Source organism: Erythrobacter tepidarius, from assembly GCF_002155695.1.
GTDB lineage: Bacteria > Pseudomonadota > Alphaproteobacteria > Sphingomonadales > Sphingomonadaceae > Erythrobacter > Erythrobacter tepidarius.
Window position 1 is genome coordinate 1 of sequence record NZ_MUYJ01000004.1, and the last position, 57,156, is coordinate 57,156.

At 64.9% G+C, this 57,156-nt stretch carries 52 protein-coding genes, 4 tRNA genes and 3 rRNA genes (1 of these 59 only partly in view); 22 read left to right on the forward strand and 37 right to left on the reverse strand.

The genetic code is table 11. From position 1 onward, the window contains the following. The 9 genes from BZF61_RS04430 to BZF61_RS04460 all read right to left on the reverse strand — a co-directional run. The coding region (locus BZF61_RS04430) for an IS5 family transposase (protein WP_086616887.1) at nt 1–752 on the reverse strand (752 nt) is incomplete at its 3' end. Nucleotides 753–784: 32 nt separating this feature from the next. Beyond that, complete coding sequence (locus tag BZF61_RS15825; RefSeq protein ID WP_169711941.1) at nt 785–958, reverse strand: hypothetical protein; 174 nt, start codon at nt 956–958, stop codon at nt 785–787. 302 nt (nt 959–1,260) lie between these two features. Beyond that, nucleotides 1,261–1,337, reverse strand: a tRNA-Met gene (locus BZF61_RS04435). Nucleotides 1,338–1,437: 100 nt separating this feature from the next. Continuing rightward, a 5S ribosomal RNA gene (gene rrf, locus BZF61_RS04440) occupies nt 1,438–1,552 on the reverse strand. A gap of 134 nt (nt 1,553–1,686) precedes the next feature. Then, nucleotides 1,687–4,474, reverse strand: a 23S ribosomal RNA gene (locus BZF61_RS04445). A gap of 286 nt (nt 4,475–4,760) precedes the next feature. Next, nucleotides 4,761–4,836: transfer RNA gene (locus tag BZF61_RS04450), tRNA-Ala, on the reverse strand. A 9-nt stretch (nt 4,837–4,845) separates the two neighbouring features. Further along, nucleotides 4,846–4,922: transfer RNA gene (locus tag BZF61_RS04455), tRNA-Ile, on the reverse strand. Continuing rightward, nucleotides 4,913–5,107 carry a hypothetical protein gene (locus tag BZF61_RS15535; RefSeq protein ID WP_143736906.1) on the reverse strand — a complete coding sequence of 65 codons (195 nt, stop codon included), beginning with the start codon at nt 5,105–5,107 and terminating at the stop codon, nt 4,913–4,915. The genes BZF61_RS04455 and BZF61_RS15535 overlap by 10 nt, the downstream gene beginning before the upstream one ends. Before the next feature lie 12 nt (nt 5,108–5,119). Then, nucleotides 5,120–6,604 (reverse strand): 16S ribosomal RNA (locus tag BZF61_RS04460). The 16S, 23S and 5S rRNA genes sit together here with 3 tRNA genes alongside, the layout of an rRNA operon. Nucleotides 6,605–6,701: 97 nt before the next feature. Here BZF61_RS04460 and BZF61_RS15540 point away from each other — a divergent pair. The 4 genes from BZF61_RS15540 to BZF61_RS04475 all read left to right on the forward strand — a co-directional run bounded on the left by BZF61_RS15540 (nt 6,702) and on the right by BZF61_RS04475 (nt 12,302). Continuing rightward, a complete protein-coding gene (locus BZF61_RS15540) occupies nt 6,702–7,049 on the forward strand; it encodes a hypothetical protein (protein ID WP_143736907.1) in 348 nt (115 codons plus the stop codon). 284 nt (nt 7,050–7,333) lie between these two features. Further along, nucleotides 7,334–8,356, forward strand: a complete 1,023-nt coding sequence (locus tag BZF61_RS04465) for an aspartyl protease family protein (protein WP_169711942.1) — start codon at nt 7,334–7,336, stop codon at nt 8,354–8,356. A 57-nt stretch (nt 8,357–8,413) separates the two neighbouring features. Then, complete coding sequence (locus tag BZF61_RS04470; RefSeq protein ID WP_086617448.1) at nt 8,414–10,264, forward strand: ABCB family ABC transporter ATP-binding protein/permease; 1,851 nt, start codon at nt 8,414–8,416, stop codon at nt 10,262–10,264. A 94-nt stretch (nt 10,265–10,358) separates the two neighbouring features. After that, nucleotides 10,359–12,302 carry a S9 family peptidase gene (locus BZF61_RS04475; protein WP_245804501.1) on the forward strand — a complete coding sequence of 648 codons (1,944 nt, stop codon included), beginning with the start codon at nt 10,359–10,361 and terminating at the stop codon, nt 12,300–12,302. Nucleotides 12,303–12,403: 101 nt separating this feature from the next. Here BZF61_RS04475 and BZF61_RS04480 read toward each other — a convergent pair whose 3' ends face one another. From BZF61_RS04480 to BZF61_RS04495, 4 genes are read right to left on the reverse strand one after another with little or no spacing between them, the layout of a single operon-like run. Next, nucleotides 12,404–12,781 (reverse strand): ACT domain-containing protein, encoded by a 378-nt coding sequence (locus BZF61_RS04480; RefSeq protein WP_245804502.1) that lies wholly within the window; start codon nt 12,779–12,781, stop codon nt 12,404–12,406. Then, entirely contained in the window at nt 12,778–14,076 is a 1,299-nt protein-coding gene (gene hslU, locus BZF61_RS04485) for an ATP-dependent protease ATPase subunit HslU (RefSeq protein WP_086617449.1), read from the reverse strand. Before hslU ends, BZF61_RS04480 begins: the two co-directional genes overlap by 4 nt. A 20-nt stretch (nt 14,077–14,096) precedes the next feature. Continuing rightward, entirely contained in the window at nt 14,097–14,654 is a 558-nt protein-coding gene (hslV, locus tag BZF61_RS04490) for an ATP-dependent protease subunit HslV (RefSeq protein ID WP_086617450.1), read from the reverse strand. Nucleotides 14,655–14,710: 56 nt separating this feature from the next. After that, the gene (locus tag BZF61_RS04495) at nt 14,711–15,199 is read right to left on the reverse strand and encodes an outer membrane protein assembly factor BamE (RefSeq protein ID WP_245804503.1); all 489 of its coding nucleotides are present in this window, start codon (nt 15,197–15,199) and stop codon (nt 14,711–14,713) included. A gap of 228 nt (nt 15,200–15,427) precedes the next feature. Here BZF61_RS04495 and BZF61_RS04500 point away from each other — a divergent pair, with 228 nt between their 5' ends. From BZF61_RS04500 to BZF61_RS04520, 5 genes are all read left to right on the forward strand, one after another. Next, complete coding sequence (locus tag BZF61_RS04500) at nt 15,428–15,955, forward strand: ubiquinol-cytochrome C chaperone family protein (RefSeq protein ID WP_086617451.1); 528 nt, start codon at nt 15,428–15,430, stop codon at nt 15,953–15,955. Then, nucleotides 15,952–16,491 carry a YceD family protein gene (locus BZF61_RS04505; protein ID WP_086617452.1) on the forward strand — a complete coding sequence of 180 codons (540 nt, stop codon included), beginning with the start codon at nt 15,952–15,954 and terminating at the stop codon, nt 16,489–16,491. The genes BZF61_RS04500 and BZF61_RS04505 overlap by 4 nt, the downstream gene beginning before the upstream one ends. A 228-nt stretch (nt 16,492–16,719) precedes the next feature. Further along, entirely contained in the window at nt 16,720–18,135 is a 1,416-nt protein-coding gene (locus BZF61_RS04510; RefSeq protein WP_143736909.1) for a hypothetical protein, read from the forward strand. A gap of 55 nt (nt 18,136–18,190) precedes the next feature. Next, complete coding sequence (locus BZF61_RS04515) at nt 18,191–18,562, forward strand: hypothetical protein (protein WP_086617454.1); 372 nt, start codon at nt 18,191–18,193, stop codon at nt 18,560–18,562. A 2-nt stretch (nt 18,563–18,564) separates the two neighbouring features. Continuing rightward, nucleotides 18,565–20,241: a secretion protein gene (locus BZF61_RS04520; RefSeq protein ID WP_158094053.1), complete on the forward strand. Its 1,677-nt coding sequence runs from the start codon at nt 18,565–18,567 to the stop codon at nt 20,239–20,241. Here BZF61_RS04520 and BZF61_RS04525 read toward each other — a convergent pair. From BZF61_RS04525 to BZF61_RS04545, 5 genes are all read right to left on the reverse strand, one after another. Then, nucleotides 20,238–21,941, reverse strand: a complete 1,704-nt coding sequence (locus tag BZF61_RS04525; protein WP_086617456.1) for a hybrid sensor histidine kinase/response regulator — start codon at nt 21,939–21,941, stop codon at nt 20,238–20,240. The genes BZF61_RS04520 and BZF61_RS04525 overlap by 4 nt on opposite strands. 29 nt (nt 21,942–21,970) lie before the next feature. Further along, complete coding sequence (locus BZF61_RS04530; protein ID WP_143736914.1) at nt 21,971–22,696, reverse strand: LuxR C-terminal-related transcriptional regulator; 726 nt, start codon at nt 22,694–22,696, stop codon at nt 21,971–21,973. Nucleotides 22,697–23,189: 493 nt separating this feature from the next. After that, the gene (locus BZF61_RS04535) at nt 23,190–23,681 is read right to left on the reverse strand and encodes an Hsp20/alpha crystallin family protein (RefSeq protein WP_086617458.1); all 492 of its coding nucleotides are present in this window, start codon (nt 23,679–23,681) and stop codon (nt 23,190–23,192) included. Nucleotides 23,682–23,716: 35 nt separating this feature from the next. Further along, nucleotides 23,717–24,115 (reverse strand): Hsp20/alpha crystallin family protein, encoded by a 399-nt coding sequence (locus BZF61_RS04540; RefSeq protein WP_086617459.1) that lies wholly within the window; start codon nt 24,113–24,115, stop codon nt 23,717–23,719. Nucleotides 24,116–24,129: 14 nt separating this feature from the next. Continuing rightward, the gene (locus BZF61_RS04545) at nt 24,130–24,504 is read right to left on the reverse strand and encodes an Hsp20/alpha crystallin family protein (protein WP_211276716.1); all 375 of its coding nucleotides are present in this window, start codon (nt 24,502–24,504) and stop codon (nt 24,130–24,132) included. 253 nt (nt 24,505–24,757) lie between these two features. Here BZF61_RS04545 and BZF61_RS04550 point away from each other — a divergent pair, with 253 nt between their 5' ends. The 3 genes from BZF61_RS04550 to BZF61_RS04560 all read left to right on the forward strand — a co-directional run bounded on the left by BZF61_RS04550 (nt 24,758) and on the right by BZF61_RS04560 (nt 26,539). After that, on the forward strand, nt 24,758–25,186 hold the full coding sequence (locus BZF61_RS04550) for a MarR family winged helix-turn-helix transcriptional regulator (protein WP_086617461.1): 429 nt from the start codon (nt 24,758–24,760) through the stop codon (nt 25,184–25,186). Between the two features lie 422 nt (nt 25,187–25,608). Beyond that, the gene (locus tag BZF61_RS04555; RefSeq protein ID WP_143736916.1) at nt 25,609–26,025 is read left to right on the forward strand and encodes a hypothetical protein; all 417 of its coding nucleotides are present in this window, start codon (nt 25,609–25,611) and stop codon (nt 26,023–26,025) included. Continuing rightward, nucleotides 26,018–26,539 (forward strand): HD domain-containing protein, encoded by a 522-nt coding sequence (locus BZF61_RS04560; RefSeq protein WP_086617675.1) that lies wholly within the window; start codon nt 26,018–26,020, stop codon nt 26,537–26,539. Before BZF61_RS04555 ends, BZF61_RS04560 begins: the two co-directional genes overlap by 8 nt. Before the next feature lie 202 nt (nt 26,540–26,741). Here the strand turns inward: BZF61_RS04560 and BZF61_RS04565 are convergent. Then, nucleotides 26,742–26,832: transfer RNA gene (locus tag BZF61_RS04565), tRNA-Ser, on the reverse strand. Nucleotides 26,833–27,119: 287 nt separating this feature from the next. Here BZF61_RS04565 and BZF61_RS04570 point away from each other — a divergent pair. From BZF61_RS04570 to BZF61_RS16060, 3 genes are read left to right on the forward strand one after another with little or no spacing between them, the layout of a single operon-like run. Further along, nucleotides 27,120–27,944: a DUF1134 domain-containing protein gene (locus tag BZF61_RS04570; protein ID WP_086617676.1), complete on the forward strand. Its 825-nt coding sequence runs from the start codon at nt 27,120–27,122 to the stop codon at nt 27,942–27,944. 59 nt (nt 27,945–28,003) lie between these two features. Next, entirely contained in the window at nt 28,004–29,182 is a 1,179-nt protein-coding gene (locus tag BZF61_RS04575) for an amino acid aminotransferase (RefSeq protein WP_086617677.1), read from the forward strand. 34 nt (nt 29,183–29,216) lie between these two features. Beyond that, a complete protein-coding gene (locus BZF61_RS16060) occupies nt 29,217–29,345 on the forward strand; it encodes a hypothetical protein (RefSeq protein ID WP_281251521.1) in 129 nt (42 codons plus the stop codon). 316 nt (nt 29,346–29,661) lie between these two features. Here BZF61_RS16060 and BZF61_RS04580 read toward each other — a convergent pair whose 3' ends face one another. From BZF61_RS04580 to BZF61_RS04605, 6 genes are read right to left on the reverse strand one after another with little or no spacing between them, the layout of a single operon-like run. After that, nucleotides 29,662–30,285 carry a riboflavin synthase gene (locus tag BZF61_RS04580; RefSeq protein WP_086617463.1) on the reverse strand — a complete coding sequence of 208 codons (624 nt, stop codon included), beginning with the start codon at nt 30,283–30,285 and terminating at the stop codon, nt 29,662–29,664. A 19-nt stretch (nt 30,286–30,304) separates the two neighbouring features. Then, nucleotides 30,305–31,288, reverse strand: coding sequence for a bifunctional diaminohydroxyphosphoribosylaminopyrimidine deaminase/5-amino-6-(5-phosphoribosylamino)uracil reductase RibD (gene ribD, locus BZF61_RS04585; RefSeq protein ID WP_342742792.1), 984 nt, complete (start codon nt 31,286–31,288; stop codon nt 30,305–30,307). Continuing rightward, nucleotides 31,285–31,746, reverse strand: a complete 462-nt coding sequence (locus BZF61_RS04590; RefSeq protein ID WP_086617465.1) for a hypothetical protein — start codon at nt 31,744–31,746, stop codon at nt 31,285–31,287. Before BZF61_RS04590 ends, ribD begins: the two co-directional genes overlap by 4 nt. A gap of 42 nt (nt 31,747–31,788) precedes the next feature. Beyond that, complete coding sequence (locus BZF61_RS04595; RefSeq protein WP_245804504.1) at nt 31,789–32,511, reverse strand: M48 family metallopeptidase; 723 nt, start codon at nt 32,509–32,511, stop codon at nt 31,789–31,791. Beyond that, on the reverse strand, nt 32,508–32,993 hold the full coding sequence (locus BZF61_RS04600) for a YcgN family cysteine cluster protein (protein WP_086617467.1): 486 nt from the start codon (nt 32,991–32,993) through the stop codon (nt 32,508–32,510). The genes BZF61_RS04595 and BZF61_RS04600 overlap by 4 nt, the downstream gene beginning before the upstream one ends. Further along, complete coding sequence (locus BZF61_RS04605; RefSeq protein ID WP_086617468.1) at nt 32,981–33,589, reverse strand: SCO family protein; 609 nt, start codon at nt 33,587–33,589, stop codon at nt 32,981–32,983. Before BZF61_RS04605 ends, BZF61_RS04600 begins: the two co-directional genes overlap by 13 nt. A gap of 89 nt (nt 33,590–33,678) precedes the next feature. On the opposite strand from BZF61_RS04605, the gene BZF61_RS04610 reads away from it, so the two are divergent. The 3 genes from BZF61_RS04610 to ssb all read left to right on the forward strand — a co-directional run bounded on the left by BZF61_RS04610 (nt 33,679) and on the right by ssb (nt 35,617). Next, a complete protein-coding gene (locus BZF61_RS04610; RefSeq protein WP_245804505.1) occupies nt 33,679–34,308 on the forward strand; it encodes an ankyrin repeat domain-containing protein in 630 nt (209 codons plus the stop codon). 1 nt (nt 34,309) lies between these two features. Beyond that, nucleotides 34,310–34,996, forward strand: coding sequence for a COQ9 family protein (locus BZF61_RS04615; protein WP_086617470.1), 687 nt, complete (start codon nt 34,310–34,312; stop codon nt 34,994–34,996). Nucleotides 34,997–35,116: 120 nt separating this feature from the next. Then, nucleotides 35,117–35,617, forward strand: a complete 501-nt coding sequence (gene ssb, locus BZF61_RS04620; protein WP_086617471.1) for a single-stranded DNA-binding protein — start codon at nt 35,117–35,119, stop codon at nt 35,615–35,617. Nucleotides 35,618–36,105: 488 nt separating this feature from the next. Here ssb and BZF61_RS04625 read toward each other — a convergent pair whose 3' ends face one another. From BZF61_RS04625 to BZF61_RS04670, 10 genes are all read right to left on the reverse strand, one after another. After that, nucleotides 36,106–38,988, reverse strand: a complete 2,883-nt coding sequence (locus BZF61_RS04625) for a CHAT domain-containing tetratricopeptide repeat protein (protein ID WP_158094054.1) — start codon at nt 38,986–38,988, stop codon at nt 36,106–36,108. 89 nt (nt 38,989–39,077) lie between these two features. Then, on the reverse strand, nt 39,078–39,656 hold the full coding sequence (locus BZF61_RS04630; RefSeq protein ID WP_086617473.1) for a hypothetical protein: 579 nt from the start codon (nt 39,654–39,656) through the stop codon (nt 39,078–39,080). Continuing rightward, nucleotides 39,653–41,005 carry a sensor histidine kinase gene (locus tag BZF61_RS04635; RefSeq protein WP_245804506.1) on the reverse strand — a complete coding sequence of 451 codons (1,353 nt, stop codon included), beginning with the start codon at nt 41,003–41,005 and terminating at the stop codon, nt 39,653–39,655. Before BZF61_RS04635 ends, BZF61_RS04630 begins: the two co-directional genes overlap by 4 nt. Then, the gene (locus BZF61_RS04640) at nt 41,002–41,682 is read right to left on the reverse strand and encodes a response regulator transcription factor (protein ID WP_086617678.1); all 681 of its coding nucleotides are present in this window, start codon (nt 41,680–41,682) and stop codon (nt 41,002–41,004) included. The genes BZF61_RS04635 and BZF61_RS04640 overlap by 4 nt, the downstream gene beginning before the upstream one ends. Before the next feature lie 121 nt (nt 41,683–41,803). Continuing rightward, entirely contained in the window at nt 41,804–42,691 is an 888-nt protein-coding gene (locus BZF61_RS04645) for an SH3 domain-containing protein (RefSeq protein ID WP_086617474.1), read from the reverse strand. A gap of 104 nt (nt 42,692–42,795) precedes the next feature. Next, nucleotides 42,796–47,193, reverse strand: a complete 4,398-nt coding sequence (locus BZF61_RS04650; RefSeq protein ID WP_086617475.1) for a site-specific integrase — start codon at nt 47,191–47,193, stop codon at nt 42,796–42,798. A gap of 22 nt (nt 47,194–47,215) precedes the next feature. Further along, nucleotides 47,216–48,520 (reverse strand): tetratricopeptide repeat protein, encoded by a 1,305-nt coding sequence (locus BZF61_RS04655; protein WP_086617476.1) that lies wholly within the window; start codon nt 48,518–48,520, stop codon nt 47,216–47,218. 177 nt (nt 48,521–48,697) lie between these two features. After that, nucleotides 48,698–49,273 (reverse strand): Smr/MutS family protein, encoded by a 576-nt coding sequence (locus BZF61_RS04660; RefSeq protein WP_086617477.1) that lies wholly within the window; start codon nt 49,271–49,273, stop codon nt 48,698–48,700. Then, nucleotides 49,270–50,511 (reverse strand): murein transglycosylase A, encoded by a 1,242-nt coding sequence (gene mltA / locus BZF61_RS04665; protein ID WP_086617478.1) that lies wholly within the window; start codon nt 50,509–50,511, stop codon nt 49,270–49,272. Before mltA ends, BZF61_RS04660 begins: the two co-directional genes overlap by 4 nt. Nucleotides 50,512–50,554: 43 nt before the next feature. Continuing rightward, nucleotides 50,555–51,184 carry a Tim44/TimA family putative adaptor protein gene (locus tag BZF61_RS04670; protein ID WP_086617680.1) on the reverse strand — a complete coding sequence of 210 codons (630 nt, stop codon included), beginning with the start codon at nt 51,182–51,184 and terminating at the stop codon, nt 50,555–50,557. A gap of 321 nt (nt 51,185–51,505) precedes the next feature. Here BZF61_RS04670 and secB point away from each other — a divergent pair, with 321 nt between their 5' ends. From secB to BZF61_RS04690, 4 genes are all read left to right on the forward strand, one after another. Then, nucleotides 51,506–52,045 (forward strand): protein-export chaperone SecB, encoded by a 540-nt coding sequence (secB, locus tag BZF61_RS04675; protein WP_086617681.1) that lies wholly within the window; start codon nt 51,506–51,508, stop codon nt 52,043–52,045. 46 nt (nt 52,046–52,091) lie between these two features. Then, a complete protein-coding gene (gene murJ, locus BZF61_RS04680) occupies nt 52,092–53,657 on the forward strand; it encodes a murein biosynthesis integral membrane protein MurJ (protein ID WP_086617479.1) in 1,566 nt (521 codons plus the stop codon). Between the two features lie 16 nt (nt 53,658–53,673). Then, nucleotides 53,674–54,693 (forward strand): tryptophan--tRNA ligase, encoded by a 1,020-nt coding sequence (gene trpS, locus BZF61_RS04685; protein WP_086617480.1) that lies wholly within the window; start codon nt 53,674–53,676, stop codon nt 54,691–54,693. Nucleotides 54,694–54,840: 147 nt separating this feature from the next. Next, nucleotides 54,841–55,503 carry a DUF4136 domain-containing protein gene (locus BZF61_RS04690; protein WP_245804507.1) on the forward strand — a complete coding sequence of 221 codons (663 nt, stop codon included), beginning with the start codon at nt 54,841–54,843 and terminating at the stop codon, nt 55,501–55,503. Between the two features lie 195 nt (nt 55,504–55,698). Here the strand turns inward: BZF61_RS04690 and dut are convergent, their stop codons facing one another. Together dut and BZF61_RS04700 are read right to left on the reverse strand one after the other, a co-directional pair. Next, entirely contained in the window at nt 55,699–56,151 is a 453-nt protein-coding gene (gene dut / locus BZF61_RS04695; protein ID WP_086617482.1) for a dUTP diphosphatase, read from the reverse strand. Further along, nucleotides 56,148–57,156: the 3' portion of a bifunctional phosphopantothenoylcysteine decarboxylase/phosphopantothenate synthase gene (locus BZF61_RS04700; protein WP_086617483.1), read on the reverse strand. The gene runs 641 nt beyond the window's last position; 1,009 of the gene's 1,650 nt are visible here — the last part of the coding sequence; its start codon lies beyond the right edge, outside the window; its stop codon occupies nt 56,148–56,150. Before BZF61_RS04700 ends, dut begins: the two co-directional genes overlap by 4 nt.

Genomic DNA, 57,156 nt, shown 5'->3' on the forward strand with positions numbered 1-57,156 from the left:
AGGTCTGGCAGCCGCGCCCCGTCATGGGCGTTGGCCGCGCTGGCATCCCAGGTCCTGATCAGCCCATGCGCCCGGTCGATGCCGATGTGGTTCTTGTAGCCGAACATCGGGATGGCAAGATCGACCGGCTTGAACGCCGCAGGATCAGCACCCTCCTTCACCTTCGCCTTGGAGTATTTGACCGTCCAGCGCGCATCGCGGTCCTTCTGGCGGATCCTGGCGGGCTTCTCCTTCCAGCGCTCCGGGATCTTGCCCTCCTTTATCGCGGCCTTTTCCTCATCGCTATTGCGCTGCCTGGGCGCCGGCACCACGGTCGCATCGATGATCTGCCCGCCCATCGCCAGATAGCCGCGATCGGTCAGCACGGCATCGAAGCGCGCAAAGAGCTTGTCGATCGCCTTGGCCTTCACAAGCTGCTCACGAAACAGCCACACCGTGGTGGCATCAGGCACCTTGCCATCGAGCCCTAACCCCAGGAACCGCTGGAACGAGAGCCGGTCCTTGATCTGGAACTCTGCCGCCTCGTCCGAGAGCGAGTAGAGCGCCTGCAGCACCAGGATCTTGAACATCATCACCGGATCGAACGGCGGCCGGCCGCCTTTGCCACGATCGCTCCGCCTCAGCGCCACGATCAGCGGCCCGCGGAACACTTCAAAATCCACCACCCCCGCCAACCGCTCCAGCGGATCGCCCGCCGCGCTCAACGCCGCATACCGATCCGACAAATCAAAGAAACCCGGCTGACCAACCATCATCGCCTCCGCTCATCGCAGCGCAGAGTGAATCAGATCAGCGCATCAAAGGCGAGGGTTTTTCGAGGTGTCCAGTTGATCTCGTCGGGCGCGTAGCCGAAGTGCTCGTCGGAGAGCGCGGCAAGCCGCGCCAGCATGGCGTCGATCTCGGCCTTGCGGGCGATGAAGGCGTCGAGGGCGTTGTCGTTGGTGCAGTCGGTTCTCATGGGCGGGCTCCGTCATTCATCCCGCCCAATGACGCTCCACGGCGCACGGATAGCAACTCGTTTCTGCTGACACAGTGTTGACACGAACCCTCCGCGGATCGGCGCGAGAAGCCATTCGCAGGACAGCGCACGGCCTCGAACGTATTGCGAACATCGCCGGTGCCCGTGTCGCATCCGTGTCGCGCGGAAGAATCGGGAATGGGCGTAAGTGTTTGGAATCTTTCAGGTTCGTGTTGCGTTCGCTTGCAACACGGGCCTCAAAAGAAGAATGGCGCTAAGCCTTTGACTTAGCGCCATAATTTTGGTTGCGGGAGTTGGATTTGAACCAACGACCTTCAGGTTATGAGCCTGACGAGCTACCGGACTGCTCCATCCCGCGACACCGAAGTCGAAGCGTAAAGACGCAAAAGGGGCTGCCCTTGTGGGTCAGCCCTGATGACTCGTGAATGGGTTTTGCCCGCACACCCGCCGGCTGCAATGCCTGGCGACGACCTACTCTTCCGGACCTTAAGGCACAGTACCATCGGCGCTGTCTGGTTTCACGGCCGAGTTCGAGATGGGATCGGGTGGGTCACAGACGCTATGGTCACCAAGCAATGAAGCCGGCGGATGCGCGGAAATCAAATCGATGCGCACTCACGGGAGTGAGCGGTTGGGGCGTATCTGGCTGGAGATGTTCTCCGCCAACGTTTCCTGCGCCGGCAGGACTGTCGTTGACAGTGCAGACTCTCAAGCGCGAAATGAACTATTAGGACCGGTTAGCTCCATACATTACTGCACTTCCACACCCGGCCTATCAACGTGATGGTCTATCACGGTTCAAAGATACCTAATCTTAAGGGAGGCTTCCCGCTTAGATGCTTTCAGCGGTTATCCCGTCCGTGCATAGCTACCCTGCGGCACCCTTGGCAGGATGACAGGTACACCAGAGGCACGTTCACCCCGGTCCTCTCGTACTAGGGGCAACTCCTTTCAAGTATCGACGCCCACGGCAGATAGGGACCAAACTGTCTCGCGACGTTCTGAACCCAGCTCACGTACCACTTTAATTGGCGAACAGCCAAACCCTTGGGACCTGCTCCAGCCCCAGGATGTGATGAGCCGACATCGAGGTGCCAAACGATTCCGTCGATATGAGCTCTTGGGAATCATCAGCCTGTTATCCCCGGCGTACCTTTTATCCGTTGAGCGATGGCCCTTCCACGAGGGACCACCGGATCACTATGACCGACTTTCGTCTCTGCTCGACTCGTCAGTCTCGCAGTCAGGCAGGCTTATGCCATTGCACTCTAACAGACGGTTTCCAACCGTCCTGAGCCTACCATCGCGCGCCTCCGTTACTCTTTAGGAGGCGACCGCCCCAGTCAAACTACCCGCCACAGAGGGTCCCAACACCGGCTAACGGTGCGTGGTTAGACATCAGAAAACAGCAGGGTGGTATTTCACCTACGGCTCCACACCAGCTGGCGCCGGTGCTTCAAAGCCTCCCACCTATGCTACACAACTCTTTCCTAATGCCACTCTGAAGCTGCAGTAAAGGTGCACGGGGTCTTTCCGTCTAACCGCGGGTACTCCGCATCTTCACGGAGAATTCAATTTCGCTGAGCATATCCTGGAGACAGTGGGGAAGTCGTTACGCCATTCGTGCAGGTCGGAACTTACCCGACAAGGAATTTCGCTACCTTAGGACCGTTATAGTTACGGCCGCCGTTTACTGGGGCTTCAATTCGGAGCTTGCACTCCTCCTCTTAACCTTCCAGCACCGGGCAGGCGTCAGACCCTATACGTCGTCTTGAAGCCGACTTAGCAGAGTCCTGTGTTTTTGATAAACAGTCGCTACCCCCTGGCCTGTGCCCCCCACCAAAAGTTGCCTTAAGATGGGGCCTCCTTCTTCCGAAGGTACGGAGGCAATTTGCCGAGTTCCTTCAGGATACTTCTCTCAAGCGCCTTGGTATACTCTACCTGACCACCTGTGTCGGTTTCGGGTACGGTCTATACGGTGGGGCTATTTCCTGGAACCTCTTCACTGCCCAACCAATCCAATAAGGAAGGACAATTTACGAGATCCGTCACACACCACCAGGCCCACGAATATTAACGTGGTTCCCATCGACTACCCCCTTCGGGCTCGTCTTAGGGGCCGGCTCACCCTGCGCCGATTAGCGTTGCGCAGGAACCCTTGGTCTTTCGGCGAGAGGGCATCTCACCCTCTTTGTCGCTACTCATGTCAGCATTCGCACTTCCGATACGTCCAGCGTCGGTTACCCTTCGCCTTCACTCGCTTACGGAACGCTCCGCTACCGCTGCAGTAAACTGCAACCCTAAGCTTCGGTGCATATCTTTAGCCCCGTTACATTTTCGCCGCAGGAACCCTTATTTAGACCAGTGAGCTGTTACGCTTTCTTTAAAGGATGGCTGCTTCTAAGCCAACCTCCTGGTTGTTTTGGGATTCCCACATGCTTTCCCACTTAGATATGACTTGGGGACCTTAGCTGTAGGTTAGGGCTGTTTCCCTTTTGACGACGGACCTTAGCACCCGCCGTCTGTCTGCCAGACAAGACTCGATGGTATTCGGAGTTTGGTTAGGTTTGGTACCGCTCGCGCAGCCCTAGCCCATCCAGTGCTCTACCCCCATCGGCATACATCTGACGCTCTACCTCAATAGATTTCGCGGAGAACCAGCTATTTCCCGGCTTGATTGGCCTTTCACCCCTAAACACAAGTCATCCGAGCATTTTTCAACATGCAACGGTTCGATCCTCCAGTGCGTGTTACCGCACCTTCAATCTGCTCATGCCTAGATCGCCGGGGTTCGGGTCTAATCCAACATACTCAGTCGCCCTATTCAGACTCGCTTTCGCTTCGCCTACACCTAACGGCTTAAGCTCGCATGCTAGATTAAGTCACTGACCCATTATGCAAGAGGTACGCTGTCACCCCCTGTGGGGCTCCAACTGCTTGTAAGCATCCGGTTTCAGGTACTGTTTCACTCCCCTCATCGGGGTGCTTTTCACCTTTCCCTCACGGTACTGTGTTCGCTATCGGTCATGTACGAGTATTTAGGCTTGGAGGGTGGTCCCCCCATGTTCAGACAGGATTTCACGTGTCCCGCCCTACTCAAGTCCTTCATCATCACTTTCGCATACGGGGCTGTCACCCGCTATGGCCACACTTTCCAGAGTGTTCTGCTAGTTGAAATGAAGGCACTGGCCTGGTCCCGGTTCGCTCGCCACTACTACGGGAATCTCTGTTGATGTCTTTTCCTCCGGGTACTGAGATGTTTCAGTTCCCCGGGTTCGCTTCACCAAGCCTATATATTCAGCTCGGTGATACCTTATCCACCTCGCCCGGCCTCCCCGAGGGAAGGCTGGAAGAAATGGTGAAGGTGGGTTTCCCCATTCGGAAATCGCCGGATCAAAGCTTGCTCACAACTCCCCGACGCTTATCGCAGCGTGCCACGTCCTTCATCGCCTGTACATGCCAAGGCATCCACCAAATGCTCTTACCTCACGCTTGAGAATCCACACCATCAACGACAGGCCTGCATTAAAGCCTGAACGCTTGAAGATGGCGGGAGAATTATCTCAGCCAGATAATCAATTTGATTGATTTGTGATGCACAATTGTCGGCACAGGGCGAACCCTGTCCGTTACAATCCATGCGCCACGGCATCGATTTAAAAACCCATTCACAATGTCAAAGACCGGCGACGCTGACTAATCAGCACGATCGCCTGACCTGGCAACCAATCGCTTGGGCCAGAATCCGGTTTCGTTTCATCCATCGGAAGTTTGATGTGCCTGGTGGAGCCTATCGGGATCGAACCGATGACCCCCTGCTTGCAAAGCAGGTGCTCTCCCAGCTGAGCTAAGGCCCCTTGAGCAAATGGTGGGCCTGAGAGGATTTGAACCTCTGACCTCACCCTTATCAGGGGTGCGCTCTAACCAACTGAGCTACAGGCCCACGTCATTACGACCGGCTGCCATTCCATAAAGGAACAGGCTGCCGCAAGGGCGTGAGCCGGCAAAGGCACACAGCGCTGCCGCAAGCGGCGCGCTGTATTCCGATTGATGAAAGGACATGAGGACGACGGCAATGTTCTTTGGAAACCGTGAAGCACTTCCGGAGGCAAGCTCCAGCGCTTTCACGAATATCCTTAGAAAGGAGGTGATCCAGCCGCAGGTTCCCCTACGGCTACCTTGTTACGACTTCACCCCAGTCGCTGAACCCACCGTGGTCAGCTGCCTCCTTGCGGTTAGCGCACTGCCTTCGGGTGAATCCAACTCCCATGGTGTGACGGGCGGTGTGTACAAGGCCTGGGAACGTATTCACCGCGGCATGCTGATCCGCGATTACTAGCGATTCCGCCTTCATGCCCTCGAGTTGCAGAGGACAATCCGAACTGAGACATCTTTTGGAGATTAGCGCATCCTTGCGGAATAGCTGCCCACTGTAGATGCCATTGTAGCACGTGTGTAGCCCAGCCTGTAAGGGCCATGAGGACTTGACGTCATCCCCACCTTCCTCCGGCTTATCACCGGCAGTTTCCTTAAAGTGCCCAACTTAATGATGGCAACTAAGGACGAGGGTTGCGCTCGTTGCGGGACTTAACCCAACATCTCACGACACGAGCTGACGACAGCCATGCAGCACCTGTCACTAGGTCCCCGAAGGGAAGAAATCTGTCTCCAGAAGTCGTCCTAGGATGTCAAAGGCTGGTAAGGTTCTGCGCGTTGCTTCGAATTAAACCACATGCTCCACCGCTTGTGCAGGCCCCCGTCAATTCCTTTGAGTTTTAATCTTGCGACCGTACTCCCCAGGCGGATAACTTAATGCGTTAGCTGCGCCACCCAAGTTCCATGAACCCGGACAGCTAGTTATCATCGTTTACGGCGTGGACTACCAGGGTATCTAATCCTGTTTGCTCCCCACGCTTTCGCACCTCAGCGTCAATACTTGTCCAGCGAGTCGCCTTCGCCACTGGTGTTCTTCCGAATATCTACGAATTTCACCTCTACACTCGGAATTCCACTCGCCTCTCCAAGATTCTAGCTCTCCAGTTTCAAGGGCAGTTCCGGGGTTGAGCCCCGGGATTTCACCCCTGACTTAAAAAGCCGCCTACGTGCGCTTTACGCCCAGTAATTCCGAACAACGCTAGCTCCCTCCGTATTACCGCGGCTGCTGGCACGGAGTTAGCCGGAGCTTATTCTCCAGGTACTGTCATTATCATCCCTGGTAAAAGAGCTTTACAACCCTAAGGCCTTCATCACTCACGCGGCATTGCTGGATCAGGCTTTCGCCCATTGTCCAATATTCCCCACTGCTGCCTCCCGTAGGAGTCTGGGCCGTGTCTCAGTCCCAGTGTGGCTGATCATCCTCTCAGACCAGCTATGGATCGTCGCCTTGGTAGGCCTTTACCCCACCAACTAGCTAATCCAACGCGGGCCCATCCAAAGGCGATAAATCTTTGGTCCGAAGACATTATCCGGTATTAGCTCAAATTTCTCTGAGTTATTCCGAACCTAAGGGCAGGTTCCCACGCGTTACGCACCCGTGCGCCACTAGACCCGAAGGTCTCGTTCGACTTGCATGTGTTAGGCATGCCGCCAGCGTTCGTTCTGAGCCAGGATCAAACTCTCAAGTTGTGTCACACACCAAACCGGCATGGGGATAACCCCATCAGCCAGAGTGACATGAGCTGCAAGGAGCCGATACCTGCACTGTCAAACGTAATGGATACGAATGAACATGCTTGCCATCCGGGCAGGCGTGGTGCCCGCGATCGGATGTGGCGATCGGCTTGAATTAACCGGTTGCCGGAGCCTTGAGACCCCCGGACCGGGCGCCGTCGCCCACATGTCCCTTCATCAAAAACCAACGATGTCAAAGAGCCACCAGACAGAAACGGCGGACAGCGCTTGGTTCCCCGACTTTCACCGGGGGACCGGCTATCCGAATTTGCTGGCGACCGAGCGTTGCGGTGGCGGTGAAAACCGTCAGCGCCGCGTCGGTGAGGGCCATATATGGGGGGTCTCAGATTCGGTCAACGCCTTTTTGCAATTTTATTTCACAGGGGCATCAAAACCCTAGAAATCGGCGATTTTTTCCCAATTCCGAGGCTCTCCAGAGCCTATTTCCGCCCGCGGAATCGGCATCCGAGGCCGCGAATCCGGTGATTGTGCACCCCGCCTGATGGCTGAATCGCGGCTCTGACCAGCCGCACCCGACTCTGCCGCTGTGCTGGCTGGCGCGGGAATCGGCCTGCATTGTCGACACGACACGAATCAGCGGGCGATTTGGGGGTGGGCGGTTTCGATGATAGGCTGCGCCACCGGTACGCGCCCCTGCGAAGGCGCGGCTGCAGGGAGAGACAAATGCAGCGCCATGCGTTCCGCTGGCTGGCCTTGGCCGCCATCCCCGCCATACTTTTCGCCGCGGCCCTGCAAGGCACCGGTCCGGCTATGGCCCGCAGCACCGGCGCCTCGGTCCAGACTTCTGCGAGCGCGTCCGAACCTGCCTTGATTGATCCGCTCGCTGCCGAAGTCATCGCGCTCGAGGAAGATCGCAACCGCCGCATGACCGTGCCAGTGCACATCGATGGCCGCGGCCCCTTTTATTTCATGATCGACACCGGCAGCCAGGCGACCGCCGTAACGCGCGAGATCAATGCGCAGCTCGGCCTGCGTCCGGCGGGCACGGCAACGCTGGTGGGCATGGCCAGCCGCCGCGCGGTCGAACTGGTCGAAATCGACCGGCTGGACATCGGCAGCTACACTGTCACCGATTTCCCAGCCCCGGTGCTGGAACGCGAGCATGTCGGCGCGGACGGGATCATCGGCCTTGATTCGCTGCAGGACTTCCGCGTCCTGCTCGACTTCCGCGCCCAGACCATCGCGCTGGAGGACACCCGCGGCAAACGCGACGCCAGCCGCCGCGGGTTCGAGATCGTGGTGCGCGCCAAGGCGAAGCTCGGCCAGCTGCTGATCACCGAGGCGATTGTCGAAGGCATCCGTGCCACGGTGATCATCGATACCGGGGCGCAGACCAGCCTCGCCAACAACGCCCTGCGCGAACGCATCCGCACCAAGCGCGCATCGGAAGTCACCACCACCGATGTCAACGGGGTCGATCTGGTCGGGCAGATGTCGCTGATGCGGAGCCTGACCATCGAAGGTCTGGCGCTCACCAACGTCCCGCTCACCTTTGCCGACACCCCGGCCTTCGAGGCCCTGGGCCTGTTGGACACGCCCGCGCTTTCGCTCGGAATGCAGCATCTGGCGCTGTTCGACCGGGTGGCGATCGACTTTGCCAGCCGCCGCGTGCTGTTCGACGTGCCACCCGATGTCGCGCGGGCGATGCGCGCAAGCCGCATGAGAGGCTTTCGCGCGCCTCTATAGCGGCAAGACCGACCCTCCGCCTTGCGCGCGCGACCTGCTGCGCCCACATGGGATGCCATGCCGCCCGACAGCCAGCAAGCCGCCGATCCCGAAAAGACAAGCCGCGAGGTGGAAAGCTGGACGACGCTCAAACGCTTCCTGCCCTATCTCTGGCCGCACGATAACCCGCACCTGCGCGCCCGCATCGTCGTGGCGATGGTGTTGGTGCTGGCGGCCAAGGCCGTCACGCTCGCGCTGCCCTTCGCCTACAAGGGTGCCATCGATGCCATGTCGGGCAAGAGATCTCTCGACGAAGGCCTGAGCGTCGCACTGGCGCTGGTGGTCGCCTATGCGCTGGGGCGCTTTGCCGCGGTCGCCTTCGACAACCTCAGGAACATCGCCTTCGAACGGGTCGGACAGGTGGCCACCACCAGGCTCGCCGAGGACGTGTTCCACCGCCTCCACCGCCTGTCCCTGCGCTTCCACCTCGCGCGGCGTACCGGCGAGGTCACCAAGATCATCGAGCGCGGGACCAAGAGCATCGACCAGATGCTCTATTTCCTGCTGTTCAATATCGCGCCAACCATCATCGAATTGGTCGCGGTAGCGGTAATCTTCTGGATCAATTTCGGCCTCGGCCTCGTCGCAGCGACGGCACTGATGGTGGTGGCCTATGTCTGGGTTACGCGCGCGATCACCGAATGGCGCACCAAGCTGCGACGCGAGATGAACGATCTCGACGGCAAGGCGCTGCATCGCGCGGTGGATTCGCTGCTCAATTTCGAGACGGTGAAGTACTTCAATGCAGAGGCCCGCGAGGAGGCCCGCTACGCACAAGCCGCGCGCGCCTATGCCGAAGCGGCGATCAGGTCGGAGAATTCGGTCGGCCTGCTCAACATGGCGCAGGCGAGCATCATGAACCTGCTCATGGGCGGAGCGATGGCCTATACCGTGTGGGGGTGGAGCAAGGGTGAACTCACCACCGGCGACCTCGTCTTCGTCAACACCTACCTCACTCAGCTGTTTCGCCCGCTCGATGTGCTCGGCTGGGTCTATCGCACGATTCGGCAGGGGCTGGTCGACATGGCCGAGCTGTTCCGCCTGATCGATACCGAGATCGAAGTCCGCGACATCCCCGGCGCGCCGGCGCTCGTGGTGCGTACGCCCACCGTGGTATTCGATAATGTCACCTTCGGCTACGAGCCGGGTCGCACCATTCTCAATGGCCTGAGCTTCGAGGTGCCGGCGGGCTCCACCACCGCCATCGTCGGGCCTTCGGGGGCGGGCAAGAGCACCATCGGGCGGCTGCTGTTCCGTTTCTACGATCCGCAAGGCGGGCGGGTGCTGGTAGGAGGGGAGGATATTGCCAAGGTGACGCAAGATTCCCTGCGCGCGGCGATCGGGATCGTCCCGCAGGATAGCGTGCTGTTCAACGAGAGCCTCGCCTATAATATCGCCTATGGTGCCGAAGGCGCGGATATGGACCAGGTGGAACGGGCCGCGCGCGATGCCGCATTGATGCCGCTGGTCAGCCGCCTGCCAGACGGGTTCGACACCATTGTCGGCGAGCGCGGACTGAAGCTCTCAGGCGGGGAGAAACAGCGTGTCGCCATCGCCCGGACACTCGTCAAAAACCCGCCGATCCTCCTGCTCGACGAGGCGACCAGCGCGCTCGACAGCCGCACCGAGCAGGAAATCCTCGGCACCTTGAAGCGTCTGGAAGAAGGACGCACCACCATCGCCATCGCCCACCGTCTCTCGACCATCGCGGACTCGGACACCATTCTCGTGCTCGATCACGGTCGGCTGGCGGAAAGCGGCACCCATAGTGCGCTGCTGGCCAAGGGTGGGCTCTATGCCGAGATGTGGTCGCGTCAGGCAGCCGAACAGCGCGGCGACGATGCGGTTATAACCGAAGCGGCGGAGTAACACCGCCCGGCGGGCCATTGCCCCCGCCCCTGCGGCTGGTTAGTCCTGCTCTCCACGGCCCCGTCAGGGGCGACTTCCCATGGAGAGAGACCGCATGATGCGCCCTGCCCGCCTGCTCGCCGCCCTGCTTGCCACCGCCGCCCTGCCGCTGTCGGCGCAAGGCACGCCCGAAGCGCCCGCCGCAGTGCCGCTGCCCGCCGCGCTGACGGCCGAACAGATGCCGCCCGTGCCGCTGGCGCTCGCCGAGCGGGCGCGGCCCTACCTTGAAGCGCGCGGCGCGGGGTTTGCCGGGTGGGACCCGAACACCCGCGCGGTGCTGATCTCCACCCGCTTCGCCAATGTCAGCCAGCTTCACCGCGTCGCCCAGCCCATGGGCGCGCGCACCCAGATCAGCTTCGAGGCCGAGCCAGTGCGCGGCTCCTATGCGCCGGTGAAGGGCGACGTGATCGTGGTGACGAAGGACAAGGGCGGGGACGAATATTTCCAGATCTATACTCTCAAGCAGGGGCGGCTGACGCTGCTGACCGACGGCAAGAGCCGCAATTCGCTGAATGCCTGGAGCAATGACGGGCAGCTGGTTGGCTTCACCTCAACCCGCCGCAACGGGGTGGATGCGGATGTCTATGTGATGGATCCGCGCGAACCGGCCAGCGTGCGCATGGTGCATGAAAGCAAGGGTGGCGGCTGGGCCTTGGTAGGCTTCGCGCCCGACAAGCGCACCGCCTATCTGGCCGATTTCAAATCGGTGCAGGATACCGACCTCTACGTTCTCGACCTCGCCAGCGGGACGATGACACCGATCGGCGATCCTGCGGTCGAGGCCGCCTTCAGCGGCTTCAAGGTCGGCCCCGACGGCACGATCTGGGCAACCAGCGACATCGGCTCGGACTTCCGCCAGCTCGGTCGCCTCGATCCCGCTACCGGCGCCTTCACCCCGGTCAGCCGCGAGAGATGGGATATCGACGGCTTCGATCTGTCGGCCGACGGCAAAACCATTGCCTATGTCGTCAACGAGGCCGGATTCGATCGCCTGCGCCTGCTCGACGTCGCGAGCGGCAGGGTGACCGGCATCGACAGTCTTCCCGCCGGCGATATCAGCGGGCTGGAGATCGCGCCCTGGGGCGAGATCGGATTCTCGCTCAACAGCGCCAAGAGCGCGGCCGACGTCTGGTCGCTCGACCCCGAAACAATGCAGCTGACCCGCTGGACCCAGAGCGAGACCGGCGGACTGGATCCGAGCGTGAATGTCGAACCGCGTATCGTCACCACCAGAAGCTTCGACGGGCTAGAAGTCTCGGGCCTGCTCTATCAGCCCGATCCGGCCAAGTTTCCGGGCAAGCGGCCGCTGCTCGTGTCGGTCCATGGCGGCCCCGAAGGCCAGAGTACGGCAGGCTTCATGGGACGGCTCAACTTCTACCTCAACGAACTCGGAATCGGGGTGTTCTTTCCCAACGTCCGTGGCTCGACCGGTTATGGCAAGACCTTCGTCAGTCTCGACAACGGCCCCTTCAAGCGCGAGGATTCGGTCAAAGACATGGCCGCGCTGATCGACGCGGTGGCCGCGGACGCGGCGGTTGATGCGACCCGCATCGGGCTGACCGGCGGTTCATACGGCGGCTATATGTGCTATGCGGCGGCGGTGCAGTTGAAGGACAAGCTGACCGCGACCCAATGCACCGTGGCGATCAGCAACTTCGTCAGCTTCCTCGAAAAAACCAACCCCTATCGACAGGATCTGCGGCGGGTGGAGTATGGCGACGAGCGTGATCCGGTGCAACGCGCCAAGCTGATCGAAATCAGCCCGCTGTCCCGCGTGAACGAGATCACCAAGCCGATGTTCGTCATCACCGGCGCAAACGATCCGCGCGTGCCCAAGTCCGAAGCCGACCAGATGGTTGCCGCGATCCGCGCGAACGGAGGCGAGGCATGGCATCTGGTGGCCGCCGACGAAGGCCACGGCTTTGCCAAGAAGGCCAATTCCGACTACGCCTTCCTTGCCCAGTTGATGTTCTGGCAGAAGCATCTCTTGTCCGAATGATCCGCTGCCGCGGTTCGCAGACCGCCTGCTCCGCCTCTCCATCGGGGCGGTCCGGCATCCCGGATTTTTGGTGACCGAATGGGGAGCTTGGGCGCTTGGCCTCAAGGCCTGACGGCAAGGCCCTGCAGCACCGCCAGCGCTTCCTCGCGCCGGTCCCATGGCACGAACAGGTGATCATGGTGGTAGCCGGCCACGAAATTGCAGGCGATCCCTGCCTCGGACAGCGCGCCCGAAACGGCGGCGGTCAGCCCTACGCCCTCAAGCGCGGAGAGCACCGTCAAGGTGATGCGCGCGAACGGCGCGCCTGTGCGCACTCCGGCGACAATCGCGGTGGTGCCCTCGTCCTCGCGGATCACGGCGAAGGCGTCTGGGGGCACCTCGCCCTCGACCACCACGAAGAACCATGCCCGCCCGTCGAGCTCCGGGGCCAGGCCCGCCAGCATCGCAGCGAGCGCGCTGACGGGCTGGCCTTGCGTCACAGGATATACTTGGAAAGGTCGGTATTGCCCGCGAGGCCGGCCAGCCGTTCGTTCACGTAAGCGGCATCGATGGTGATCGTCTCGCCCTTGTGATCTTCGGCCTCGAAACTAATCTCCTCCAAAAGCCGCTCCATCACGGTCTGCAACCGCCGCGCGCCGATGTTCTCGACCGTGGCGTTCACCTGCGCCGCGACCCGCGCGATTTCCCGGATCGCGTCATCGGTGAAGTCGAGCGTCACGTCCTCGGTCCCGAGCAGCGCCTTGTATTGTGTCACGAGATTGGCGCGGGTCTCCGAGAGGATGCGCACGAAATCGGCCTCGGTCAGGGCGCGCAGCTCGACCCGGATCGGCAGGCGCCCCTGCAGCTCGGGCAGCATGTCGCTCGGCTTGGCAACATGGAACGCACCGGACGCGATGAACAGCACATGGTCGGTCTTCATCGGCCCATACTTGGTGGCGACCGTGGTGCCTTCGATCAGCGGCAGCAAATCGCGCTGCACACCCTCGCGGCTGACCGAACCGCCGCGCACGTCGGACACCGCGATCTTGTCGATCTCGTCGAGGAACACGATCCCGTTGGTCTCGGCATTCTGCAGCGCGGCGCGGGCGACATCGTCCTGATCGAGGCGCTTGTCGGCCTCCTCGTCGACCAGCCGGTCCCACGCATCGGGCACGCGCAGTTTCTGCCGCCGGGTTGGCTTGCGCCCGAAGGCCCTGCCCATCATGTCCGACAGGTCGATCATCTGCATCGAGCCGCCGAGATTGCCGATATCGAACGGCACAGAGGGACTATCGCTGACCTCGATCTCGACCTCGACATCGTTCATCGCGTTTTCGACGATGCGCTGGCGGAAGGCCGCGCGGGTCGCCTCGGAGGCATTCTCGCCCACCAGCGCATTGAGCAGCCGGTCCATCGCGGCCTGCGAGGCGACTTCGCGCACCTTCTCGCGGCGGCGTTCCTTCTCCAGCCGGATTGCCTCCTCCACCAGATCGCGGGCGATCTGCTCGACATCGCGCCCTACATAGCCGACTTCGGTGAACTTGGTCGCCTCGACCTTGATAAAGGGCGCTTCGGCAAGCTTGGCCAGGCGGCGGCTGATCTCGGTCTTGCCGCAACCGGTGGGGCCGATCATCAGGATGTTCTTCGGCGTCACCTCGTCGCGCAGATCGGCGCTCAGCCGCTGCCGCCGCCAGCGATTGCGCAGCGCTACCGCGACCGCGCGCTTGGCCTCGGTCTGGCCGATGATGTGTTCGTCGAGTGCGGCGACGATCGCCTTGGGAGTGAGGTTGTCCATCGCTTGTCCGGGCAGAGGGTTCAGACGGTCTCGACCGTCAAATTGCCGTTGGTGAAGACGCAGATCTCGGCGGCGACAGCCATGGCTTTGCGGGCGATGGTCTCGGCATCGGTCTCGTAGTCAGCCAGGGCACGCGCGGCGGCGAGCGCGAAATTGCCGCCCGATCCGATCGCGGCGATATCGCCCGCCGGCTCCAGCACATCGCCATTGCCGGTCAGCACCAGAAGCGTGTCCTTGTCGGCAACGATCATCATCGCTTCGAGATTGCGCAGATACTTGTCGGTGCGCCAGTCCTTGGCGAGTTCGACACTCGCGCGCATCAGCTGGCCCGCGTATTGTTCAAGCTTGCGTTCCAGCCGCTCGAACAGGGTGAAAGCATCCGCAGTCGCCCCGGCGAACCCGGCGATCACGGTGCCGTCCCCGATCCGGCGGACCTTGCGGGCGTTGGGCTTCATCACCGTATTGCCCATAGACACCTGCCCGTCACCGGCGATGACGGTTACGTCGCCGCGCCGGACGCCGATGATGGTGGTGCCGTGCCACGGGACAAGGCCGCGGCGTGCCTGATCATATGTCATACCAGCGAATATGGCGTGCAGGACCACAGGATCAAGCGCGGGCCATGAGCGGCGCTTTACGGCCCGCCAGGGCCGCCTGCGCCCGGCAAGCCGGCCCCGCCGACCTGTCCGATATTGCCGAACAGATCCTCAAGGAAGCCACGCTCACGCCCGAGGGTCGGGGTCTTGTCGCCATCGGGATCGAGAAACACGACCCTGTCCACTCCGGTGCGCTCGACCTCGATCACCTTGCCCGCCGCATCGAAACGCACTGCAAGCACCGAATGCTGGCGGATCCTCGGTCGGGTGAACGGCCGCTGGGCCGTGACGCTGGAGACGTAATACCAGGTCGGCTGGCCAAACTGGCTGACGAAGGTCGGACGGCCCAGCGCGCCTTCGACCGAGCGCTGGTTGTCCAGCCCGGGCCGGACCACGTCCACCAGCAGGGGATCGGCTATGTATCCGCGCGATTCGCGGATCGCCGAGCAGGCCGGCAACAGCGCTGCCACACCCATCACCATCACCGCGCGTGCCCCAGCACGCAGACGGCGGTATTCGGGTTTCATTCTCGCAATCTGCGTCAAACTCTATCCGTCCCGTGTCTCTGTCCGCGGCAAGCGCGCGTGTCATCTGTCTTGGGTCTTGCGCTTTAAGGGGCTAGGCACAAGCTTGCAACGCACCATCTGCGCGCCGCGGTGGAGCAGCGGGCTTGAACCGCGCTTGAACGCATCCGCGCTTGATGCGTTTGGGTAAGAATGCTCTGCCCTGTCCGGCACCCGAAAGGCCCATTTGTCATGTCGTTCCTGTACCGTCTGTTCGGCACCGCCCCCGACCCGCGCGAGCAAGTGCGCCCCCTCTGGCACCGCGTGGTCGAACTCGCGCGCGATCCGGCCTATTACAGCGATTGCGGCGTGGCGGATTCGGTCGCCGGACGGTTCGATCTGATCACCGCGGTATTGAGCGTGGTGATGGTGCGGGTCGAAGCCTCCGAAATGCGCAGCGAGAGCGCCTTGCTCGCCGAATTGTTCGTCGAGGACATGGAGGGTCAATTGCGCGAATTCGGGGTCAACGATGTGGTTGTCGGCAAGCGCGTGGGCCGGCTGATGAGCGTGCTCGGCGGGCGGCTGGGGGCCTATCGCAGCGCGCTCAACGCGGGCGATGTCGAACGGCTGACCGCGGCCGTCCAGCGCAACGTGACCTTTGCTGAAGGGACCGACGAGGCCGCGGGCGCGGCGGCGGTGGCAGACCGGCTGATGAAGCTCTCGCAGCGCCTCGCCCGCTTCAGCGATGCCGAGATGCTCAAGGCGAGCGCGATCTGGTGAGCACCCCCCTGCCCCCGTCCGAACTTGCCCGGATAATCAAGGTTCGCGCGTTGCCGAGCGCACCGGTGGTCATCGAGGCGGACCCCGACGAACGCGCGGCGCTGGCCCGCCGCTTCGGTCTGGGCGCGGTCGAGAGCCTGCGCGCCGAAGTCACGCTCGAACCCAAGCCGCGCGCGATCCGTGCCACCGGTCGGCTGGTCGCCGCGATCATGCAGCCCTGCGCGATCAGCGGCGAGGATTTTCCCGTCACCATCGACGCGCCGATCGACCTGCGCTTCGTCGAGGAAGGCACCCGTGCCCTGCCCGATGACGAGAACGCCGAGATCGAGCTCGACACCGATGACTGCGACGAAATCGACTATGCGGGCGAGATGTTCGATCTCGGCGAGGCGGTGGCCCAGACCCTCGGCCTCGCGATCGACCCCTATGCCCAGGGGCCGAATGCCGATGCCGCCCGGAAGGCCGCCGGCATCCTCCCCGAAGGCCAGCAGGAAGGCCCGCTCGCGGCGATGCTGGCAGCGCTGAAAAAGGGCTGAACCCGCCTCCAGTCTGGCCGCGCGCGGGAAGATCGGCAACCAACCGTCGGGTCGGCGGGTCATGACGCCGGTCTTCAGGCGAGTTGAAAACGGCCCTGATCGCAGGCGGCAGGCTGCTTCCACCATCACCCAGACGGGCTAGCCCATCGCTTAACCCGTCCGGGCGATGGCGCAGACGCGGTAGTTCGGCACACTGGCGGAAGAACGAACTGACGTGAGGAACCGCCCATGACCAAGTCGCCATCATCGTTGCGGACCGCCAGCGCCGCGGCTGTCGCAGCCGCGATCCTGATCCTTCCTGCCCCGGCACTGGCGGGGTGGGAAAGGATCGAAGCGGTTGGCCCTGCCCGGACCAAGGACCAATGCGATACAGTCACGGCGCTGAGGGCATCGGACAATCGGCCGCTACGGCTCGCTGCAGGTTCGACCTTCGAGATCGAGGTGCTGGGCCACGGCATCGATCTGGTCAATAGTGAAGCCATCACCTTCGACGGAGGTGACGTGCGGCTGATCAAGCGCCACGGCGGCCCGGAAAACCTCACGCGCAAGTGCGGTGCGATCGGCTCGGTGAAGCTGCGCCTTACGATCAATCGGGCTTCGCCGGAAAGCGGTGCTCCTGTAGAACGCAACCATATCCTGCAAATCGGTGACGAACGCATTCGCGTGACCGCGATGTTGCCGGCCGATTTTCGCTCCTTCGAGTGGGATCGCCAGAGCTACTCCCAAGGCAGCGGGTCGTCGGCCGGCGCGAGCGGGAGCAGCATCGGCGCTTCCACCCCGATCACGGTCGGATCCGGACAGCCCTGCGCAGGCTCGCAGAGCTGTGGCGGCGGAGGAACCACCGGCGTCATGATCCCCCCGCAGGTCTCGGGCGGAGGTGGCACGGCGGCAAGCGAACTCAGCACCCACCTGCGCGGGTGTATTGCAGCGCGGGGCGGGCACGTCCGTCTGATCGACGACCGGCTCGAGATCCTGCTACCCGATGATCGCAACACGGTGAGTAATTGCATCACCAATGCTACTTTCGCCCGTGTCGCGCAGTTCTACCCGCACCCGCTGGACGTCAGTGCCAGCTTGACGCCCCAGATTCCGGCGATGCGCTACAGCCTGCGCGGCGCGCAGGGAGCCACCGCCCGACCCGGCAGCGATCCGCAAACCGTCCGATTTGCACTGACCCGCGATTTCGCAATGAGCGCGGTGGGTGTCCATGACTTTGAATTGATTGCGACCAGCTTCGCCGGGCGCCAACGCAAGCTCGACGTGCAGGTGAGGTCGGTGGTGCCCTATGGAGTCACCCGGATTGCACGGGTCACCAGCCTGACCGTGCCGATCACCGCCAATGTCGGCTTGATCGAGCGCGAGACATCCGGGCGGGTGGTGCCCACGATCGACTTCGATATCGATCTGGCCCCGTCGGATGCCTCTGCAAGGCCGCTCGTATGGTCGATCCAGGGCGGCAACGGCTGCTTCACGCAGACTTCGGGCCGCTTGACCCCGGCTCCTGGGGAAAGCCGCATCAGGCTGACTGTGCCACGCACCTCGGCCACAGCCTGCAACGGATCGAATATCGGCATCACGATTGCACCGGAAAGCCGGGCGAGCGCGGCGCTCTACACCGCGTCCGCCAGCGTAACCTTGCGCTGATGGCAGCCGCGACGGACTGGCTACAGTGCTTTCCCGGTACCCTTCCCGCAATCTTGTGCTCGTCGCGATCTGCGGCGCTTTCGCTCTCGCCTCCGGTCAGGGCGAGGCGGCAGCGCAGGCCGACGCCGCCGGCGACTTGGGCGTCATGCGGGCCGAACCCGGCCAGCCCACGGTGAGGCTTGCCGCCCTTGCTGCGCGGCCTGACAGGCCCCTGCCTGGTGTTGCTCCGGTCTGCATGGTGGCCAGCCATGACCGTCTGGTGCTGCGCAGCGGACGGGACATCTGCGCGCCGACGCTCAATCGCAGCGGACGTCCGGCAGCCGCCGGCTTCCTGCCGACCGCGTGTCCACGATCCACCGAAATCTACACCATCGACGCAGCCGGCATTGCTGATCGCTGCCTCAATCCGGTTTCCAAGGAGAATTGATGATGTCCCTGCCGCTCCGCCCCGCACTCGCGGCGGTTCTCGCATTGTCGCTGACCATGCCCGCTCCGGCCGAGGCTGGTCGCCAGCGCAAGCCGGAGGCCCCGGCCGATCTGTCGCTGGTGGCGCCCGATGCCCTGCTCGAACAGGGTGTGGCGGCGTTGCGGGCCAATGATCCTGCGGCCGCGGCGCAATCGCTGTCCGAACTGGCGTCACGCCAGCCGCGCAACGCTATGGCGCAGGCCCTGCTCGGACTGTCCTACCAGATCCTCGCTGATCGCGACCCGCAGGCGCTCGACCTTGCACTGGCCGGCTATGACATCGCGATGCGCAGCGAACCCGGGCTGTACTGGCCCGCAGCGATGGCCGGGCGTGCGGCATTCGATCAGGGCAAGTATGACGAGGCGCTGGCCTTCTTCTCGCGCGCCGTACTGCTCCGCCCGAAAGATGCGCCGACCCTGTCGGCGGTAGCAGCGGCAGCCTACATGAGCGGCGATACCGCGCTGGCCAGTCTTGCAGCCGGACGCGCGGCGGCGCTCGATCCGGGTACGCATGGCGAAAACCTGCGGCTGGCGGCATTGGCCGCAGCAGCCAACGGCGAGGCCGGTACCGCGCGCCGCCACCTCGCCGCCCTAGCCGCCAGCTTCCCCGGCGTGGCAGACGGGGCCGCACCACGGGTCGAGGAACTGATCCAGACCGGGGCAATGGACGAATTTTCGTCGGGCACTAATGACGATGCGGTCACCGCCAGCGCCCCGGACCAGATCTCGCTCGATGTGGCGATCATCCTGTCGCAGAACACCCGTCGCGAGCGCACGGGCCTCAACCTGCTTGACGGATTGAGCCTGCAATATGGCAGCTCCCGCACGGCAACACGCACGATCAGCAGCGAAAGCGGTACGCGGGTCGGAAACAGCTACCAGCGGGTGCTGACCGGCTCGATTTCGATCCCGCAGATCAATTACAACCTCAACCTGTTCAATCGCGGAGGGCAATACTACTCGGTCGTCGCCCGCCCACAGCTGACCGCCTATCGGGGCGAACAGAGCGAATTCTTCGTCGGACGCACGCTCAAGGTGGCGATCGGCGGAGTCAATGCCGCGATTCTTGAGCAGGTCGATATCGGGATCGAGTTGAAGGTCACTCCGATTGAGATCACCCCGACCGGCACACGGGTGCGGATCGAGGCAGGGCGCAGCTTCCTGACCTCCGACCCGGCCGGAACCTTCGCCGAGGCGCTCACCACTTTCCGCCAGAAGGTGGTCGCCACCGCCGAGATCGGCTTTGGCGAAACGCTGCTGCTGTCGGGCCTCAACGAGGCCGTAGAGGACCGGACCTTTTCCAAGACCCCGGTGCTCGGGGATATTCCGCTCCTCGGCAACGCCTTCAACGAGCGCAGCGCGGCGCAGCGCAGGGATTCGGTGATGGTGCTGGTCACGCCGGCGCGGCCGATGACCGCACCCGGACGGCCTTGGGCACGCAGCGAAGCCGCCGCGAGGCTGGCACGTTTGTGGAGCGAGGTTATCGATCCGATGAGCAATGCCGAAGCGACCGCCGCAGCGTTGTACCGCAACCGTTTCTTCACCCGGATGCAACGCGGCGATGTGTCAAACACCTTCCCCGCGACCCGCCCGGCGGCCCAGCAGATGATCAGCGAACTGCTCACCCCCGGCGCAACCTAGCGCCTGCCCTCAACCCCGGCGATTGCCGCGAGCAGAGCCGGTTCTGAAGCGGGCTTGAGCAGCAGCCTGCAACCAGTCGCGGCGACCTCGCGCTCGGTCGCGATTGTCGCATCACCACTGATCACCACGATTCTGGCCTCCGGAACGTGGGCGCGAACCATCGCCACGACTGCCGCCCCGCTATCGGCAGGGCCAAGGTGCCAATCGGTGATGACCGCCGCCGGACGCAGACCTTCGGCAAGAGCAGCAGCAACCTCGCCCGAACCGCCGAACGCCGTCACGATGGCCCCGTGCTGGCGCAGCTGTAGCGCGAGCGATTCCCGGGTATCGGGGCGATCCTCGACCAGCAGGATCTCCTGGCCCGAAAGGCGGAACTGCGGCTCGCAAGCAGCGCCGCGCCTTGCGGCAGTCATCGGTTGCGCAGCCGCTGGCAAATCAAGCACGAAAGCGCAGCCCGATGCCCAACGCGCATCGAGCACCAGCCCTCCCTCCATCATGTGCGCCATCTCGCTCGCGATCGCGAGGCCCAGGCCCGAGCCATACCCAAGCCGCTGCGCACCGGTGCCCTGCGTGTAGGGCAAGAACATCGACGGGGCGCTTTCGGCGGCAATGCCCACACCGTCATCGATCACCATGATCGCGATCCTTTCGCGCGTGCGCACCAGAACCCGCACCCGCTGTCCGCGCGAATGCACCAGCGCGTTGGTCACGAGGTTGCGCAGGATGCGGGTGAGCAGCGCTGGATCCGCCAGCACAACGCGGGCTGTCCGCGCAAACCGCAGATCTATCCCGGCGCGCCGGGCCGCCGGGGCCAGTTCGAGGGCCAAAGCGGAGAAGACCTCGTCGAGCGCAACCGGCCGGCAGTCGGCGACAAGTGTCCCGCTTTCGAGGCGGAGATGTTCGGCCATGCCCTCGAGCATGACCATCGCCTCTTCAAGGCCACGCTCGACCCCTTCCTCCGCACGGGCGCGCCGGTCGGGGTCATTGGCCCGCTGCAACTGGCCGAAATAGAGTATCGCTGCCTGCAAGGGCTGGCGCAGATCGTGCGAGGCTGCAGCTATGAAGCGGGTGCGCATGTCACGCTCGGCCTCGGTCTCGGCAAGAGCCAGGGCGAGGTCCTGCGAGATCGCCTCGGCGCGCAGGCCCTGTCTCACCGCCGAACGGATTGCCCGCTTCAGCACCAGCGCCGTGCCGATCATCATCCCGCCGAAGGCCAGCAGGAAGATCGCCAGCGAAGTGGCATAAATGGTTTCGGAATTGAGGAAGAACAGGGCGGCAGAACCGAAAACCGCGATGACCCCGAAGGTGATGGTGCCAATCGATTCTGCGGTCGCGATCACCTGACCGCTGATTGCGGCGCAATAGAAGATCACCATCAGCAATTGCAGCGGTTCGGAGGCATAGGGCAGCAGCACCCAGACACTCGCTGCCACCGCCAGATCGTAGAGTACCGCCACCACCTTACCGATCGGCGACCAGACGCGCGCGATTTCCACAGCGTCGGGCCGACGGCGGAAAAACATCAGCGGCAAGACGATCATCAGCCCGGTGACAAGCGCCATCGCTCCGGTCCACGACCACAGCCTTGCCGTCGGCATCAGCGGCTCGAATAGCGAATGGACATAGGCGAGCGTGCCAGAGATCAGGAGCGCAAACAGCCCGGACAGCCCGAATTCGACGCGGGATTCTGTCGCCCGCACCTCTTGGTGAATAGGGTCGCCAGCCCCGCTCAAATCAGACCTTGCCGCCGCGCGAAATCGACAGCCTGCGTCCGGTTGGTGGCACCCAGCACCAGCAGCACCTGCGCCACGTGGGCCTTGACCGTATAGGGCGATATGCCGAGGGCACGGGCGATCTGCTTGTTGGCTGCGCCGGTGGCCAGCAACTGCAACACCTCGTGCTGGCGTTCCGTCAGCTCGCTGCCGAGGGAAAGCACCGCCTGCAATGCGGGCGCCGTTTCTGCCGATTCTGGCGCAGGCGGGACCGGGCCAAGAGTGTCTGCGAGCGCGAGCGCGCGCACGGCGTCGGGAAGATAGCGCCCTCCCGCCATGACCAGTCGCAGTGCCGCCTCCAGCACCTCAGGGCGCGAGGACTTGGGCAAGAATCCGTTGATATCGAGCTCAAGCGCAAGCCGCAGATACGCAGGATCCTCGCTTCCCGAAAAAACCACGATCGGGGTGTCAGGGCAGGCGGCACGGGCAGCCCGCAGATTTCCGGCAGGATCCTCCCCAGGTATGTGGAGGTCGAGCATGAGCAGATCGAAAGGGCCAGCCACGCGCGCTTCTTCGAGCGCGGCGGCGCAGGTATTTACAACCTGCACCTGCGCATCGAACGCACATTCCAATGTCATCCCGATTGCCGAGGCGACTATCGGATGATCATCGCAGATCAATACCCGCATGATGTGCAGACCTTCCCCCTTCCCCGGTCTCAGGCTATTGAGGTCGATGCACAAACACAAGCCCTCCTGCCCTGCGAAGGGCCGAAGGCGTGGCCGCTGGATCGACAAGGTCTACATCGAACGGCTTCGCCGATTCCTCGGGCACGAAGGCGTCTGCCTGCACGCGTACCAGGCCGGCTCGGAGCCGCGGCTCGGCCTGACGCACTGGATTGGCCATGACAATGCCCACGGGCTGCACACGGGCTTTGCGGGGCGCACCCCGGATGAAACTGTGGCATCCGGGAAACGGCATCGGCGGTGGGGCGCGCCCCGCCCCAAGTATCGCGGCAAATGGCGGCATGAAACAAACCACGGAGGAGCTTAACTCGGCCGCGAAACGGTCCAAGCCAACAAGTCCACTCCACGGGTCGGGCCGCGCAGCCTTGCCTTTTCCACCAGCTGCCCATTCCGTCGTCCCTGGCAGGGACCCGACTATCCGCCGTTCATGATGCACGCAAAAGGGGAACGCCGCGCTTGGGCGTTCCCCCCGACAACCGCAGAAGCGGTCTTAGCCGTTCTTGACCTCGATGCGCTTCACCTTGGCCTGTGCTTCGGGCGTCTGCGGCAGGCGGATCGTCAACACGCCATTCTTGAAGGACGCCTGCGCCTTGTCTCCGTCCACGCCGGGCGGCAACGGGATGGTACGGTAGACTGCGCCGTAACTGCGTTCGGAAAGGTAGTAGCCGCGCTTCTCCTCCTGACGCTCAATGCGCTTTTCGCCCTTCAGGGTCAGCATGTCGTCGGTCACCGTCAATTCGATGTCCTTCATCTCCATGCCGGGCAGTTCGATCGAGATCTCGATGGCGTTGTCGGTCTCGACCATGTCCGAACGCGCCTCGCCGCTGCCCCAGGGCCATTCGAGATGGCCGAAGCGGTTCCAGAAGCTTTCGAAAACCTGGTTCATCTCGCGCTGGAGCGTGGCGATCGGGTTGCCATCACCCGATTTCGACTCAGGTGCGCTGTCCTTGCGCACCCATGGGATCAGGTCTTTGATCTGCATGGTCTCGTCTCCTTTCGGGAATTCCAGTTCCTGTTTCAGGCGCCCTTGACCGCGATCTTCTTCGGCTGGGCCTCAGGCGCCTTGGGCAAGGTCAGGGTGAGCACGCCATCGTGCATCCGGGCTTCGATCCGATCAGGGTCGAAATCCTCGGACAGCGCAAAGGCGCGCTCGAAATCGCCCTCGCCGTATTCGGCATGGGTCAGTTGCAGCTCCTCGGGCCGGGTCAGCGCGACGCGCCCGCGGATCGTCAGCACCCGGTTCTCGAGCGTGATGTCCACGTCTTCGGGTCCCACGCCGGGCATCTCGAGCATCATCGAGACACCCGCATCATGTTCCACGATGTCCGTGAGCGGGCGATAGATGCGGCCGCCGGCGGCGGGCTCGGGAGCCTGCGCCGGGGTCTTGTCGGTGGCATGTGCGATGTCATTGCTCATGGGTCGAACTCCTTTCAGGCCGCCTTGATCTCGATCTTCCGCGGTTTCGTCTCCTCGGGACGGGCGATGACAATCCGCAACACGCCGTTTGTCATCCGCGCCTCGATCTTGTCGTCGGAGGCGGCAAAGGGCAGGCGGATCGCACGCGAGAAGCGGCCAAAGCCGCGCTCGCGACGTTGCCAGCGGGCACCCTCCGAGACCTGCGGGGCCTTGCGCTCGCCCGACAGAACCAGCACGTCGTCCTTGACGGAGATCTCGATGTCACCGGCGTCGATGCCGGGCAGCTCGGCGGTTATGGCGATGGCATCGGCACCTTGCCAGATGTTGACCGCCGGAAAGACGGCGCGATCCGCAGCTGCCCAGAAGTTGCTGTCGAGATCGCGCAGCATGGAGCGCATCAGCGCAAAAGGATCGCTGCGGCGCGTCAAAGTAGGATAGAGCATCGTCGTCCTCCTTTCGGTGCAAAACGTCGCAACCACGATGCCGACCCATCATCCGGCCCAGCCGGATCGGCTGCGGGTTCGACCACAGCTTGCGACGCCGATTCCCTGTAGACTTATTTTATGTTAGCAATATGTATGGTGGCATAATAATGGTTCAAGAGGTGTCGCCCCGGAACCGCTCGTCACAGCAGAAAGAGCCATGATCACCACTGATTCCGCCCTGATTGGGACCACGATCCACCGTGTCGCTAAGCTCATCCAGCGCAGGATCGACGAGGAGGTCCGCGACATCGGCCTCACCCGTCTTTCGTGGATGGCGGCGTCCCAGGTCGGGGCCGCGTCGGGGTTGACGATCGGAGAGCTGGCCAACCAGCTCGAGGTCGGGGCGGCGAGCGCAGGACAGCTGGTCGACCGGATGACCCGCGAGGGTTGGGTCGAACGTAACAACGCCCCAGGAGACCGGCGCGCAGTGATCGTGACCCTGACACCCAAGGCGAAGGCGGCGCTGAGCCAGCTCGACCCGCGGCAGGAAACGCTCGAGCAGGATATCCTGCAGGATCTTTCGGCGGAGGAACGCGCGGTGCTGCTGTCCCTGCTCGAACGGATCCTGCACCGGCTGTCGCGCTGACGGCTCTGCCCGGCGGCGCCATCGTGCAGCAACGTGCTGCACATGGAGGCAGCATCGGCTAAGCAATGGCCTGAGAGTCTGATTCAACACCATCGCGATGGATTTCATGCTCTAGCGGCGCGGCGTGCGAAGAGCTGGATTGAAGCTATGAACAGACAGGCGGTTGCCTAGGCGATGTCCGTCTTTCCGGACACGCAGCACCGGCCTGATTTGACAAATCGGCGATCTGTGATAGCTTTCTGAGTGTCGAGGCAGCCGCTCGGCACTTCCCGAAATTGGAAACCGCAAACGTGAACCCGAGCCTTTGAGCTCTGCCGGTTCACCGCCTGCGGCGCGAAGGCCCGGCGTCTGATGGAGACTGCCGATGCACCCACCACGCACATAGCAAATTCTCGCTCTGGCAGGCACCGTTCGACCTGCCGGTGCGCGGCCAGCGTCATGTCTCGGACGGCACGATGAGCGGGGCGGAAATGGCCTTCCGCCTGAAGCGCGGCGCTGAGGCGAACAGCCGCGAGCTGATCTGGCAATGCCGTGAGAGCTACTGCTTCGCGCCCGAGCCGATCAGCCCCCACGCCGTGCTGCCCGATCGCCTGTTCGACCGCGACATGCTCGACCTCTGCCTGTTCTACCTCCCGTGGTCCAAGCCGTGCTCGGCCTTGCTCAGGGCCTTCTTCGATCCGCAGATGTGCTTGATCGAAGACCAGCGGACCCGTGAGACCCGCCGCTGGCGGAGCTTCGTCGAGAACGAGGTCTTCGCACGCTTCGTCGGCGATCTGTTCGACGACATTATCCAAGACGTGAAGGAAAGGAGTGACCACGAGGATGACGATCATGACTGACACCGCCCGGCTGCTCGCGGCCGCCAGCTTTGCCGCCGACAGGCACCGCGACCAGCGCCGCAAGGACGTGGACGCGACGCCCTACATCAACCACCCGCTCGACGTGGCGCGCATCCTTGGCGAGGCGGGCGTGGACGACGTCGAGGTGCTGATGGCGGCGATCCTGCACGACACGATCGAGGACACCAAGACCACCGCCGATGAACTGACCGAACGTTTCGGTGCGCGGGTCTGCTCCCTGGTGTTGGAGGTGACCGACGACAAGAGCCTCGACAAAATCGAGCGCAAGCGGCTGCAGGTGCTCAAGGCTCCCTGCGCGTCGGACGATGCCAAGCAGATCAAGATGGCGGACAAGATCGCCAACCTGCGCGACCTCAAGACCCCGCCGGTCGGCTGGGACGCCAAGCGCGTGGGCGCCTACATCCAGTTCGCGGAGATGGTTGCCGGCGGGTGCGTCGGAGCTAACCCCACGCTCGATCGCATGTTCGAGGACGCGAGGGCGAGCCTTGGCTAGGGCAAAGCATCGAAGGCACGTCGGCAATCATGGAACATCTCCCGGAGCTTTGCAGGCCTAAGAACCACGTTGCCTTAGCGTAAACCGGGTGGATTGCCGTCAGGATAAGCCGGCTGATAAAGCTGATAAAGTCGCCTATCGGGGAGTGGATTGGGGAACCATTCCCCGCTTGGAATATCTCTCTTTGTTTCTCATCAGTCGGTGGCGGAGACGGAGGGATTCGAACCCTCGGTACCCTGATAGAGTACGGTTCCTTAGCAGGGAACTGGTTTCAGCCACTCACCCACGTCTCCGGGCAACAGCGAGGCTGCGAGGCGCGGCCTATAGTCGCCAAGAACGCCAGCGGCAAGGTGGCTTGGCGAAAAAGCGGCAAATGCCAGCCGCCCCCTTCACCTGCACCAAGCGCCGGTTCGGCAAGGGTTAAGGCGTGCACGGTCAGGTTGGCACGGCTCGTCGCAATTCCGATTCGCTCCGGCGCTACGGGGATTGCACCGGGCGGGAAAGCGGATTCTCCTCGATCGTCGCCCAGCTGCAAGCCAGCGCGAACGCAGACGGGCAGGCGGACATGAAAGACGGCAATATGACCGGGAACATTGGACACACCTTCCACTGGCCGCGCAGGTTCGCCGGGATGGCGGCGGGCCTGATCGCAATGCTCGCCCTTGCCGCCCCGTCTGCGGCGCAGGAGCTTGAGCGTTTCGATCCCGATGCCGCCTACAGCGCGCAGGAGAGCGCGCAGCACAACAGCATCGACGGCGATCTGATCGCACCCGAAGCCCGGCAGGCCCCGCCATCGCCCGCCTCCGATCCGGCATTCGACGAACAGTTCGGCGAATATCATGCGGCCCCCACCGCTCCCGCCGCTCCCGCTTATGCAAACACTCCCCCTCCTGCGGTCGTCAGCAACACTGACAGCGCCGCCAGCACCTATGGGGAGGACGATTTGATCGGCGCGGCCGAGGGCTTGTTCGGCAAGGGCGCCGAAGGGCTCGCCCGGATGATCGAGGACCTGCTGGAAAAGCAGGGCAAGCCCAATGCCTACATCGTCGGGCGCGAGGCGGGCGGCGCCTTCATCGTCGGCGCGCGCTATGGTTCGGGCACCTTGCACCACAAGGTCGAGGGCACGCGACCAGTCTATTGGACCGGTCCGTCGATCGGCTTTGATGCCGGGGCCAATGCGGCCAATACCTTCGTGCTGGTTTACAACCTCCACGACAGCGAAGATCTGTTCAAGCGCTTCCCGGCGGGCGAGGGGCAGGCCTATTTCGTCGGCGGCCTGCACGCCAGCTACCTACGCTGGGGCGACGTGGTGCTGATTCCGATCCGCATGGGCGCAGGCCTGCGGCTCGGCGTCAACGCGGGCTACATGAAGTTTTCGAAAAAGCAGCGCTGGCTGCCATTCTAGAAAATTGCGTGAAAAGCCGGTTGCGGAGTGGTCGATGAACGGCCATTGCCCGCGCCATGATGCTTGACCGACTCAGCCCCCAAGCGCCCGATGCGCTGCTCGCTCTGATCCGTCTCTACGCCGCCGATCCGCGCGCCGACAAAATCGACCTCGGCGTCGGCGTCTACCGCACCGATGCGGGCGAGACTCCTGTCTTCGCCGCGGTCAAGAAGGCCGAGCAGGTGCTGGTCGACACGCAGGACTCCAAGTCCTATCTCGGCCCAGAAGGCGACATGGGCTTTGTCCACGCGCTGATGCCCTATGTCTTCGGCAGCGCCAATCCGACGATGGGCGGGCGCATTTCCGGGATGCAGACCCCGGGCGGCACCGGCGCGGTGCGCCTTGCCCTGGCGCTCGCGCAGAAGGCAGGCGTGAAACGCGTGCACATGGGCGTCCCGAGCTGGCCCAACCATGCGCAGATCCTCGCTGATCTCGGGCTTGAGCTGGTCGCCTTCGATCATGCCAAGGCCGATGGCGCGGCCAATCTCGATGCGGTACTCGCCGCGATTAACGGCGCAGGCGCGGATGAAGCGGTGCTGCTCCACGGCTGCTGCCACAACCCGACCGGCATTGATTACACCGCCGAGCAATGGGCTGCGATCGCCGATGCCTTGGCCGCCAGCGGCGCCTTCCCGATCATCGACGTGGCCTATCAGGGACTCGGCCTGGGGCTGGAGGAAGACGCGGCCGGGCTGCGCAGGGTTCTGGCCAAGGTGCCGGAAGCCTTTGTCGCCTATTCGTGCGACAAGAATTTCGGCCAGTACCGCGACCGCGTTGGCGCGTTCTACATTCTCGGCAAGGATCAGGCCGTGCTCGATACCGCCTTCAGCAACGCCAATGCGCTGGCCCGCGCAGCCTGGTCGATGCCGCCCGATCACGGCGGTGCGGCAGTGCGCATCATCCTGCGCGATCCCGAAATGACGCAGCAATGGCTCGCCGAGCTTGACGACATGCGTGCACGGATGCGGCAGGTGCGCGATTCGCTTGCGGCAGCCGGCAAGGCTGGCCGAATCGATCTGACCCCGCTCGGCACCCAAAACGGGCTGTTCGCGATGCTCCCCGTAACCAAGGAGGAGGTCGCGAAGCTGCGCGAGGAGCACGCCATCTACATGGCCGCTTCGGGCCGGATCAATATCGCCGGGCTGACAGCTGCCAACCTGCCAAAGTTCATCGCTGCCCTCGCGGCGGTGGCCCACTAGAATCCGCGCGCCGAAGCGCGATCGCCAGCTGGCCGTGGCGGACGAAGGCCTGCTGCTACACCCGCCACCGGAGAGCGGGCGCGAGGCGCTGTCCACCATCGCCAGCGGGCAACCGGTGTGGCGATGGAGCCATGCACCCGGCGGCTGGCAGGAGGCTGCCTGATACGTCGGCAAGCGCGGTCAAACTCGGTCAGACCGGCGGCGATGGCAGTCCGGACATGACGCGAAGCGGCCCCGGCGACTGCGTCCAGCCCGATCAGGGTGCATGTTCAAAGTGCCGAGCATCATCCGGCAAGGCTGGCTCAGACCGGCGATCGTCGCGCCGGGCGGAATGCGCACTGTCTCGAACGGTCGCCAGAAGGGCAAACCGCGCGGCAAAGGGCAGCCCGAACCTTTCCTGATTGTCGGGTTTGGCTCGCTTCTTCCAGCACATCGGGCGGCAGGCCGCGTGCCCTGGCTCTGCTGGCCTCGCAGGCCGTTCAGCGCGTCGCCGCGAGGCTCTGCATCCGCTTGAGGTAGCGCGCCAGCACGTCGATCTCGAGGTTGACGCGGTCACCCTCCTTGAGATCCCCCAGCGTCGTCACCTCGGCGGTGTGAGGGATGATGTTGAGCATGAAGTCGCAGGCGCCATCGGACCGGTCGCGCACGTCGTTTACGGTCAGCGACACGCCGTCCACGGTGATCGAGCCCTTTTCGGCAATGAACGGCGACATTTCCGCGCGCGCGCGGACCGCGACATGCCAGCTGCCGCCTTCCTGCCGCACCAGCACCACTTCGCCGACCGAATCGACATGGCCGGTGACGATATGCCCGCCCAGCTCGTCGCCAAGCCGCAGCGAGGGTTCGAGATTGAGCCGCCGGCCGCGCTCCCACATCCCCGGCACGGTGCGGCTGACGGTCTCGCCCGAGACATCGACCTCAAACCACGCATCGCCCGGTGTGCCGCCACGCTCGACCACGGTCAGGCACACGCCCGAGCACGCGATCGAGGCGCCGATGTCGATCCGCGCCGGATCGAGCGGCGCCGTGATCCGCAGGCGCAGGTCGCCCCGCTGATGCGTGCTGTCGATCGTGCCGATCGCGGTGACGATGCCGGTGAACATGGGCCTGCTTGTTCCTCTCTCAGGTTCGGCTGCGCAGATAGGCGGTGAACGCATCGCTGCCAAGCTGGCGGTTTTCGCGCAGTTTCCAGCGGTCATGGGCCGTCGCCAGATCGCTGAGGCCGAGCGCGCCGAGGCTGCGGCGGCCGTCGCCGATCAGGATCGGCGCGCGGTAGAGGTGCAGCTCGTCGACCAAATCGGCGGCGAGGAAGGCGGCCGCCGTCTCGGCCCCACCCTCGACGTAGAGATGAAGCACGCCGTCCAGCCCGGCGATGTCCTGCGGCGCGGCAATCGCGGTGACACCGTCAGGCGCAGGCCTGCGGGTCAACACCACGCGCTGCGGCGAGCGCGCCTCCAATCCGGGCAGGCGGACGTCGAGCCGCGGCCTATCAGCCCGCCAAGTCCCGCCGCCCACAAGGATCGCGTCATGCTGCGCGCGTTGGGCGTGGACATGGGCGCGTGCGGCCTCGCCGGTGATCCAGCGGCTGGTGCCATCGGCAAGCGCGATGCACCCGTCGAGCGACATCGCCAGCTTCAGCGTCACCCACGGGCGACCGAGACGCTGGCGGGTGAGGAAGCCTGTGAGACTGGCGGCTGAGGCAGGGTCATTCAGCAGGCGGGTGGCAATGCCTGCTGCATCAAGCCGCGCCAGACCGGCCCCGCTGGTGCGCGGGTCGGGATCGTGCTGGCCGACCACCACCCGCTGCGGGCGTGCGGCAACGATGAGATCGGCACAGGCCGGCCCGCGCGGCGAGGCATGGGCACAAGGTTCGAGCGTGACGTAGAGCGTCGCTTCGGCCAGCACCTCCGACGCGAGCCTTGCCAGCGCCTGAGCCTCGGCATGAGGGCGTCCGCCGGCCTGCGTCCAGCCGCGGGCGATAACCCTGCCGTGCTGCACCACCAGCGCGGCCACGCCGGGGTTGGGACGCGAACAGGGGCGTGCGCGCCGCGCCAGCCGGGCAGCGGCAGCCATCCAGTCGTGATCGGTTGGCGCGCGCGCAGCTATGGCTGCGAGCCTCCGCCGGGCGCAATGGCGGTGCCAGCCAGCAGTTCGGCCCGGCGCCTTTGCTCGGCAGCCTCCTCGGCTGCGCGGCGCGCCTCGGCCTTGCGCTCGATTTCCTCGACATCCATCCCCGCCGCCGCGCCCAGCGCCTTGTAGAGTTCGCGCTTGCGCCCGGCGATGCGCTCTTCCTCGGCCTGGCGCAGGTTCTTCACCTCCTGATTGGCAAGGTTGGACGCGATGATCTCCGCGTCGGTGCGCGCAGGATCGAAGCTGGTGATGTAGTCGATGGTCGGTCGCTCGGGCGCCTTGTATTCGACCTGACTGCTCGCCCAGTAGAGGATCAAGGCCGCCGGCACCACCGACAGGGCGAGGATCGGCCAGCGATAGGGCCTGGGCCGACGGAGCTCGTTCCAAAGATCGACAAAGCCGGGAACGGGGTTGAAGCGCGACTTGGAAAGCATGGCCGGGCTTATAGGGCGCGACACGGGAGAATCCAAACCGCTCTAGCCGAAACTGGCATAAAGCGCGCGCCCGTGCTCCTTCAGCCAAGCATCGGCAAGCTTGATGTCGGCCTCGTAGATCCGCTGCAGCAGGCGGTGAAAGGCAGGGCTGTGATCGAAATGGACGAGGTGCGCGACCTCGTGTGCAACCACCGAACGGCGCACGAAATCCGGGGCCTGCACCAGCCGCCAGTTGATGCGAATGCGGCTCTTGTCCGAGCACGAACCCCAGCGATGCTGCGCACGGGTGAGGCTGATCGGCACCGGAGCAAGCCCGGCCGCAGCGCAATAGTCGCGCATGTCCGCCGCGGCCAGGCGCAATGCCTCGGCTTCGAGCCAGCGGCGCAGGCGAGCTTGAAGGCCATCTTGCGGCCCGCCGACCCGCAGAATTTCGCCTTCCACCACCGGGCGGCGTGGGGCGCGCGGTTCCCATGCGAGGCGCAGGGCGGTGCCGCGATAGCGCAGCTCGCCACCCGGCACCGGTGCCGTACGCGCGGGCAGCCGGCCGAGCTGCTCTTCGAGCCATGCCTTGCGGGCATGGGCAAAGGCGATCGCCTCGCGGCTTTCGGCCCATTCGGGCAAGGTGATGTGCACCGCGCCACCATCGGGTGCAAGCCGCAGGGTCAACCGCCGCGCTCGGCGCATCCGCCGCAGCACGATCGGCAGCGTGTGCCCGGACACTTCGACCTCCGGTTCCAGTGGCGGGCGGCGCAGCCAGTCGATCACGCGTCCGCCTCCTCGCCCGTGGGTGCCGCGCGGTCGGGACGCGGCGAGGGCCATTCGACGATGTGGTGCTCGATCGGCCCGGCATCGGTCTCGCTCACCACCCGACCGATCACCGAAACGCCGACCCGGCGCACCGCATCGCGATCCCCGCTGACGAGGTAGTGCCAGCCCGGCAGCGGGCGATCATCGGTGCGCAGCCGGTAGGCGCAGGTCGAAGGCAGCCAGCTGACCTGCTCGACGATCCTGAGCGTCAGGCGCAGGCAATCGGGGACAAAGGCCTTGCGGTTGCGATAGTCGCTGCACTGCGCCGTCTTCGTGTCAAGCAGGCGGCAGGCGACATTGGTGTCGACGATCTCGCCGGTATCGGCATCTTCGATCTTGTGCAGGCAGCAGCGCCCGCAGCCGTCGCACAGCGCCTCCCATTCGGGACGCGTGAGATCCCGCAGGGGAAGCTCCCAGAACCGGTCCCTCAGTTCACCCACTTGGCGATTTCCGCAGCAACGGCTTCGGCGCCCTGATCAACCGGCAGGGTCGCGATCGGTTCGCCTTCGGGGCCGAACAGATAGGCTATATTGGAGTGATCGACGAGGTAGCCGCCGCCCGCCACCGCCTCGCCCTTGGCGTAGAACACCCTGAAGTCCTTGGCCACGGCGGCGATCTGTTCGGGCGTTCCGGTCAGAGCGATGATGTCTGGAGAGAAGGCCGCGGCGAATTCGCCCACGACCTTGGGCGTATCGCGTTCGGGATCGATGGTGATGAAGATCGGCACGATCTTCGCCGCCTTGCCGGAATCGCGCGCCTTGAGCTGTTTCAGACCCTGCGCGACGCGCTGCATGTCGGTGGGACAGATGTCCGGGCAGAAAGTATAGCCGAAGTAAACGATGCGGTATTTGCCGGCAAAGTCGCCCCAGCGCACGATTTCCTCCTTGCTGTTGACGAGCGCGAAATCGCCGCCGATCGCGGCACCCGACAGCGGCGCTTGGGCCTTGGGCGCAGCGGGTTGGCAAGCGGCAAGCAAGAGGAAGGTCGCGGCCAGAGCTGCGAGAATCCCGGGGGAAGGCTTGTTGTTACGGTTCATGGTCTGCTAACTTGGTCCTTGAGAAAGGCGCGCCCATGCGCGTAGCCGCGCATGAGCGAGTGTGGCAGGGAATGCGAAAGGATCAAACCGTGACCCTCGACGTTTTGCGCAAGTTAGGGTCGCTGGGTGCAATTGCCAGTATCTTGGCGCTCGTTCTTGCAGCCCCGGCGGCAGCGCAGTTCCAGTCCGAAGGCTACAAGTTCCTCGAAGCGGTCAAGGACCGCGACGGCAACGTGGCCACAGACATGCTCAACAAGCCCGGCACGCAGGTCGTCAACACCCGCGACATCACCAGCGGCGATACCGGCCTGCATCTGGTGGTGCAGCGCCGCGACCTGCTGTGGATCCGCTTCCTGCTGCAACGCGGGGCCGACCCGAACATCCGCAACAAGAAGGGGCTCACGCCGCTCCAGATTGCCACGACGCTCGGCTTCACCGACGGGGTCGAGGCGCTGGTAAAGGGCGGTGCGAACGTCAATGTCGGCGACCAGACAGGCGAGACCCCGCTGATCGCGGCAGTTCACCAGCGCAATCCCGAACTCGTGCGCGTGCTGCTGGCACTGGGGGCAGACCCGGATCACAATGACAATTCGGGCCGCTCAGCGCGCCAGTACATGGAGCTGATGAGCGGCAACAGCCTGCTCAAGCAGATCTTCCAGGAGGCCGATGACAAGCGCGCCGGCAAGGAACCAAAGCGCCAGTACGGGCCTTCTTTCTGACATGAACACCGCGCCCCCCGATTTCGCCGATATGACCTTGGATGAACTCAGGGTCGCGCTTGCCCCCGACATTGCCGCATCCGCCATCTTCGACGGCTGGAACGAGACCGCGCTCAAGGCCGCCGCGGAAATGGCCGGCTGCGACCCCGATGTGGCGCGGCTGGCGTTTCAGGAAGATGGCAAGCGCGGGCTGCCGATGGCGATGATTGAGGCGTGGATCACCAGCGTCGATCAGGCGATGGAAGCCGAATGGCCGGCCGAACGGCTCGCCACCATGAAGGTGCGCGAGCGCATCCGCACGCTGATCGCCTTCCGGCTCGATGCGGTCGCCGATATCGACGAGGCAGTGCGCCGCGCATTAGCGGTGATGGCACAGCCGCAGAACCTCGCCCACGCGTTGAAGCTCGGGTGGCGCTCGGCCGACATCATGTGGCGGCTCGCGGGCGATACTGCGACCGACTACAACCACTACACCAAGCGCGCCATTCTCGCCGGCATTTATAGCGCCACGCTGGCGGTTTTCGTCAATGACGAGAGCGAGGGCAAGGCCGATACCCACGCCTTCCTCGATCGCCGGATCGACGGGGTGATGAAGTTCGAAAAGGCCAAGGCGCAGTTCCTCGGAAAGAACCGCGAACTGCCGAGCCTGACGCGCTTTCTGGGGCGGCTGCGCTACCCGGCACGTTGAATCGGGGATTAGCCGTCGGCCTCGGTCGCGCCCGGTCTGCGTCTCGCCTATTGTCTGACACGGATTCGCGGGCCATCTTGGCGTTTGCGGGGTCAAGACATTGACGGGAAAGGTATTTCAATGGCGGGTTCGCTCAACAAGGTGATGCTGATCGGCAATCTCGGGGCCGATCCGGAGATTCGCACCTTCCAGAATGGCGGGAAGGTCTGCAACCTGCGCATCGCGACCACCGAAAGCTGGAAGGACCGCAACACCGGCGAGAAGCAGGAGCGGACCGAATGGCACACCGTGGCCATCTTCAATGAAGGCCTAGCAAGCGTGGCCGAACGGTTCCTCAAGAAAGGTTCGAAGGTTTACATCGAAGGCCAGCTCCAGACCCGCAAGTGGCAGGACCAGAACGGCAATGATCGCTACTCGACCGAAGTCGTGCTGCGCGGCCCGAATGCGGTGATGACCATGCTCGACGGCGCGGGTGGCGGCGGCGGTGGCCGCTCAGGCGGCTTTGGCAGCGGGAGCAGCGGCGGCGGCTTTGGCGGCGCGGGCGCCGGTGGCTGGGACCAGGGCGGCGGCATGAGCAGCGGTGGCGGCTACGACGATCTCGACGATGACATTCCGTTCTGACACCCGCGGTTGGCGGGCGCTACCCTGTCACTGACCGCTCACATCCGTTCAGGGTTAGGTGATGTTTGCGCTTTCCATTGCGAGCCTTTGGCCCCCTTATGCTCGCGCCGGCTTCGCGGCAGCAAATGCGGAGAACCTCAGGCGCGGACGCCCCGGCCGGTTGATGTCGCTTTCGCGCTCGACACCAGGGGCGTGGTGATCGAGAACCCGCAATCGGGTGCTGCCCGACGCGCTGACGTGGGCACCTGGAGGCGATCCGATGCGGATCGGGCGCGATGCGATGCGTGAGCACTCAGCCGCGTGGCTGGCGCCCGAACCCGGGCTTGAGGGCCTAACCCGGGGGGATCGAGGACGAGGCCGCCCTCGCTTTCCCGGAGGATACAGGCGCCGATAACCCGCAGGGCGATTTCATTACCCCGCCGATCGGCACGAGGAACCGCATCGCCTTGGGAGCAGGGCGGGCCACCCGCAAGGTCCGCAGCCTGAGCTCATTCGATCAGCACGAAAGGCCCCCAGATCTCCGGGTTGTCGGCCCCGGGCAATCCGCTCTCGCGCCTGAGGCTCCGGATCGCGTGCTGCAACGCCCGCGCCTTGTTGCCATGCGCACGGTAGTAGCGAAGCATTTCGGTGGCGACATAGGCCGCCACATCGTCGCGCACCTGCCAGTGGGTGGCGAGCACGCTGCCCCCGCCGGCAAAGCGGAAGGCGCTGACCAGCCCTGAGAAGGCAGGCACCCCGCCCTCGAACCCCGCAGCGCTATCGCAAGCAGTCAGGATCACCCAGTCCGCCGAAAGATCGAGCCGGGCGATCTCGCTCGCGGTCAACACCCCATCGCCCTGCCCTGTGCCCGGTTGCGAGAGAATCAGCGCCGGCTCGGCAATGCCTTCGAGCTCGCCGGCCACAAGTCCATGGGTGGCAAACAGGAGCACCTCGGCTTCACGCACGCTGGGGTCGGCGAGATTGGCCTCGTTCGCTTGCCCGCCGAGAAACAACCGCACCTTGCCATTGCCGAACTCGCGCGCGATGGCGCGGGCCTCGCGTTCCGAGCCGGGCAGCACCGGGAGCTGCGCCAGCCGCGCCGCATTGACCCCGCCGCGCTCGAAATAGGCAGCCGGGCTGAGCACGGCGGGGCGGCCTGCCTCAGCACCCGCCTGTGCCCCCGCCTCGGCAGCGAACGGTACCGGCGCGGCAAAGGCGACCAGCCCGCCGCCGCGCTGGCCGTCCGCATGGCCGGCATCGCCCAGCGCCGCCACATTCGCCAGCGCGAAGCGATCGGCAAGCCATGTCGGCCCCTGCCCGCGCGCCCCCTCGTCGAGCACCAAAAGCCCGAAGGGCAGCGAAGCGAGCGGCCCGCCCGCCAGCACCCGCAAGGTCTTCACCCGACCCAGTGCCGAGCGGGTCTCGGGCGGCAGCAACACCGCCGCCAGCCGCGCCGCGGCATAGCGGTCAAAGTCGAGCCCGACCGCCCCGTCGCGCACACGAGCTGCCAGCGCCAGCAAATCGGCGCGCGGCAGTTCGAGCCGCCGGAGCAGCACCTGATCGGCGGTCACCACCAGACTATAGGCCCCATCATAGGCCGGCGCGATCGCCAGCAGGGCCTCGTCCTCGGCAAGCCCCGCACGGATCGAGGCGACATCGGCGACATCGGGGCCAAGAAGCTTCCCGGTTGCCGCATCGCGGGCGCTGAGGTCGGCCAGCGCGGCAGTGCGCGCGGCATCGGCTGCTGCCAGTCGCGCACGCGCCGCCTCGACCGGGGTGCCTGCCGCCAGCGCGCGCAGCAACGCGCGGTCGGCGGCGTCAAGTTCGGCGTCGGCCTGCTGCAAGGCCCTCAGCGCGCTTGCCAGCTCCGGATCCCCGGTCGCCAGCCGCTCGGCACGGAAGGCGCTCGCCTGCGCCAGACCCGATCCGGTTGCGAGCGCGATAGCCTGCGCCATGGCGTCTGGCGAACCCGCCGCCACGGCGATCTCCATCACCAGATCGAGCGCGGCGCGGTGCTCGGACATAATCATTCCCGTTCGCCCGCGCGCCCGGTCGCGTCCGAGGAAGGCGATCATCGCCCGCGCCTCGGCCAGCGCGCTTTGCGGCTGTCCAGCGACAATGCTCTGCGCCCAGACATCGACCAGCCGCGCATGACGCAGCGCAAAGGCCTGAGAATTCTCGGTTTCGAGCAGCCGGGCATAGTCGCGCGCGGCAATCCGCGCTGCCTCGGCGGTTTCGCCCGCGCGGATCAGGGCGCGCACCAGATCCGGGCCAATGCGCTTGGCGATCTCGACATCGACCGTATTTGCCTCCATCCGCGCATCGACCGCACGCAGCCGCGCCAGCGCCTCCGGCATTTGCCCAAGCGCGAAAGTCGCCTGCGCCGCATAACCCTGCGCGCCGAGGCCGAAGGGGCTGCCCTCACCCTGATACTTGGCGAAGATCGGCGCGGCTTCCGCGAACAGTGGAAGCGCATCGGCATAGCGTTCGCGCTGGAGGTAGATCGTCCCTAGCAGATGCAGCCCGTAGCCGAAGAAAAGATTGTCCGGCCCCTCGTGCTCGCGCTTGAGTTCGAGGCTGCGCGCCATGTAGCCGGTCGCCTCGACCGGGCGCCCGGTGCGCGACAGGATGATTGCCAGCATCTCCAGCGCACGGGCATAGCTGGTGTGCGAGGGATCGACATGCGCCACCGCCCGCTCGACCGCGATGCGCGCATAGCGTTCGGCCTCGTCCATCTGCCCTGCGCGCCGCAGGATTCCAGCATAACCGTAATAGGACGCAATGGTATCGGGATCGTTCGGCCCGAGAAACCCCTCGCGGGTGTCGAGGCTGGCCTTCTGGAACCGCAGCGCCTCGTCAATCCGGCTCAATTGCTGGAACACCTGCGAGAGCGAGAATTCGAGGTTCGATCGCGCCATTACCACATCATGGTCGATCTCTTCGGCTGGCAGCGCGGCAAAGGCGGCCACGTAGTCGGCATAGCCCTGCTCAAGCGCGGCGACTGCGGCATCGGCTTCGCCCGCGAAGGCAAGCAAGGTGCCGAGCAGGGCGACACCCTCGGCGCGAACAGCCAGGGAATCGGGATCGCCCGCGGGAAGCATGTCCAGCCCGCGTACGACACGCGCCCGGGCCTCGGCGTTGCGACCGAGAACAAAGAGCTGCGAGGCGACGCGGATATCGCTCCGCGCGATCTCCGGGTGATCGGGCGCAATCCGCCGCGCCGCAGCCGCCACTGCCTCCCAGGCTGCCATCATCCGCTCGGCACCCTTGGCGTCGGTCTCCTGCTGCGCGAACAACGCAGAGGCCTCCTCAAGCAGCCGCTCCAGCTCCGCCACGTCCGCGGGATCGGCGGCCAGCAGCGGTGCGGGGGAAGTGGCCAGCGCCAGAGCCAAGGCTATGGCCGTTACACTCCAGCACCTGCCCCGATGGCGTGACGCGATCATGAGCCCCCTCACGTTAGACACCCAATCTTAGGGCGTCGTCAGTCGAAAACGATGTAGAATTCCGACACCTTTGGGCCAGTATTGGCGATTTCGATGCTGTGGCGTTGGGTGTAGAGCGGCACCCAGCGGCATTTGACCGGGCCGTCAGCACCAGATTTGCACACCTGCCGCGCCGACTGGTCGCGCACCACCAGCTTCGGGATCGGTCCGCGCGAGACGCGCAGCACGATCTGGGCGCTGCGTCCACCGAGGAAGGTCTGGTTGAGCTGCGTGGTTGCCCCCGGCTCGAGCGCCGCCGAACGATAGGCCGGACCAAGTGCGCGCCCGCGCATGGGCTGGGCGTCGGCGGGCAGGCTTGCGAGCCAGCGTCCCAGGGCGGCTTCGTCCGCTGCCGTCTCAGGCCTGGCACCGAGTCGTTCGAGCCGGGCGGCGGCCTGCGCCAGCGCGGCGGCATCCTGCGCGCGCTCGGCGCGCTCGGCCATCACCAACGCATCAGCCACGCGCTCGGCGCGGTCGGCAGGAGCAAGCGCCTGCGCCAGCACGGCTGGTTCGCCGGCGACCGGCCCGGCGCAACCGGCAACCAGCGCCAGCACCGCAAGGTATTGAAAGCGGATCATTTGGCCGCCGCGATGCGGAACACCGCGCCTCCCGGCCCGTCCGCGGCGGGTTCCTCCAAGGTCAGCGTCAAGCCGTGGCGTTCGGCAATCGCTCGCGCAAGGGCGAGCCCAAGGCCGCTGCCCGAGGTCTGCTCGCCCTTGCCGCGGCCGCGATAGAAGCGATCGAAGATGCGCTCGCGGTCCTGCGGGTCAACGCCAGGGCCATCGTCAGCTACCACCAGCACCGGACCAGGTTCGAGCGTGATCGCCACATGGCCCCCGCGCGGCACATATTTGAGAGCATTGTCGAGCATGTTGGTCACCAGTCTGCCGAGCTGTCGCTCGTCGCCATTTATCGTCACGCCGGGGGCAATGGTCCAGTCGAGCGCAAGCCCCGCTTCCTCGGCGCTGCCGGCGTAGAGTTCGCAGATTCCCGTCACCAGCGCGCTGAGATCGACCGGCGCAAGCCCGCTCCGGTCGCCGCGATTGGCCTTGCTGGCGGCGATATCCAGCAGCGATTCGAGCGTCTGGACGATCCGTCGGATTTCGCTCCGCGCCTCGGCCAGTTTCTCCGCAATCGCCGGATCGGGTTTCTGCGCGAGCGCCTTTACCAACCGGTTGTCGAGGTGCGAAAGCGGCGTGCGGATTTCGTGCGCGAGCTGTTCTGAGGTGTCCTTGTAGGCTGCCAGCAGATCGTTCACCCGCGCCAGCGCCGCCCCGCTGTGGGCGGTAAGCTCGTCGATCTCGTCGCCATCGATCCGCCCGGCCGCAGCAAGGCCAGCCCCGTCCTGCGGCTCGCGGAAAGCAAGATTGATGCGCTCGATGCGGCGTTGCAGTCCAAGCGCGGCAAACCGCCCGAGCAGCGCCACAAGCGCGATGAACACCACACCGCCACCGGCAAAGGCCATCGCAATGCTGGAAAGCACCGGCGCTTCGATGTCGATCCCCCGCGCCACCACGAGCCGCAGGTTCGGGCCAAGCTGAACCGCCCGGGCAAAGCCGCGCGAATTGGTGCCGATGGTGATGATGCCGCTTTCCGAGACGGCCGGATCCAGTGGCGGCCATTGCGCCAGATCACCGGCGATCCTGCGCCCACTGTCGTCCGCCAGCAAATAGTGCGAGGTGCTGCCCTCCACCGGGGTGAGAGCGATGCGATCGGCAATGCGGGCTTGCAGTTCGGCCGTGCCGCCTGTCGCGTAGATATCGGCAAGGCCAGCAAGATCGACATCGACCTCGGCCCGCGCCGCCTCCTGCAAGGTCGAGCTGACGGTCTGGTGCGTAAGCCACCACAAGCCCGCCAGCAGCACCAGCGAGAGCACAATCGCGCCTGCCACAAGGCGCGAGAAAATCGAGCGGCGCGCTTCGATCACCGCCTCCCGTCGAGCAGGCGGTAGCCTGATCCCAGAATGGTTTCGAGAGCGGGTCGGTCGAACCCGTCTTCCAGCTTGCGCCGCAGGCGGCCGATGTTGACATCGACCACATTGGTCTGCGGGTCGAAATCCATCTTCCACACGTGCCGCAACAGCATCTCACGGGTCACCACTTCGCCGGCATTCTCCATGAAGTAGCGAAACAGCTCGAACTCCTTGGGGCTGAGAGCAAGATGGCGGTTCTCACGGAATGCGGTGCGGGCCTTCAGGTGGCATTCGAACGCACCGTAGATGATCACCGCAGAGTGTTCGCGCCCGGTGGCGCGGCGATGCAGCGCACGCAGACGCGCGACCAGTTCCTCAGGCTCGAACGGCTTGGCGAGGTAATCGTCCGCTCCGCCATCGAGCCCATCGGCGCGGTCCGAACTGCGGCCCAGCGCAGAGAGCATCAGAATCGGGGTGCCGATGCCGCCTTCGCGCAGGCGGCGGGTAATGGTCAACCCGTCGATGTCGCCCAGCATCCGATCAAGGATGATGACGTCGAACGGCTCCATCCCGGCGCGCAGCAGCGCGGCACTGCCATTTTCCTCCCACACCAGCACGTCGCCGCTGGCGGCGAGGATTTCCCCCACCGCTGCGGCCGAGCGCGGGTCGTCCTCGACATAGAGGATCCTCATGGGCATCGTTTCCATCCTTGCAGGCAACAGAACACCGACCGCACAAATCCCCTGAAACCATGTGCTGCCACCGCTTGCCTCGACGTGCAAGCGGGGGCGGACGGTGATAAAGGTGTCCCGATCAGTTCAGGCTCTCGATCGACACCCAGCCGACCGTGCCGAAATTGTCCTTGGCCTCGATGAACAGGCCCTCACGCCGGCCGGTGGGGTTGAGCGTGGTGCCGACCCGCAGGCTGCGCAAGACCTTGGCGCTGGGTTCAGGCGCTTCGAGCATCGCGGTGGCAGAAGCAACCGTCGCAAGATCATTATTGTCGTTGCGTCCGCCTGCCTTGGGCACCGAAGCAATCGTGGCCTTCTGGGCAATCAATTCGTTGAAGGCAAGAATGAAGGCCTCAACCAGCATCTCGCCGTTCTTGTTGCCGGCATAGCCTGCCGCCGCCGCCCCGGCGCTCCAGGCCGACTGGCCGCCAAAGCTGATGGTGGTCTTCTTGACCTCGCCGGTGCCGGTGGCGATAGTCAGGCCGGTCGCCGGGCTGAGCAGCTTGATCCCGGCGGCGTAGCGCTTCTTTTTGCCGCCAAGCCCGCCGAACATGCCAAGCACCGCACCTGCACCAGGGACATTGCCCAGCAGCGAGCTCGCCGCGCCTGAGCGCACCAGCCCTTCCATCGCGGCACCCTTGGCGAGTTCGATCGACTGGTCGACCTCCTCGCTGTCACCCGCGATGATGTTCATCAGGAAGTCCGCCGGCCGCCCGGTTGCCGCACTGTGCGGCGTGAAGCATCCGGACTCGACCGCCAGAGCATTGACCAGCTCGCGCGGCGAGCCAAGGCCGAACTTCGCCCACCCCTGGGTTTCGCCATCTACGACTGCAATCGTGCCAAGGCTTTCGGTGCAGGTAACGAGCTCGACCCGTTCTTTTGCCTTGTCTGCGGCCCGACCCGGAGCCGCGATCAGCGCCGCCGAGACCATCAGGGCGATCGCCAGCGTGCGGGATTTTGTATGCGTCATCGTGAATCTCCCCTGTGCATCTGATGGAGCGAAGATGACCCTCTGCCGGCGCACCAGCCACACACATGCCTTGTCATGGGCATGACAATCGCTGTTAGGTGGCCTCAGCGCAGCTCGCGCGCCGCTTCGCCGAACGTGATCAACCCGCCCATCAGCTGCTCGGCCTGGCGGATCATTGCGGCGCGATCGGTTGACGCAGGGTTGCCCGCAATGCCGACGAGACCGGGCGATACCTTGCCGATGCCCGAAAGCGTCTCGCTATTGGCCGGCAAGCGCCCGCCCGCCGAAAGCCCGCCCGCCCAGCGGCTCCAGTCGACCGGGAGTACGGCGGCAGACGCCGGCATAGCGGCGCGCGCCATAGCCATGCCTGTGGTGGAGGTGGTCGTCGCCAAGCTCGGCACGGTGGTGCCCTCGGGCGCATAGATCACCGCCCCCAGGATACGCGGCAGCGCGAAGTTACCGGGGAAGATCTGGTAGACCAGCCCCAGCCGCTCCTGCGGGTTCTGCCCACCGAAGCCCCCGTAAAAGCTTATGGTGCAGCCCGATCCGGCGCAGCCGCGCCCGGTGCCGGTGACATTGGCCGGCAAGAGCAGGTCGTTCGGCCCTGGCCCGGCGTTGATGATGTTCTGGAACGTGCCCTGATCGAAGCCGGTCGAGGCGAAGGTGTAGGTCACATTGCCGCCGGACTCGGGCATGACTATGCTCCCGCTGGTGCGATATTGCAGCTGCGAGCCGAACCGGATCGAGAGCGAACCGTCGAAAGTGCCAGGCGCTGTCTCGCCCGAGGAGAAGATCGGGTTGGTGGCAGCATAGACGCGGTAGTCGATCTGCCCGCTGGCGGGCAGGCTGCCCACCATCGGCGCCATCACCACATAGGGCAGACCCTGATTTGCCGCATAGTTGCTGGTGTTGTTGCGGAAGGTCGCCGTGCCGCCGGCAAAGCGGCCCAGCACCGCGCGTTCATCGCCTGCAACCTCCACCGCAGACGCGGTTCCGGCGCGGAGATCGCCAGCGGACTGCAAGGCGCCATCGGACCCGACCGCCGCAGCCAGGTTGCCGGGCTGGTTGTAGCCGACATCGGTGGCATAGGCGCGTCCGCTATTGGCCGGGAAGCCACCAAGGTAGCGGGTCAGCCGCGCGCTGCTGCTGCCCCCGCCGCCATTGCCGCCGGTGCTGCGGTTCGGCCCGGCCGCGAAGATTGCGGTCCCGATAATGTGATTCGCCCGATTGGGTACGGCGGCCTCATAGCTGATGCCGATCGTGTCGAGATCGCCGGCAAAGGCCCCGCGCATGTTGAACACGCACAGCGTCGGATTGGCCGTGCAATTGCCCGCATTGTCGCGCCCCGGGATCGCGACGAAGAAGGAGCTATCGCTATTGGCCCCGATGATGGTCTGCGACAGCGAAGGATCAGCAAGGCCGCCTTCGGTTGCAAAGCTGAAGATGTAGGGGTTGCTGCCGGCTGGCATGGTGATCGTGCCCTCCATCGCCAGCCGGTATTCGCTGCCCAGCGCGATCGCCATGCCCGCATCGAACCGGCCAGGCGCAAGCGAGCCGTTGGCGATCGTCGGACGGGTCGCGGCAATCAGATAGTAATCAACGCGGCCCGTCAGCGTGTTGAGGATATTGGCTTCGGCCGGTCGGGTCAGGACGTAGTGGAGCCCCTGGTTCTCGTTGAAGGTGAACGTGTTGGGAATCGAGATGGTGCCGTTGGTCCAGCGCCCGATCACCGCGTCGGCATTGCCGAAGATGTCGGTCTGCTGGGCGGCGCCGCGATTGCGCACCTGTCCACCTGGCTGGCGGGTGTAGGAGGACAGACCCCCATTTGCATCGAGCGTATAGGGCGACGCTCCGAAGCCGAACTCGCCGCCGACAAAGGTGCCGCTGCTGGTGGAGCCACCGAGGATTATGCTGATATTCGCGCTCTCGGGATTAAACCCGCCGGAATAGCCGTTAAGCACCGGTGGAATATTCGGCTCGGGCGGGTTGCCCCCGCCGCCGCCGTTGATCGGCAAGCCGGCGAATTGATCCGGATCGCCGCCGCCCGCGATGAAGATGAAGTAGTCGACAAAGAAGGGATCAAGCCCCTCGATCCCCGCGAGACCGCCCTCGAGCGCGGCCAGTGCGGCGAGATAGGCCGCGATCGTGGCGGCATCCAGCTCGGCATAGCCGCTCGGCAGGCCGCCGCCCTGAAGGAAGGCGTAATAGGCGTTGAGCGCGGCGATGTATTGCGCATAGACTGGCAGGCCGACAAAACCGTCCGGGCTGCCACCGCCCGCGAGATAGGCGAAATAGCGGGTCAGCAGATCGGCATTGTCTCCCAGCAGGCTCGCTAGCTGGCCCGAACGATTGAGCGCCTCGATAAAGCTGCGCAGCCGCGAAAGATCCTCGGCCGTGTAGGCCGACGGCAGCCCGCCCGCCTGCAGGAACGCCGCATAGGCGTTGAGCGCGGCAGCAAAGGCCGGGAAATCGGGCGGCACCGGCAGGCCGTCGAACAGGTCGGGATTGCCCCCGCCGGCAAGATAGACGGCATATGCGCGGTAAAAGCTCGCCAGATCGCCGAGGAAGCTCGACGTCGCCCCGGCTGCTTCGAGCGCGGCGATATAGGCGCGGATCTGCTCTGGGGTGAGCAGGGTATAGGCCGAAGGCACGCCGCCTGCCTCAAGGAACTCGAAGAACGCGCGCAGATCGACGGCATAGCCTGCGAAGATATTGGCCGGCAGGCCTGCGAAACTGTCGAAGTTACCGCCGGCCGCCACGAATGCGGCAAACTGCGCGAAAAAGGCTGCGCGGTCTCCGAGGAAGCGCTCCAGCGCACCCGCCGCCTGCAGTTCTAACAAGTATGCCTGCAAGGTGGCGATGTCGCTGCCGCTGTATTCCGAGGGCAGACGACCGGTCGCGAGGAAGGCGAAATAGGCGTCAAGCTGCGCGGCATAGCCGGCAAAGATGTTCGCAGGCAGCCCGGCGAAGGCATCGATTTGACCACCGGCGCGCAGGAAGGCGAGATAATCGGCATAGAAGGCCGCCTGATCACCCAGCACTGTCGTGAGCAGGCCGGTGTTCGACAACGTCTCGAGATAGGCGCGCAAGGTCGCCTGATCGAGCGCGGTATAGCTGCTCGGCAGACGGCCGCTGGCGAGGAATGCGAAATAGTCGCCCAGCGCGGCCCGGTACTGCGCGGCGAAGGCCAGCCCGCCATTGGCAAGAAAGGCCTCTACCAGCGCGCGATCGGCCGCGCTCAGCTGTACCACCAGCCCGCTGTCGCGCAGGAAGGCGATGGTCTGGGCCAATACCGCCTGGCTGGCACCTGTGAAGGCCGCCGGATCCCCGCCGCCCCGCACGAAGGTGAAATAGGCGATGGTGAGATCGGTGAAGGAACGCGCGAAAGCGTCGCGGTTGCCGCCGCTGGCAAGAAAGTTGAGATAGGCCTCGGCCAGTACTCGGTCACGCGCGGCGAGGTTGGTGAATTCTCCCGTGCGCCGGATATAGGCAAGGAAGGCCTCGACATCGCCTGGGCTGGCCGAGGCAAAGCCGCTCGGCAGGCCGCCCGAACGGATCAGATCGAGGTAGTTGACGACAAAGCCGCTATAGGTGGCAAGGAAGCTGTTGCCCGAGCCGCCCCCCGCCAGAAAGCGCAGATAGGCGCGAATGATGTCGGCCTGCGCTGCGGGGAAGGGGGTGCCGCCATAGGCCCCTTCGAGCTGCGCGGCGGCTGCCACCAGAAGCGAGAAATCGCCGCTCGGGAAAGTGTCGAGCGAGGGGTTGCCGACCACCGCCTCGATCCGCCGCGCGGCGGCGATGATGTCGCCCGATGCGCCCGCCGCAGCGAGCTGGTCACCCAAGCCGACCGGAATGCCGTTGATCGCGGCCGCCACCGGGCCGGCATCGCCACCGATCGGAACGACGCTGGCCGCCTGTCGCTGCCGCGACAGGAGCGGATCGTTTCGATCACCGCCACCGCCCTCGACTGGCTGCACCTGCGGCGCGTTGGCTATGACGCGCTTCACCCCGCCCTCGCCGCGCGAGCGCCACATCTCGCCCGCCTTGAAGTTCTCCAGCTTGTCCGGCCGTCCGACCCGCACGGCTCCGGTCAGCGCATGGCCGCTAGCCTCACCGTTGGCGCGAACCACGAAATTGCCCGCCGATCCTGCCCCGCCAACCCGGCCTTCGAGGCCTTCGGGCATCCGCACCACGACCTCGCCCGAAGATCCCGCGGCAACCGTGATCGCGCCCTCGTAGAGATCGATCGAGCCGTCGGCATTGAGTCGGTAATTGGCCGCATCGACGATCGAAACCACGCCACCACCGGTCAGCGCAATCTGGGTGAGGCCACTGCGCTGCTCAGTCCGCTGGCCGGTTTCAAGCCGCGCATCGCTCGTGGTGAACAGCAACTGGTTGGCCGCCAGTGGTGCGCCAAGCGCGAGGCACGAGGCACCCACCAGCAGCAGGCGGGCCGAACGCACGAGGGTCTTCGAAGGCGAGATGGTCAGAATGGCAGTCATGTGATGGCCTCCCCCGATAGGATCAGAATTCGAAGCGCGCCCCGACCGAGACGGTCCAGCGCTCGAAGTCGAACAGGGCGATGTTGCTCCAGTTGCGCGAATAGGTCGCAGTCGGCTGAAGGAAGAGCCGGTCGAGGATCGCGAGTTTGAATCCGGCGGTGAGATCGAGCCGCTCGTCCTCGCGGCTGACGAGGAACAGCGGGTCAGGCGCGTCGTGGCGGCGCAGATCGAAGGCGATGCCGCCGACCACCGCAAGGGTCTTGGCCAGCGGCACCTCGGCGCCGAAGCTGGCCCCGACGAAATCGAACGAGAGATGATCGCCGGGCTGGCGCAGCGTTTCCTCGGTCCCGGCGTTGATATTGGCGGCAAAGAACTTGCCCACAAATCCCACGCCGAGCGCGAAGCGATTGGCATCGCGCAGCGGGTCGCCATCGAATTCGAGCCGGTTCCATTGGCCCGAAACGGTTAGCGCCTTCCCGCCCTTGAGCGGCTTGGTGTATTGCGTCGCCAGCCCCCAGGCGGTGCGGAAACCCGCGTCGTCGAGCCAGAACTTCTGCACCTGTCCCGACAGCGAGATCACATCCTGATTGGCAAAGCTGTGCGCATAGCCTGCGGTCGCGGTGAGCGCGGCCTGATCGAACATGCTGGTGTCGAGATTGTCGCGCCAATTGCCCAGCACCGAGGCGAACAGCCGATCCTGACGCCCGATCGCAGTGACCCCGGAAACGCCCGCGGTGATATCGTAGAACTCGTCCGACTGCGCCACCGCCCCTGCCCCGAGCTGACCCGGCCCAAGGAAGCTGAACAGCGGAATGACGATCGCGTTCTGCTCGGTCGCGCTATTGATGTTGCTATCATGCCCGAAGCGCGCATCGACAAAGCCACTGATGTCCGAGCCGCCGCCTTTGATCTGCTTGTCGAACTGGCGCACGAAACCGGTAAAGCGCTGACGCACCGGATCGGGCAGGCTGGGATCATCGACCACCGTGGCGAACTGCTCGCGCGCGGTGTCTATATCGCCGGCCAGCGCATAGGCCCGGGCAAGCTCGGCGCGGGCGGCGGCGTTATCGGGCTGAACCGCGAGCACGCGCTGAAAGGCGATGATGGCCTCGCCGTAACGGCCGGAATCGATCGCCGCGATGCCGAGCGCATAGTCGAAGGCCGGATCGCCCGCGCGCTGGCCAATCTGGGCCGACAGCGCGCGGTAGTCGGCCTCGGCCTTTTCGCGCGCGGCCTTGGCGGCAGCAGGATCGGACTCGACCGGCTGCTGCGCCAGCGCCGGCTCGGCGATGACGGCGGACGCGATGAGCGAGGTCGCCCCGAGCATCGCTGCACGCAGGCCGAATGCAGATATCCCTTTCACAGTTAGCCAGCCCCCACGATCTGTCTGAGTGGGCACCAGCAATGACTCAGCCCGCTTGCCAACCCCACTGACAAGCGATGTCAGGGGCATGACAAATACCGTTAGGAGCCACAATTGCCCCTGCGACAACAAGGAGAGGTATCAGCCGCGGCGCTTGAGGATGAGATAGAGCGCGCCCTCGCCGCCGTGGCGGATATGCGCACGGCGCACCGCTGCGATACTGCCGGAATGGCGGCTGGCGGCGAGCCAGTCGATCAGCTTGGCGCGGATCGCCCCGCGTCGATCCATCCGATCGGCCGGATCGACCGGTCGCTCGCGCCCGGCAATCACCAGCACGACCCTTGCGCCCATCATCCGCGCCTGATCGAGCCCGGCCATGATCCGCTCGTAGGCGCTATCGAGCGTGTGGCCATGCAGATCGAGTGTGAGATCGGGATCGATCCGCCCAGCCTTCATCCGCCGCTCCCAGTGCGAATCGAGCGCGCCGGGGATGGCGGGCGGCGGCGGAGCCTTGTTCGCAGGCTTGGCCGGTTTGAAGAATTTGGCCGGCGGCGCGGGAACGGCGATCTTGCTCACCCCTCCACCAACCTTCGGCTGATCCGCTTCGGCTTTGCGGGGAGGAACGGGCAGCTTCTTGTCCGGCAGCGGCTTGACGCTCGCGGCAAGGTGCGCCCAGGCCGCCTGCTCGCTCACAGTCAGCCCGCGCGGCGGTCTCATTGCGCGATCGCCCCGAGCCGCGCGGCCGCCTCGCGCGGCAGCAGCACCAGCGCGCGCCCGCGAGCGCTCATCCCGCCCGCGATCACCCGCGCGTCCTCGCCTGCACCCCAAAAGGTATCGAACCGGTTGGCGCCCTTGATCGCCCCGCCGGTGTCCTGCGCGATCCACAAACCGTTGGCCTCGTGCCGGTCAAGTTCGAGCCACACCGGCGCACCCAGCGGCACGAAGGCCGGATCAGCGGCAACCGAGCTTTCGCGCCGCACCGGCACGCCCAGCGCGCCGAGCGGGCCATCGCCTTTCAGCTCGGTGAAGAAGATCCAGCTCTTGTTGAGCCGCATCAGTTGGCGGCCTTGCTCCGGGTTGTCGCGAAGATAGGCCATGATCCCCTGCATCGAGGCGGGATATTGTCCCGGCCCGCTGCCCAGCAGGCCGCGTTCGCGCATCACCCCGCCGATTCCGGTGTATTCGCGCCCGTTCTGCCCGGCATAGCCGATGCGGATCACCTCGCCCTCAGGCGTGATGAGACGCCCCGAACCCTGAATCTGGAGGAAGAAGAACTCGACTGGATCGGCCGCCCAAGCGATCACCTGCGCCTTGCCCTCGAGCGCCCCGTCCTCGATCTCGGCGCGATCGTGATAGGGCACGAAGCGGCCCTCTTGGTCATAGCGCCCGAGCGGCGGGCGGCCGGTGCGCTGGGCTTCAGGCACATCTTCGGGCCAGCCCCGCACCAGATCGGTCGGCATGGCATAGACCGGCACCGCAAATCCCGGGCGCCGGGTGCGGCTGCCCGCAATCTCGGGCTCGAAATAGCCGGTGACGAAAGCCTTGCCGTCACCGACCTGCACGGCGGCGAAATGTTCGAAAAAAAAGGCGCGCGCGCGGGCTCGCGGCCAGCTGCGGGCGGCAGCGCAGGACGGGCGCCAGTCATCGGCGCGGGTAAGGCCGCTCGCATCCTCGCGGGCTAGCAGCTTGGGGCAGGACTCGACAAAGCTTGCCAGCGCGCTCGCGGCGTCGGTCTCATCCAGCGCCAGCGCGGCAAGCGACGGGCCGAGCGCGACGCCCGCCAGCACTGCGTTGGCGAGGACCGGTGCTGGCGGAAGCGGTGTCGCGGGCGCGGCGGGCGAGGGTGCGGCGGACGAGGGCGCGGCGGACGAGGGCGCGGGCAGGCGGCCTTCGGGGACGATCCTCCCGCAGCCCGCCAGCGCCAGCATCAGGGCCAAAGCCAGCACCGCTCGCATCGACGCCTCCTGTTGGGTAAAGCAGGCCTTGGCCTCTTTCCGGTCAGCCCTCGTCGGTCTCGTCGAGCAGCCAGTTCGGATCGCGCGAGGAGATGTTGCGCGAGAAGGTCCAGACGTCGCGGCTCTCAACCGCATCGTCGAGCGATCCGGCAATGACATTGCCAGACTTGTCGCGGGTGACAGCGGCAATATCGGCCACGAACAGCACCGCGATGCGCGCCGTGCGCCCCTCGAGCGAGGCCGATTGGATGCGGGTTTCCTCGATCCGGATCAACGTGTTGTCGAGCGTTTCGCCAGCGGCCTCGCGCGCATCGAGCGCGGCGATGAAGCTGGCATAGACGGCATCGTCGCACAGCTCGCGCAGGGTCTCGCGGTCACCCTTCCAGAAGGCCTCGAGCACCATCCGATAGGCACCGCGTGCACCTTCGAGGAACTGGGCGATGTTGAACCGGCTGTCGGCGGCGGCAATCTCGCGCAGGCCGCGTTCGACCGCTGGCATCACCCCTTCAAGCTCCATCGAACGCGCCGGCGCGACAGGCGCGGCAGGAAGCGGGCGCGGGATACCAGCCGGCTTGTCCTCGGAATCGAAGCGCTGCGGCACCGATTCCTCCTCATGCTCCGCCCGGCGGCCGAGCACCGAATAGAGGCGCAGGCCCAGAAAGGCGGCGACCATGGCGAGGAGAACGATTTCAAGCACTGGACAATTCCGATCGTCGAACGGGCGAACAGCCGCCGCGTGCGGGCGACAATCGCCGGAGAAACCCTACCCTGCCTTAAATAGGCACGCATTACAATTCGCCAACTCCCGATAGATGATGCTATCGGACGCTGCCGTGCTCGGGGACTGGGTATTTACGGACGCACCGCAGCAATGGTTGCGCCGCGCTGTTGCGGGCGGGGCCTGCGCCTGCTAGGCGCGCCTTTCAGCTCCGGGCGTGCTCGTATGATGCGCCCGGCGCAGTTTGTGTTACCCGATGCGAAAGACAACCGATCCATGGCCGACGAAGAAGGCGTGCTCACCAATCTCGACAATAGCGGCCAGGCCCAGCCCAACGGCGCAGACACCCAGCCAGCGATCGGCCTGCTGACCCAATATGTGAAGGACCTTTCGGTCGAGAACCCCAACGCGCCCAACGTGTTTCAGTGGCCCGAACCGCCGCAGATCGACGTGCAGTTCAACATCGGCGCCGAAAGCATCGGCAACGACGTTCACGAAGTGATGCTCAAGATCACCATCACCGCATCCTCGCAGCGCGGGAAGGCCTACCTCGTGGATCTCGCCTATTGTGGCCTCGTGGGGATGCGCAACCTGCCCGAGGAACAGGCCCATGCCTTCCTCTACGCCGAAGCTCCGCGGCTGCTGTTCCCCTTCGCGCGCCGGGTGGTGGCCGATGCCGTGCGCGACGCGGGCTTCCCGCCGCTGATGCTCGATCCGGTCGACTTCAACGGACTTTACCTCCAGCGCCTGCAGGCACGCCGCGCTGAGGAAGCCGCCGGCGGGGAACCTATCGCCCCGGTCACCGGCAAAGCCTGATCAAGGTCGATTTGCGGGCGCGAAACCCGATGAGCCTGATTACCCCATGAGCCTGCTGCGAAATGTCAGCACCATCGGCGGACTGACGCTGGTCAGCCGGCTGTTCGGTTTTGCCCGCGACATCCTGCTCGCCCGCGTGCTTGGCGCGGGCGGAGTGGCAGATGCCTGGCAACTCGCATTCCAGTTGCCCAACCTGTTCCGCCGCCTGTTCGCCGAAGGGGCCTTTGCCTCGGCCTTCGTGCCGCTCTTCAACCGCCACATGACCGAAGGCGAGAGCGAGGCGAAGCGGTTCGCGGGCGAGGTGCTTGCCATTCTGCTGCCGATCCTCGTGGTGTTCGGCGCAGCGATGATGCTGGCGATGCCCTGGGTGCTGTGGGCCTTCGCCAATGAAGACCTGCGCGGCGATGCTGCAACCTACGATCTCGCGGTCATGATGGGCCGGATCGCCTTTCCCTATCTGATGTTCATGAGCTTGGCGACGCTGGTCGCCGCGATCCTCAATTCGCTGTCGCGCTTCGCGGCAGCGGCGGCGGCGCCGATCCTGCTGAACATCTGTCTGCTGACCGCGCTGGTGTGGGGCGCGCTCCAGCCCGGCAGCGACTGGGCCCGCGCTGCGACAGGCGTGGGTCTCGCGATCGCCGTGTCGGTCAGCGGGCTGTTGCAACTGCTGTGGCTTTACTGGTTCATGCGCCGCGCGGGCTTTCGGATCCCGCGCCAGCGCCCGCGGATCACCAGCCGCGTCAAGGCAATGGGCGTGCTGATCGTGCCGGCCGTCTTCGGCGCGGGGGTTTACCAGATCAGCCGTTTCATCGACCTCGCCTTCATCCGCGGCCTGCCGGACGGCAGTCTGACCTACATGGCAATGGCCGATCGCTGGAACCAGCTCCCGCTCGGGATCATCGGCATTGCGCTCGGCACCGCGATCCTGCCAGCACTTTCGCGCTACATCAGCCGCAACGAAGACGGGGAAGCGGTTCGCCTGCAATCCAATGCGATCGAACTGGCGATGCTGCTCACTCTGCCCTGCGCGGTGGCGCTGTCCATTACGGGCTTTGCCTTCGTGAAGGCCTTTATGGAAGGCCAGGCCTTCACCGCCGAAGACGCGCGCACCACCGGCATGGTCACTTCTGCGCTGGTGGTCGGCCTGCCCGCCTATGTGCTGGTCAAGGTGCTGACCCCCAACTTTTTCGCGCGCCGCGACACCATGACCCCGGTCTATACGGCCGGTGCCTCGCTGGTCGTGACTGTTGGCCTCAATTTCGTGCTTGTGCCGCTGCTCGGCGTCGTCGGTCTTGCGCTCGCGGGGGCGATCGGAGCCTGGGTCAACATCACGCTGCTCGGCCTCATCCTCGCCCGGCGTGGCTATTTCCGCCTGCCGGCACGGGTGCTTGGGCGGATCGGCCGGATCGTGCTGGCATCGGCTCTGATGGGAGCAGCACTATGGGCGCTGATGCAGGCTCTGGCGGCGTGGCTCGACGGCACCTTCCTGCTGCGCCTCGCAGCGATCGGCGCGATCCTTGCCACCAGCCTCGTCACCTATGGCACCGCCACCGTGGCTCTGGGGGTGCTCGACAAGGCGACCATCCAGCGCCTAATGCGTCGCCAGAGCTAAGCAAGCAGGACCTCTCATGCGCGTCGTCTCCGGCATCCAGCCCACCGGCAAACCCCATCTGGGCAATTATCTCGGCGCGATCCGCAACTATGTCAAACTCCAGGACGATGCGCACGCGGTGGGTGGCGAGTGCCTGATCTTCATCGCCGATCTTCACGCATTGTCGATGCCGCACGATCCGGCCGAGCTCAGATCCTCCACCCTCGAACTGGTGGCGACGCTGGTCGCCTGCGGATTGGACCCGGACAAGGCGATCCTGTTCAATCAGGCGCAGGTGCCGCAGCATTGCGAGCTGCAATGGCTCCTGAACGGCACCGCCCGCATGGGCTGGCTGAACCGGATGACTCAGTGGAAGGACAAGGCCGGCAAGAACCGCGAAGGCCAATCGGTCGCACTCTTTACCTATCCCGTGCTGCAAGCCGCCGATGTGCTGCTCTATCAGGCGACCCACGTGCCGGTGGGCGAGGATCAGAAGCAGCACCTCGAACTCGCCCGCGACATCGCGCAGAAATTCAACAACGATTTCGGCACCGAGGAGGCACCGGTCTTCACCTTGCCCGAACCGATCATTCCGGCCGAGGCCGCGCGGATCATGAGCCTGCGCGACGGCAGCGCCAAGATGTCCAAGTCGGACCCGTCCGACATGAGCCGCATCAACCTGTCGGACGATGCCGATACCATGGCGCAAAAGGTGAAGAAGGCAAAGACGGATCCCGAGCCGCTGCCCTCGGAAGAGGCCGGTCTCGCTGAGCGCCCGGAGGCCAAGAACCTCGTCGGCATCTATGCCGCACTTTCGGGCGAGCCGATCGAGGCGGTGCTGCGCCAGTTCGGCGGTCGGGGTTTCGGCGCGTTCAAACCGGCGCTGGCCGATCTGCTGGTCGCCAAACTCGGCCCGATTCGGGACCGGTTTGTAGCGCTCAAGGACGATGGCGAAGCGCTCGACGCGATCCTCGCCCGCGGGGCGGCCAAAGCGCGTGAACGCGGTGCGCCGACACTCACCGCCGCCTATCGTGCGCTAGGGCTGGTCCGGCACTGATCAGGCCAGCCGCTGCGACCAAGTGGTGCCCCTGCGCGGTGAATGTTCAATCCCCGTTCAGACCGCGAGGATATATAGTCTTGCGCACAAACACCATTGCCATTGTCGCACTGGTGACAGCACAAAGGTTGTGTCATGCTGATTGCCATGTCTTCGTTGAAGTCTCTCCGTCGCTTCGCGCTGCCGCTGGCGCTTGCCGCAGGCCTCGCCGGCTGCACCTCGCCCTCGTTCAAGGCCGACGTGTCGCGCTTCGCCGTGCCGCTGCCAGCGCCTTCGGGCCAGACCTTCGCGGTGGTGCCGGAAGATCCCAAGCTGGCTGGCGGACTCGAATTCGCCACCTATGCCAATTCGGTCGCCGCCGAGATGGAGCAACTGGGCTATGTCCGCGCCCCCGCGCCGGAACGCGCCGATCTGCTGGTGCGGTTCGATTACCGGGTCGATGGCGGGCGTGAACGGGTGCGCACCGATCTCAGTGGCGCCGGTTTCGCTGCCGGACCATGGGGTCCATGGGGCCCATGGGGCGGTGGTTTTGGCCGCTGGGGCTGGGGCTTCTACGACCCGTGGCTGGCCGGCCCCAATGTCCGCAGCTACACCGTCTATACCAGTGGGATCGATCTGAAGATCGATCGCGCCGCAGACGGCCAGCGCCTGTTTGAAGGCAAGGCCGAGGCGGTCTCGCGCTCGAACCGCCTGCCGCGCCTCGTGCCCAATCTGGTGGATGCCCTGTTCACCGGTTTCCCCGGCAATTCGGGCGAAACCGTGCGCATCACCATCCGCGACGACGAAAAGACCGTGCGCACTGTCGATTGATGGTGTAGGAACCTTTTCAAGAAACCCTTGGACGGGAACGAAGAAAGGCGGCGCAGGGGATCGCGCCGCCTTTTTTGTCTTTTCCCGGCACGCGCTGCGCGGCCTAACCGGCTCTGTGCCTAGCGGTGTGATAGCCCTTGCTGCCCCCACGGTGGCATGCGCGCAATCCACGTCCGCGATCCAGCCCTCGACCCATCAAAGCTTTGCGTGCCCTCCGGTGGAGCCGAACCCGCCCTCGCCCCTATCGGTGGCATCCAGTTCCCCGACCTCGTTCCACGCCGCCTGCACCACAGGGGCCAGCACCAGCTGAGCGATGCGATCGCCGCGCGCGATGGCGAAGGGTTCGCTGCCGAGGTTGATGAGGATCACCTTCAGCTCGCCGCGATAGTCGCTATCGATCGTGCCAGGGGTGTTGGGCACCGAGATGCCATGCTTCAGGGCAAGGCCCGAGCGCGGACGCACTTGGATTTCATAGCCCTGTGGGATCGCCAGCGCGAGGCCGGTCGCCACCGCGTGGCGCGCACCGGGCGCGATGGTTACCTCTTCGGCGCTGACCACGTCCATCCCCGCCGCGCCGCTGGTGGCATAGGCCGGAAGCGGCAGGCCCGCACCGTGCGGCAGGCGCTTCACCTTAACGGGAACGATCACTCGGCCGCGTCCGCCTTGAGGCTCGCGGCGATCCGTTCGACCAGCGCCATCGCCACCGCACTCTTGGGCATTTCCTCGAGCGTTTCGATCCCGTCACCGGCAACGATGGTGACCCGGTTGCTATCGCCCCCCATCACATCGCCACTCACATCATTGGCGACGATCCAGTCACAGCCCTTGCGCTTGCGCTTGGCCTTGGCGTGCTCGATCACGTTCTCGGTTTCAGCGGCAAAGCCGATCACCAGTCCGGGACGCTTGGTTCCACCGGCGATGTTGGAAAGGATGTCGGGATTTTCGGTCAGCACCAGCGCCGGGGGCGCATCGCCGCGCTTCTTGATTTTCTGACCGCGATATTCCTTGGGCCGCCAGTCGGCCACCGCCGCCACCATCACTGCGACATCGGCGGGCAGCGCATGCTTGACCGCTTTGGCCATCTCCTGCGCGCTTTCGACATCGACGCGCTTGACCCCGGCAGGGGTCTTGAGCGCAACCGGCCCCGCCACCAGGGTTACCCTCGCACCGAGCGCGGCGGCGGCAGCGGCAATCGCGAAGCCCTGCTTTCCGCTCGAACGATTGGCGATATAGCGCACCGGGTCGATCGCTTCCCAGGTCGGCCCGGCGGTCACCAGCACGTGCCGGCCCGACAAGGGACGATGATCGGCCGCGACGCCGAAATCGGCGCCTTCGGGCACCTCACCGAGCAAGGTCTCGATCTCGTCGGGCACGACGGGAGCAAGCACTTCGGGCGCGCTCTTGCGGGGATCGACCTCGTGATTGATCGCGCCGGCATCGACCGGCGGAGCGGCGCCCGCCTGACCCTTTTTCGCCAGCAGCGGACCGCTGAAATCGGGGGCGAATTCTGGCGCTGGCTCCTCGGGCAGAGGTTCGCCCTCCGGCGGTTCGGGCAGATCGAGATATTCGGCCTCGATCTCGGCATGGGTGCGTCTGGCGGTCGAGCGCGGGATGATCCGCGCGAGCAGACCGCCCAGCCCGCTCGTCACAGTG

Bases quoted from the DNA above. Each gene is read 5' to 3' on its own strand.
- BZF61_RS15825 (WP_169711941.1), bottom strand. From the start codon at position 958: ATGAGAACCGACTGCACCAACGACAACGCCCTCGACGCCTTCATCGCC.
- BZF61_RS15540 (WP_143736907.1), top strand. From the start codon at position 6,702: ATGAACATGCTTGCCATCCGGGCAGGCGTGGTGCCCGCGATCGGATGT.
- BZF61_RS04465 (WP_169711942.1), top strand. From the start codon at position 7,334: ATGCAGCGCCATGCGTTCCGCTGGCTGGCCTTGGCCGCCATCCCCGCC.
- BZF61_RS04470 (WP_086617448.1), top strand. From the start codon at position 8,414: ATGCCGCCCGACAGCCAGCAAGCCGCCGATCCCGAAAAGACAAGCCGC.
- BZF61_RS04475 (WP_245804501.1), top strand. From the start codon at position 10,359: ATGATGCGCCCTGCCCGCCTGCTCGCCGCCCTGCTTGCCACCGCCGCC.
- hslU (WP_086617449.1), bottom strand. From the start codon at position 14,076: ATGGACAACCTCACTCCCAAGGCGATCGTCGCCGCACTCGACGAACAC.
- hslV (WP_086617450.1), bottom strand. From the start codon at position 14,654: ATGACATATGATCAGGCACGCCGCGGCCTTGTCCCGTGGCACGGCACC.
- BZF61_RS04495 (WP_245804503.1), bottom strand. From the start codon at position 15,199: ATGAAACCCGAATACCGCCGTCTGCGTGCTGGGGCACGCGCGGTGATG.
- BZF61_RS04500 (WP_086617451.1), top strand. From the start codon at position 15,428: ATGTCGTTCCTGTACCGTCTGTTCGGCACCGCCCCCGACCCGCGCGAG.
- BZF61_RS04510 (WP_143736909.1), top strand. From the start codon at position 16,720: ATGACCAAGTCGCCATCATCGTTGCGGACCGCCAGCGCCGCGGCTGTC.
- BZF61_RS04520 (WP_158094053.1), top strand. From the start codon at position 18,565: ATGTCCCTGCCGCTCCGCCCCGCACTCGCGGCGGTTCTCGCATTGTCG.
- BZF61_RS04535 (WP_086617458.1), bottom strand. From the start codon at position 23,681: ATGCAGATCAAAGACCTGATCCCATGGGTGCGCAAGGACAGCGCACCT.
- BZF61_RS04540 (WP_086617459.1), bottom strand. From the start codon at position 24,115: ATGAGCAATGACATCGCACATGCCACCGACAAGACCCCGGCGCAGGCT.
- BZF61_RS04545 (WP_211276716.1), bottom strand. From the start codon at position 24,504: ATGCTGCGCGATCTCGACAGCAACTTCTGGGCAGCTGCGGATCGCGCC.
- BZF61_RS04550 (WP_086617461.1), top strand. From the start codon at position 24,758: ATGATCACCACTGATTCCGCCCTGATTGGGACCACGATCCACCGTGTC.
- BZF61_RS04560 (WP_086617675.1), top strand. From the start codon at position 26,018: ATGACTGACACCGCCCGGCTGCTCGCGGCCGCCAGCTTTGCCGCCGAC.
- BZF61_RS04570 (WP_086617676.1), top strand. From the start codon at position 27,120: ATGACCGGGAACATTGGACACACCTTCCACTGGCCGCGCAGGTTCGCC.
- BZF61_RS04575 (WP_086617677.1), top strand. From the start codon at position 28,004: ATGCTTGACCGACTCAGCCCCCAAGCGCCCGATGCGCTGCTCGCTCTG.
- BZF61_RS04580 (WP_086617463.1), bottom strand. From the start codon at position 30,285: ATGTTCACCGGCATCGTCACCGCGATCGGCACGATCGACAGCACGCAT.
- BZF61_RS04590 (WP_086617465.1), bottom strand. From the start codon at position 31,746: ATGCTTTCCAAGTCGCGCTTCAACCCCGTTCCCGGCTTTGTCGATCTT.
- BZF61_RS04605 (WP_086617468.1), bottom strand. From the start codon at position 33,589: ATGAACCGTAACAACAAGCCTTCCCCCGGGATTCTCGCAGCTCTGGCC.
- BZF61_RS04615 (WP_086617470.1), top strand. From the start codon at position 34,310: ATGAACACCGCGCCCCCCGATTTCGCCGATATGACCTTGGATGAACTC.
- ssb (WP_086617471.1), top strand. From the start codon at position 35,117: ATGGCGGGTTCGCTCAACAAGGTGATGCTGATCGGCAATCTCGGGGCC.
- BZF61_RS04630 (WP_086617473.1), bottom strand. From the start codon at position 39,656: ATGATCCGCTTTCAATACCTTGCGGTGCTGGCGCTGGTTGCCGGTTGC.
- BZF61_RS04640 (WP_086617678.1), bottom strand. From the start codon at position 41,682: ATGAGGATCCTCTATGTCGAGGACGACCCGCGCTCGGCCGCAGCGGTG.
- BZF61_RS04645 (WP_086617474.1), bottom strand. From the start codon at position 42,691: ATGACGCATACAAAATCCCGCACGCTGGCGATCGCCCTGATGGTCTCG.
- BZF61_RS04650 (WP_086617475.1), bottom strand. From the start codon at position 47,193: ATGACTGCCATTCTGACCATCTCGCCTTCGAAGACCCTCGTGCGTTCG.
- BZF61_RS04655 (WP_086617476.1), bottom strand. From the start codon at position 48,520: ATGCTCGGGGCGACCTCGCTCATCGCGTCCGCCGTCATCGCCGAGCCG.
- BZF61_RS04660 (WP_086617477.1), bottom strand. From the start codon at position 49,273: ATGAGACCGCCGCGCGGGCTGACTGTGAGCGAGCAGGCGGCCTGGGCG.
- mltA (WP_086617478.1), bottom strand. From the start codon at position 50,511: ATGCGAGCGGTGCTGGCTTTGGCCCTGATGCTGGCGCTGGCGGGCTGC.
- BZF61_RS04670 (WP_086617680.1), bottom strand. From the start codon at position 51,184: ATGGTCGCCGCCTTTCTGGGCCTGCGCCTCTATTCGGTGCTCGGCCGC.
- secB (WP_086617681.1), top strand. From the start codon at position 51,506: ATGGCCGACGAAGAAGGCGTGCTCACCAATCTCGACAATAGCGGCCAG.
- murJ (WP_086617479.1), top strand. From the start codon at position 52,092: ATGAGCCTGCTGCGAAATGTCAGCACCATCGGCGGACTGACGCTGGTC.
- trpS (WP_086617480.1), top strand. From the start codon at position 53,674: ATGCGCGTCGTCTCCGGCATCCAGCCCACCGGCAAACCCCATCTGGGC.
- BZF61_RS04690 (WP_245804507.1), top strand. From the start codon at position 54,841: ATGTCTTCGTTGAAGTCTCTCCGTCGCTTCGCGCTGCCGCTGGCGCTT.